This is a genomic window from Pseudoalteromonas sp. SR45-6, from assembly GCF_014163545.1.
GTDB lineage: Bacteria > Pseudomonadota > Gammaproteobacteria > Enterobacterales > Alteromonadaceae > Pseudoalteromonas > Pseudoalteromonas rhizosphaerae.
The window spans coordinates 1-56,955 of sequence record NZ_JACJDM010000017.1 but is presented as its reverse complement, the minus strand read 5'-3'; the positions used below and the strand labels follow the sequence as shown (position 1 = coordinate 56,955).

Below are 56,955 nucleotides of genomic sequence, written 5' to 3'. Positions count from 1 at the left end.
CAATGTCATTTTCGCAATTGATTGGTATTCCTCGCCCTTTGCAGGCGGATATGGATGCACAAGGTGTAGGTGCAGTGAGAACTAGTAAATGGCAAAATGGCGTTGTATTTAAAGAAGTTATAACAGATTGGCAGCCAAATAAACAAATGCTCTACCAGTTTGATATCGACCCTGATTTGATTCCAGACAACGCACTAGATAAACATGTAAAGCTAGGTGGAGAATATTTTTCTCCTCTTTATGGAGGCTATTATTTAGCAGAAACCGCTAATGGACAAACCGTTTTAACGTTAAAAACCACTGTTGAAGATAATACCAACTTTACTATTTACTCTCGATTATGGGGTGAGGTTATTTTTCAAGACTTTCATAATTCACTATTAAAGTTGATGAAAAGCCGAGCTGAAAAAGCCGTTTAAGCTATTTTATGGTTGGCTTGCAAACTTTTTTAGCTTACTCACCGCTGGACCACCATTCACCGCGATTACTTCCTTTGTATTTATTAACAGGCTAAGCTGCAACTTTATACTTTTAGGAACATGCTATGAAATTATTAACTGCGGCAACTTTATTGCTGGCATCTACGGCGGCGTTTGCTCGCCCTGCGCCTTTAGTATCTATCCCAACACATGATGACTTTTTTGATAATATTGCCGCCTATTGTGGTAAAGCTTTTGAGGGTAAAGTAACGGTTGATAATGCCACTGGTCCTAGCTCGTTTGCAGGCAAAAAACTAGTCATGCATGTTCGTAAATGTACTGATAGTGAGTTACAAATTCCGTTTCATGTAGGTGATGATGCATCACGTACGTGGATCATTACCAAAACCGGTAGTGGTTTGAGTTTAAAACATGATCATCGCCATCAAGATGGAACTGATGATGTATCGACTATGTACGGTGGTCATACTGTTGATGCTGGGTTTGCTAACGTGCAGTCGTTCCCTGCGGATCAGTATTCAAAAGAATTGTTTGTTAGCCAAAGTATTCCACAATCTATCGGTAATACATGGCAGATGTATATTTACCCTGAAAAGTTTACTTATCGTTTAATTCGCCAAGGCCGCGAGTTTCGCGTTGATTTTGATTTAACAAAACCAATTACACCACCGCCAGCGCCTTGGGGTTATAAAGACTAAAGATTAGTCTTTGCTGGGCTTTGTCTCACATTGTAGTAATACCGTTAAAGGTGGCTGATAGGCGCGGGGTTTGGTTGGGAAACGATCATACTCTTGTACACCATCAGTCACTTTTAGCATAAACGGATTACCACGGCATAAACGGTCAGCATGGCGCAATAAAAATACACTTTGATTTTTAAAGTGCTGATAGTCGTCAGATTGAATTTCTAGATGATAGTTATTTGCGTCTAATTTTGTTTGGTAATAATGGACTTTTTCATCAAAGTCATAGAGTTTTTCGGTTTCACCTTTTTCTGCTAATACCGCATTACTGCCTATTAATAGTGCCAGTGCACTGATAATTACTAGCCTATTTGCTGTTTTTCCTTTCATAAACCTTTAACTCCATTATTGTATTGAGCGCACTATTTAATTACAGTGATGCAACGAGTTATGCTGTAAGTCTAACACCCAAAAAGGGAAAATGTGATGTTCAAACAAATAAAACAACTATTTTCAGCTTTTGATGAGCAACCAGCTCAGCTGCAAGAGCATGATTTGAAAACGGCTGTAGCGGCATTATTGATTGAAGTCATGCGTGCTGATCGCGAGCAGCAAGACGATGAATTGAAAACGTTATCTCTGACTTTAAAAAAGTATTTTAATTTGAGTGATGAAGACGTTAGTGAGCTAATGCAAAGCGCAGGAAAAAGTTTGGATGACGCGATTGATTACTTTCAGTTTTCTAAACAAATTAATGATCAATGCAGCGCAGAGCAACGCATTGAAATTATAGAGCTGCTATGGCGCTTAGCGTATGCCGATGGTGAGTTAGATCCGCAAGAAGAGTATGTAATTCGCCGTGTTTCTAACTTGTTGTATGTCGCGCATGAGGATTTTATCGCTGCCAAGTTAGCAGCGACAAAGCTTTCTTAAGCGGTTTATTTATTTAATTTGCTGGCAACGCTGACGAGCTGCTGAGCAAGGCCTGCAATTCGTTCTGCTGTCACAGGGTCACTAATGCGGCCATTTTCATCAAGCAAAGTGTGAATTGCAGGTACGGCAAGTTGATCTGCCAATACCAAGCTGCCGATACCCGATAAAATATCGCGAACGTGATTTAGACCACGCAAGCCACCTAAGCCTCCCGGTGATGAGGCGTATAAAGCCGTTACCTTGTTACGAAATGCTGGAACTGCGCCTTGCTCAGTACGTGATGCCCAATCAATGGCATTTTTTAGTACCGCGGTAATTGAACCGTTATATTCAGGGCTCGCAAGTAAGATGCCATCTGCAGCGCGTAGTTTGTCTTTTAATAACTGAGCGCCTACTGGTGTGCCTTGCGCTTCAACGTCTTCGTCAAACATGGGTAAGTTTAGATCTGCCAGTTTAATTACTTCAACTTCTGCACCGCTTTCTAATGCAAAGCGGGCTGCTTCATTGATCAATTTTTGGTTAAAGCTGTCTTTACGTAAGCTGCCTGCTAAGGCAATAATTTTTGGTGCTGTCATGGTGGTCGCCTTCAATAACGTAGTTGGGTTTGCCTGTTAACTACTTTAGCAAATATTTACTTGCAGAAAAGCCAAATAAACGCAAAACTTATGTGCATATACGCACACTTAAGGTTAAGGGCAGGTATGGCGATTCAATTTGATGACTGGCAAGATGTAAAAGTAGCCTATGAAGTTGCGCGGTTAGGAACGTTAACAGCGGCGGCTGAAAAGCTCAACGTCCATCACAGTACGGTACTTAGGCGCATTAATAACCTAGAGCAAAGTTTAAATGCACGTTTATTTCATCGTCATGCCCGGGGTTATAAAGTAACTGAGATTGGCGCTAAACTCTTTACAGCAGCGCAGTCTATTAATAGTGAACTTGAACGCTTACACAATGATATTATTGCCGCAGATAGTACTTTGCGTGGTAGTTTATTGCTTACAACGGTCAGTGGTTTTATTGATGTACTGAGTGATGTGTGTGAACAATTTCAAAGTTTACATCCGCAAGTGCAGCTGGAAGTGATACTTGATCAAAACCGGTTACGTCTTGATCACGGCCAAGCACATATAGCGGTACGCGCAGGTCCTCGTCCTGATGAAGGTGATTATATCGCCCAGCATTTGGCGCATTTGTCGTCAGGATTTTATGCATCAAAGCGTTATATTGATAAGCATGGCGTGCCAAAAAGTATTAAGCAATTGCCGTTGCATAATTTTGTTTCGGGGGTGGCCGGCTATAATGGCAAAGTGCCTTATTTTGTTTGGGTTGATGAAAATATACCAACTTCACAAGTGAAATTACGCGTGTCTGAAACCTCAGAGGCAACCCGTGCAATTGTTAAAGGCTTGGGAATTGGCGGGATGCAGCATGACGTGGCGGCGCAGTATGCTGATTTAGTACCAATACTAGCGGATGAACTGAGTTGGCCAACGGATTTATGGCTAGTAACCCATCACTTAGTGCACCGAACAGCTAAGGTACAGGCGTTCAGTCAGCTTTTAAAAGCGTATTTTAAGGAGCATAAGCTCGCGTAATTTAGCTGCGTTAATCTTTCTATCAGCAAAAACGTGGCTAAACAGTATTTAGCCACGTTTTGTTTAACGACTGAGAAAAATTAATTAACGTCCTTTTAAATTACGCATGTCTGCTTGTACGTTACGATAAAACCGACCTAAGCTTCTATCTTGGCTACGTAATTGCGCAAGGCTCTGAGTATTGCGTTGCTGCTCTTTTAACAGTTTTTGATAATTAGTGATACGCCGCTGCGTTAATAAGCCTTTTTGTAACGCAGCTAGCACCTGACAACCGGGTTCTAGCTGATGACTACAATCGGCAAATCGACACTGCTGCGCCAGTTCACTTATATCGTTAAAAGTAAGCTCTACACCTTGTTGACAGTCACTTAGTTGCAGCTCGCGTATGCCGGGAGTATCGAGTAACAGCGCTCCTACGTTAAGAACATGCAATGCTCGATGAGTCGTGGTGTGGCGACCTTTGCTGTCGTCCTCGCGAATTGCACCAGTGTCACTTAGCTGCTGTTCACATAAGCTATTAACTAAGCTGGATTTACCTACACCCGAAGACCCAACAAAAGCTAATGTTTGACCTTTGCCGCACCATGGCATTAATTGCTCAACACTGCCACGCTCTAATGCATTAACAGACAGCACGGTTAAGTGATTATCAAGCGCTGTTAGTTGTGCTATATGTTGCTCTGGTGCTGCACATTGATCGCGTTTGGTCAGTACAACAACGGGTAAACACTCACTTTGATATGCTAACGCTAAGTAGCGTTCAAAGCGGCTTAGATTGAAATCTTGATTATGCGAGCTGACAATAAACAAAGTATCAATATTAGCGCCAATAAGCTGTTCACTTAATTTACTTCCCGCACTTTTGCGACTGAGCAATGTTAAGCGCTCAAGCAATCGGGTAAACAGCCAGTGTTCGTTGTGTTGCGTAAGTAATATCCAGTCACCCACAGTTAAGGGGGGATGATCTGAATTTACCAATACCTTGTGGCAACCCTGCTCACTCTGTACAACAAAGTGGTCGCGATGGTAGGTAATGATCCGTGCAATCAGTGTGTGCTCTAAATCATTGAGCGTAAGTTGTTGTTGGAAAAATGCGCGCCAACCCAGTTGGCTTAAACTTAAATTAGTATTCATATAACCCCATTACTGCAAAGAGTAAAAATAACAAAGGGGTTTGCTGTTAAATTTTAGCTATCAACAGCGCCCCGGCTAATGGCCGGGCAAAACTTAATATTAAAAAATAAAATTAAGCACTTACTTGCCCAGCAAGGGGGTTTAATACAATCATCAAATATCTCCTGTTTAGATGTTTATTGTGGTTTTACACCAGTTGGCACTATAGCCAAGTTTGGGTGAATAAAATACACATTAAATAGATTTTTTTACTGTAATACCAAGACGTTTGGCTAATCGCACTAAGTTAGCGCGATCAACTTTTAATGTTCGTGCTGCACTGGCCCAGTTGTAATTATGTTGTTCTAGCTGTTGGCTGATTAAATGCTGAGTAAATGTATCCGTTGCTTGTTTGAGCGAGAAATTTTGTTTATTTATGTTATTGTTATCGGCAGTTGTTAATGCGACAGGCGTTGGGTTATTTGTACTTAGGTTAAGTTCACAATGAGCAGGTTCAATAGTAATTATTGCTTGCTGCCACTGGCTTTGTTTGGCTTTTAATGCTGCACGGCTGATCACATGCTCAAGTTCTCGCACATTTCCCGGCCAGTCATATTGAGTGAGTAGTAGTTGCGTTTCGACGCTGAGTTTGAGTTGTTTGATAGCTAGCTTACGGGCTGTTCTTTCAACAAAGTAACCTGCAAGTAAAATTACATCGTTTTCGCGTTGTTTAAGTGGCGCAACGTTGAGCGGGTAAACACTTAACCGATGATATAAATCGGCTCGAAAACGCCCTTGAGCGACTTCGTTTTTTAAATGCCTGTTTGTAGCCGCAATAACCCTTACATCGACGTATTTTACTTCATCTTCGCCAACCGTTTGGATTTCACCACTTTGTAAGACGCGCAATAGTTTACTTTGCATGGCAAGTGGCAGTTCACCAATTTCATCTAAAAATAAGGTGCCACCATCAGCCAGCTGAAACTTGCCTTGACGTGCATTATGGGCGCCAGTAAATGCGCCTTTGGCGTGGCCAAAAAATTCACTTTCGGCGAGATTCTCTGGTAATGATGCACAATTTAAGTGAATTAACGGCATTTCGCTACGCTTTGAATGAAGATGGATATTGCGTGCTACTAGCTCTTTACCTACCCCGGTATCACCTTGGATCAAGACACTAAACTCAGAAGCCGCCACTAGTTTTATATCGCTTCGAAGGGCTTGCATGGCCGTGCTTTGGCCGATGATCTCTGCACCATCGCGGGTAAGCGCTTCGCGGTTTAGCTCTTGCACTAAAGCGCTACTATGTTGCGCGTGGTTTTGATATTGCTGCAGTTTTAATACAGTTTGCAAATGCGCGGTGCAAAGCGTACCTAGTTGAGTAAATAGCTCAAGGTCAAAACTGTCGAATGCATTTGCATCGAGACTGTCGAGGGTGATCACCCCGAGTAAGTTATCGTCGCTATCAAGTAGAGGGATGCCTAAGCAAGCATGAACAGGAATATCGCCAGCTTTGCTCGATAGTAAACCGTCGTACGGATCAGGAATTGGGCAATCATGGGCAAACTGTAATGGTTGCTTAGCGTTGCAAATGGCATGTAAACGTGGATGCTCGTTTATTACAAAGCGTCGTCCTAGGGTGTCAGGCGTCAGTCCATGAATAGCTTGTGGTTTTAACACATCGCCTTGTAAGGTAAGCAGTGCAATAGCGTCACTGGGTATTACTTGTTTGATACACTGAATTAACTGCTGAAAAGGCTGCTTTTGGTCGCTCACTTTAGCAAGCACAAGGGCGACATTAAGTAAGCTTTGTTTATCTACCATGTCAAAATGACTCAAATGTGTTTTTATCTTATTTAAAGGTGAGTCATAAAGACTTTTTTGTCAATAGCAAAATAGTTAATATGTTGAATAATAAGCAGTTTAAATCTTGGCTCGGCTTGTGCAATAGCGTGTTATAAATACCTAGATAGATGAGTCTAATACGCTGATGCGAGCAATCAATTTAACCGAACCAATGCCCAAAAAAATGCGTTTTTATCAAGTCAGTCAATGGCCGTTATGGATGTTAGCATTTCGGCCCTACTTTTTAGGAGCTGGCTTATTGGCCGTTTTGTCGATTAGTTATTGGTTACTCATTTTAACAGGCCATGCCAGATGGCAATTGACTATGCCAGCAACACTTTGGCATGCCCATGAAATGATGTTTGGCTTTGCAGGCGCTGTAGCTGTGGGGTTTTTATTAACCGCAGCACAAACTTGGAGCGGGGTTGCGAGTATTAATGGTCGTAAATTGATGTTGCTAACCCTAGTGTGGCTAGCAGCTCGTGTTGCGTTTTTTATTACCAGTGCAGGTATTGAAAACTTTAGTTTATATGCGGTGTTATTGTTCCAATTGCTTTGGTGGTTAGGTGCAGTTATGGCGCTGGCTAATATGCTCCTTAAAGCTGGCAATAAAAATAACTACCAATTTTTACTGATGCTAAGCGCATTGTGTGTGCTCAATATTATTTATTTATGCTTAGCAATACAACAAAACATGCTACTTGCATTGGCAGTCGCCGATACCGCAGTACTAGTAATGACCTTACTTGTCGGTGTGGTGGCTGGGCGGGTATTACCTTTTTTTACTGCTCGTGGTCTTGGTTTAGCGGAGCAAGTGCGTACTCCTCGTTTAGATAAAGTGCTGCTTTACAGCTCATTGTTTGCTGTCGCGCTTTATTTTATCAGCCAATTATTTATAGCAAGCGTTAATCCTGGTTGGGCATTGGCTGTTGTTGCTGTAGTGCATTTAAGTCGCTCATTGTTGTGGTGGAATAATCAAATACTCAAAGTACCACTGTTATGGTCGTTGCACTTCTCTTATCTAGCTCTTGGGCTTGGTTTAGTATTGCTTGCGCTGAGTTTTTACAGCTCGGTTATTTTGTTTAAAGACGCGCTGCATATGATCACTATAGGTACGATTGGCATGATGATCTTAGCGATGATGACGCGGGTATCTCATGGTCATACTGGCCGCCCTTTAACTATTCCTCACTTTATGGCTGTGGCGTTTGCTTTAGTGTTTATTGCAGCAATTATTCGTTCGTTATTACCTGTTGTTATTGGGCCACACATCGCATGGCAGCTGAGTGCTGTACTGTGGATCGTGGCATTTTTATTGTTCTTATTCCACTGTATTCCTATTTTAACGCGGCGTCGTGTTGATGGGCGTCGTGGTTAAAGGAAGTTGTATGTTATCTGATAAAACCATTGAAATAGTAAAAAGCACAGCGCCTTTATTGGCGCAGGCGGGCACCGTTGTCACGGAGCATTTTTATAACCGGCTGTTTAGTCATAACCCTGAGCTGCAGGATATTTTTAATATGGCCAATCAACGTAGTGGCCGTCAGCAATTTGCATTATTTAATGCCTTGGCTGCGTATGCTCAAAATATTGATAATTTAGCCGTATTAAAAGAGGCGCTGGCACGCATTAATCATAAGCATACCAGCATGCATATTTTACCTGAGCATTATCCAATAGTTGGCGGACACCTGATTGGCACTTTAAAAGAATTGATCCCTGAGCAATTTACAGCTGAAGTTGAATATGCATGGCGTGAGGCTTACGCACTACTTGCTGATATTTGTATTACCGAAGAAGCGGCGCTATACGAGCACAGTAAAAATAACCACGGTGGCTGGTCGGGTACTAGAGCATTTGTTATTGCTAAAAAACAGCCTGAATCAGAGTTAGTAACCAGTTTTACTTTAGTGCCAGTCGATGGTAAAGCGGTAATGACTCATAAACCAGGGCAGTATTTAGGTATCAAAGTAAAACCAGCTTATGCACAGTATAGTGAGATACGCCAATACTCTATTTCTCAGCAAAGTAATGGTGAAAATTACCGTATTAGCGTGAAAAAAGAGTTATTGCCAGCAGCGGGGATTGTATCTAATTATTTGCACTCACTTGATGTGGGCAGCGTTGTGGAGCTTTATCCACCGGCTGGAGACTTCTTTTTACGCGCAAATAAAAAACCTGTGGTATTAATTTCTGCGGGCGTTGGTCAAACACCGATGCTGGCAATGTTACAAACATTATTATGTGATACATCGAATCAAGCGGTCACCTATTTACACGCCTGTGAAAATATCCTGCAGCATTCATTTAGTCAGTTTTTGGCGGAGCAAGCCGCGGCGCATACTCGATTAAATTACTACACTTGGTTTAATCAAGGTGGCGAGGGAGCTGAGTTTACTGGATTGATGAATGTCAGTGCTGTTGCTGAACAGCTTCCGCTTGAAGAAGGTGACTTCTACATCTGTGGCCCTACGGGGTTTATGGCTGCAATTAAACAGCAATTACTCGTATTAGGAGTCGCTGCTGAGCGTATTCACTACGAGGTGTTTGGCCCACATCAAGATATTTAATGACGAAACTAAATGTAGGTTTTAAGTGAAAAGGCGCGAAATGCGCCTTTTTTATGGTTTTGGCTACTTAAAGTACAGCATTGCTATTTTTCGCTGCTAAAGCTTGGTTTTGCCATGCGGTAAATAATTTTTGTTGCTTGTCGGAAATTTTTAAACCATAGGTTTTTTGCATATAAAAATAAGCATCGGCAATGCGTTTTCGTGCATAAAAGGGCGGCTCTACCACACGCTGTTTAAAATCTACCTTTACCTGGCAGCGACCATATTGGCTTGCATTACCTGCAATCATGCCAAAGCTGTAATTAGATCGGTCTGCGTTTATTTCACCAATTGCCGGAGCGAGATTATTTATATCAGCTTCCATTTTCCGAAATTGCGCACTGACTTTAATGCAATTTTTTCGGCCGCCATCTTGCCAGCATTGTAGCTGGTGACCAAATTCCCATGCAGACACAATATGTTCCCACTCAATCCGAGTTGCGCGCGCATTTGGTTTGCCTGAACGAGTAACCGCATTGCGAGGCACATAACCACATGCATTTGGGTCGGGCACCAGTTTTTTACCTTGGCGTTTAATATTACAGCCACAATAGAGGCTGGTGGCGTTATCAGGAAGGGTTTTGATGAGGTGTTTTTTTGCGCTGTAAAAACTGGTGAATTGTTCTGCATAAAGGTTAAAACTCACACAACACAATACCAGCGCAATAATTAAATGCGGCATATCCAATCACTTTAGTGAACTACAGGAAGCGCTAGTTTAGAGCGATTATTCAAAAAGTAAATCGCTTAACTGTGTGATGTAGTGGGAATTTTAACTCATCTCTAAGGTAAGGTTAGCTACTTGGGCGACGGGAAGTACGTTTTCTAAAACGGATATTCTGTAGTAATAAAATAAAGCCAGTTAAACAAAACAATACGCTACTGGCTGCAAAACTTATTAATAATGGGTTATTAAAATCTTCACGTTGCTCATAGTCCATTATGTGTAACATCCAGAAAAAATCGAAAATTCGCCAAATTGTGCTGCGAACAGTAATAACTTGGCCGCTATCAGCGGATAAATATAGTGTGGTGTTAAACGTATCGTCAAAATTTACTTGCCAAATATTTTCTTTAAAGCCAACTTCGCGAGTACCTTTAGTTAGTTTGATCACGTCTGTTACTTGCGCATTAATTAATAGATGAGCTTGGGCATTGGCAATAATTTGCGCTTTACTCGGTGCTACCAAAGGACGGCCAGTAACTCCGTTAAAGCTGTACTCACCGTTACTGTTGCTCACAATAATGGTAGGGATTGTTAAAAAGTGACTATAACTAATTTGTCTTGGTTGAGTAATTTTTGCAACGATATTATCAACTGAGGCTAGATAATCAGCTTGTTTGAATGGGTTATTTAATTGCCGCGCAGCTAAATGTTTACCGTGAACTTTTTCAAGCGGTATAGCACTCATAATTAAACCACCGAGTAACCATGCAAAAATTTGTAGCGCTAATAAGTAACCTAACCATTTGTGAAACTTACGCGCATGTTTAAAAATGCGTTTATCCATAGTGACTACCTGTTTGTTATTAGTGCGGTATTCTATAAATTATATTGAGTTTGCCAATGTGGCAAATTGTCGCATCAACAAAATAAAACTAGCTACTCTAGATTTGGTATATACGCAAAATTAGGTTAAAGTTTGCGTTGTTATTAACGCAGGGTAAAAATGAAACAATGTCGGAAATTCAATTTTTAAATGTAGATCTAGAGCTTGAATCAAAGCAAGATATTAGTTTGTTAGTTGCAGACTTAAAAAAAAGTGCTGTGGTTTTGCATTACGATAAAGATGAGTACCGTCAACTAGCACGTATTGAGTCTAATGAAGACGTTATCTCACCAGATAAAGCGATTAACCACTTATGTGAGTTAATTGAATCTTGCTCACGCAATGCATTAAAGCAGTGGTTATCATGCTCAAAGCGCACCTTTGATATTGGCTTTGAATCAGGCACTTCGCCAAAATGCTTTAATCAAGCGCTCAGTGCCGATACTTTATTGCGTATTTCTGCTATTGGCGCAGGTATTGAAATTACAATTTATCCACTTTCAAGTTAGCCTTTTCGCTCTACAATTGCTGCGGTCATTCTTGATACGCAGCACAGTTCTCCACGACTATTGGTGATTTTTATTTCCCATACGGATGTACGCTTGCCTAAGTGTAGTGGTGCTGCTATCGCGGTTAATATACCATTACGTGATGCTTTTAGATGATTGGCATTGATCTCCTGGCCAACACAATAAAACTTTGTAAAATCAACAGCAAAGTTTGCAGCATAACTCGCCACCGTTTCTGCAAGTACAACATTTGCGCCGCCATGCACCATACCCATAGGGTTATGATGAGCTGGGATCGCGGGCATCGTTGCTACTAAATAATCATCGCCTATTTCACTTATTTCAATGCCCATGGTTTTCATCAATGTGCCTTGACCACTTATGCCGTCATCAAGTTGCTTACATTGTGCTAGGGTGATCGGTTGATACCAAATACTCATCTGTCTACCTCACTAAGTTATTTACTAAATCAGTCTACACTTTTAAACATTTTCCTACAGTTAAGATCATAAAAATAGATAAAATGTACCTATATTATCTAACTGTTAATGGATCTTAAGGATGAAAGTAAAGGTATTTGGATGTGGTGCAATATTATTAATGAGCCTTGTTGCTCAGCCGCAGGCTGTTGCTAGTACCCAACATCAACTCGATATTGGTTTTACCGATTTAGCTGGTTTAGATGAATCTTTTTTAGGCGCACGGTATCGATATTTTGCGCAAGATCTTGAATCGTTGACTGGTCCATACGAGCTAAAAGCGTATTTAAATCAAGTCAATAATTATGCTATTGGTGGGTTTGCTAATGATGATTTTAGCTATTTAAATGCCGATGCTGCCATCTATGGTCCCGCAGGATTAGTTATTAGTGCCAGCGCGCAGCGCCTCTGTGAGGATAATAGCTATTGGCAAAATACTGATTATTTAGTGAGTGCCGCTGTTGGTAAGCAAATGAATGAGCAGTTACAACTAGGGTTCAATATATATTACAGTCGCTTAGAGCGCCATGATATGTGGTTTGGCAAAGATAATGAAAGAGTCGCGGTTGAATGGACTTATGCTCCTTATGTTCGTTGGACAAATATAGTTAGCAATCAAGGTTGGGATTTAGAGCTAAAGCAATTGGCAGGGCGTTATCGTTATGTGCAGGGGCAGGCGGTTTATTATGTAAATCAAGCATGGTCAGTGGGAGTCGTTGCTAATATTCGTAATCAGAAAAATCTAAAAGACAACTATGAACTGCAAACGCAATATTGGTTTAATCAACATGTAGCATTAAAGTTTGGTCTTGGATCTGCGCTTGATTCTGGAAGTGGTTTAAATAGTATGAGCTTGTTATTAACGGCGCGATTTTAAGCCAATTTATATTTGCGATTTTCAGATAACTGTATATACTCACAGTTAAATGTACTGTATGGAAAACCAGTTGTATGCGCCCATTAACGAATCGCCAAGCTCAAATTCTCGAACTTATTAAAGTTTTTATTAAAGATACCGGTATGCCGCCAACCCGTGCTGAGATTGCGCAAACGTTAGGTTTTAAAAGTGCTAATGCAGCGGAAGAACATTTAAAGGCATTAGCGAAAAAGGGCGTTATTAAAATGAAGCCCGGTGCCAGTCGAGGTATTCAGTTAGTTGAAGAGGATGAGCCGGAACAACTTGGTTTACCTCTAATAGGCAGAGTTGCCGCTGGTGAGCCTATTTTGGCAGAGCAGCATGTTGAAAGTCATTGCAAAATAGATCCACTCTTGTTTAAACCGGCTGCTGATTTTTTACTGCGTGTGCAAGGCATGAGTATGAAAGACATTGGTATTATGGATGGCGATTTATTGGCTGTACACAGCACTCAAGTTGCTGAAAATGGCCAGGTGGTGGTTGCCCGTGTTGATGACGATGTAACAGTAAAACGCCTTGAAAAAGCAGGTAAAAAAGTTTTTTTACATGCTGAAAATGATGAATTTTCACCGATTGAAGTGGATCTTGAACATGAATCTTTCAATATTGAAGGGTTGGCTGTTGGGGTGATCCGCAACGCTGATTGGATGTAAATTTTTTGATCTATATTTTGCACCAAATTGGTGAAGTTTGGTGCATTTAATTTTTTACCGCTATAATGGCTAGATTTTATACTTAGCTATAGCGTCCTAAGCCCTATCAAATCTACTTACCAGCTACTTTTAGCCCTCTAATATTATCCCTAATTACAAAATAACGCGCTGATTTTTAGCTGTTATTTATGCACCAAAAAAGAATTTAATTGCTCTTAAAACTTGCTAATTGTTCATTTTTTAACTAATTGGTTAATACACTGTGTTAACAGCTACTTTAAAAGTCTAACAATTTTGCTCAATAGCATAATTTAGGGTTGCGTTAATATTCAGTAACAATAAAAAATAACGAATTGGCGCGAATAAAGCTGTGCCGCCTTTTCGCTTTGCGTTTTGCAATAGCATTTAAAGGAGCCGTCACATGGGTAAATTGAGCTCTACCTTGTGGCTTATATTGTTTGTTCTACCGCAGCAAGTATTGGCTAATAGCCAGTTTAATATGCGTAAGGGCGTAACAGATATAAGTAATGATGTTTATCAGCTGCACATGACAATATTTATTATATGTTGTGTGATTGGGGTCATCGTGTTCGCCGTGATGTTTTGGGCACTGATCCACCACCGTAAATCTAAAGGGGCAAAACCAGCCCAATTTCATGAAAGTACTAAAGTTGAAATCCTTTGGACGGCAATCCCGTTTGTGATTTTAATTGGTATGGCAATTCCTGCGACAAAAACTTTGATTGCAATGGAAGATGCTAGTAAAGCTGATCTCACCATTAAAATTACTGGTTCTCAATGGAAATGGCATTATGAGTACATGGGTGAAGATGTTGAGTTTTATTCAATGCTTGCTACACCTCAAGATGAAATAACTAATCTTGCAAATAAAAACCCTAATTACCTGCTTGAAGTTGATAAACCTTTGGTGTTGCCAATTAATCAAAAAGTACGATTTTTAATGACCTCAGACGACGTTATTCATTCTTGGTGGGTGCCTGATTTTGCAGTGAAAAAAGATGCTAACCCTGGGTTTATCAATGAAACTTGGACCAGAATTAATGAAGAGGGCATTTATCGAGGGCAATGTGCAGAACTATGCGGAAAGGATCATGGCTTTATGCCTGTGGTGGTTGAAGCTAAATCTGAGCAAGCATTTGCAAACTGGCTGAGCGAAGCTAAGCAGGCAAAAGCAAACGCTGCAATTGCTGATGCTGCCTTATTAGATCAAACATTACCAAAAGAAGAATTAATGACACTCGGCGAGCAAGTCTATATGGCCAGTTGCGCTGCGTGTCACCAACCAACAGGTATGGGCTTACCGGGGGTTTTCCCTGCGCTCAAAGGCAGTCCGGTAGTATTAGGAGATATTAAAGATCATATTGATGTCGTGCTTCATGGTCGCCCAGGTACCGCTATGCAAGCATTTGACAAGCAGTTATCAATCAAGCAGCTAGCAGCTGTGATCACCTATAAGCGTAATGCATGGGGCAATGACACTGGGGATGTAATTCAACCGAGTCAGATACAAGCCGCGATTGATGCAACTTCGGAGGCTAAATAATGAGTAGCGTAACAGAGCAACAACATGATCAAGCTGCACACCATGATGGACATCATCATCCTGCGAAAGGTTTTAAACGCTGGCTTTATACTACTAACCATAAAGATATCGGAAGCTTATATTTAATTTTTTCGTTGACGATGTTTTTAATTGGTGGCGCCATGGCGATGGTGATCCGCGCAGAGTTATTTCAACCTGGCTTACAGTTAGTAGAGCCTCACTTTTTTAATCAAATGACCACAGTACATGGCTTGATCATGGTCTTTGGTGCCGTTATGCCGGCCTTTACAGGATTGGCTAACTGGATGGTACCACTCATGATTGGCGCACCAGATATGGCATTACCACGGATGAATAATTGGAGCTTTTGGATTTTACCTTTTGCTTTTATTATTTTACTGGCATCCCTATTTATGCCAGGTGGTGGCCCGGCATTTGGCTGGACTTTTTATGCACCACTGTCAACAACTTACAGTAACGATAATACCGCATTATTTGTTTTTGCTATTCACATCATGGGTATTAGTTCAATTATGGGCGCAATCAATGTGATTGTAACTATCGTTAATTTACGTGCGCCAGGTATGACTTGGATGAAGCTGCCGCTGTTTGTGTGGACATGGCTTATCACCGCTTTTTTATTGATTGCTGTGATGCCGGTATTGGCCGGTGCTGTGACTATGGTATTGACTGATAAGTATTTTGCAACCAGCTTTTTTGATGCTGCTGGGGGCGGTGATCCGGTGATGTTCCAGCACATATTTTGGTTTTTTGGTCACCCTGAAGTGTACATTATGATACTGCCAGCCTTTGGCATTATCTCGACTATAGTGCCGACCTTTTCACGTAAAAAATTATTTGGTTATGCCTCTATGGTATATGCCACATCTTCGATTGCTTTACTGAGCTTTATAGTTTGGGCGCATCATATGTTTACCACAGGTATGCCTGTTGCTGGCGAATTATTTTTTATGTATGCCACTATGCTGATATCGGTGCCAACTGGGGTCAAAGTATTTAACTGGGTAGCCACCATGTGGCGTGGTTCGATTAGTTTTGAAGTGCCTATGTTATTTAGTATTGCGTTTATTGTGTTATTCACTTTAGGTGGTTTCTCTGGGTTGATGCTGGCGATTACTCCTGCTGATTTTCAATACCATGATACTTATTTTGTGGTGGCGCATTTTCATTATGTGTTAGTGACTGGGGCGATATTTTCAATTATGGCCGGGGCGTATTATTGGCTGCCAAAATGGACGGGAAATATGTTCAATATCACCTTGGCTAAATGGCATTTTTGGTTGTCGTTAGTGAGCGTGAATGTATTGTTTTTCCCTATGCACTTTGTTGGTTTGGCCGGTATGCCACGCCGGATTCCTGACTACGCACTGCAATTTGCAGACTTTAACGCGATTATTAGTATTGGTGGCTTTGCTTTTGGTTTATCACAATTGTTATTTGTGGTTGTAGTATTTAAGTGTGCACGAGGCGGCGATAAAGTGCCCGCCAAAGTGTGGGATGGTGCTGAGGGTTTGGAATGGGAGGTGGCATCGCCTGCGCCTTATCATACTTTTGAAACGCCACCGGAGATTAAGTAATGAGTCATGCACCACTGCTTAAGCGCTTAGTTTTAATATGTCTTGGCATGTTCGCTTTTGCGTTTGCTTTGGTGCCGTTGTACGACGTTTTTTGTGATGTAACAGGCCTTAATGGTAAGCCTTCGTTAGAGCAAGCAAAGCAAAGTACGAGTGTTAATGAGGCACGAGAAATCGACGTAAGCTTCACAACTCATGCGCAAAGTGGAGCGCCATTTGAGGTGCAATCACATGAGTATAGTGTGCTAGTAAAGCCCGGAGCTATGCGCGAAGTGCTGTTTAGAGCAAAAAATACCAGTAATGAAGATAAAGTTATGCAAGCGGTACCGTCGGTGTCTCCAGGCAAAGCAGCTAAGTATTTGCATAAAATGGCTTGCTTTTGTTTCGATCAACAACCTTTGAAAGCAGGTGAAGAAGTGGAATTTAAACTGCTTTTTTATGTTGATACGCAATTACCTGAAGATGTTGAAGAGTTAACTTTGTCTTATACCGTGTTTGATATTAGCGGGCAGGTAGTGGCTAGTAATTAGGTTGCCAAGCTAATAGCTAATTAGGAGCAAACAAAATGGATAAAAATTACGAAAAATATTATGTTCCCGCGCAAAGTCCGTGGCCAATAGTTGGCGCATTTGCGATGTTTTTTATTGCTGTTGGTGCAGGTCTTACCGTAATGCAAGCAAGCAGCGGCGGTGGTGCTGGCCATTATGTGCTTTACGCAGGAATTGGTGTGTTGCTGTTTATGCTATTTCGCTGGTTTAAAAATGTCATTGAAGAGTCTGATCAAGGCTTATATTCAGCGCAAATGGATCGCTCGTTTCGTCAAGGTATGAGCTGGTTTATTTTCTCTGAAGTAATGTTTTTTATGGCTTTTTTCGGTGCCCTTTTTTATGCCCGGATGATCTCTGTGCCTTGGCTTGGCGGCGCCGGAAATAATGCCATGACCAATGAGGTACTGTGGCCTACTTTTGAAGCAATCTGGCCATTAGTTACTACACCTGGTGGTAGTACGACACAGGCTATGGGTTGGCAGGGATTGCCGCTGATCAACACATTAATATTACTAACCTCGTCGGTTACCTTACATTTTGCTCATGTAGGCATGGAGAACAATAAGCGTGGGCCATTAAAAGTATTTATGGCACTGACAATCTTATTAGGGGTCTGTTTTTTAGGGCTGCAAGTCGTAGAGTATATGCATGCTTATCAGGATTTAGGACTGACCTTAGATGCTGGCGTATATGGCAATACTTTCTTTTTACTAACCGGCTTTCATGGCATGCATGTGACCTTAGGAACTATTTTATTATTAGTCATGCTGATCCGTATTTTAAAGGGCCACTTTAGCCCAGATAAACATTTTGCGTTTCAAGCCGCAGCTTGGTATTGGCATTTTGTTGATGTGGTGTGGTTGTGTTTATTTGTGTTTGTATATGTGCTGTAACTTTATCAATTGGTGATGAGTTACTGTGGATGAAACCTAGTTTAAGGGCTGCAATAACAATTACTAAGACGATAACAGAAAACAGCACACGACGGCCTAAATAGTGAGACATAGGCCGTCCATCTGTTTTACCCGATACCATAATAAATAAGGCACGGAACAAGTTAAAAAGTATAAATAGTAGCAACAGTACGATAATAATTTTAATAATCACTGGGTCACCTTTATGCAGTTAATTTTATGGCGTAAACAAAAGCTTAGCTCAATTATTACCATTTGCGTGGTAACCATTGTGGTATTGGTATGTTTACGCCTAGGGTATTGGCAATTACAGCGAGCTGAAAGTAAAACTGAGCAATTAACACAAATAGCAGCCCTGCAAAGTCAGGGAGTAATGAGCTGGCAGCAAATGCAGCAACTGCCTAGTGATTGGAATAAAACGGGCTTGCAGATAAGTATCTCTGGAGTGCTAGATACGCAGCAATATTGGTTGTTAGATAATCAAGTTTACCAAGGTCAGGTTGGCTACGATGTACTTACCTTGCTGCGTTTACAGCAAAGTAAGCAAACTCTGTTGGTGAATTTGGGTTGGGTTAAAGCACCACTTACTCGCCAGCAACTCCCTAGTATAAACCTACCATCGACTCCTTTGGCAATGACCGTGCAATTAAAGCAAGGAAAGCTCAGTGGCTTTACTTTGCAAGATGCACAACACAAGACGGATACAGCATGGCCCAAGCGCGTACAAATTATCGATTTAGCATTGTTTTCACAGCAAACAGGTCGCGACATGATTGACTTTATTGGTTATCGGCAAGGTATCGCGGATGAGATTGCTGCGCCGCATTACCAAGCTGTGGTGATGAGCCCCGAAAAACATCAAGCCTACGCAGTGCAATGGTTATTGATTGCGATTGCCTGCCTTGTTATTGCTGTATTTGCTTTTAAAAAGAAGGAATTACAATGAAAAACAATCCGTTATTAATATTTATTGGCTGTTGTTTAGTGCCTTTAATACTGGCGTATTTGGCGTTAAAGCTTGAGTGGATACCTAGTGCATCGAGTAATAAAGGGGAATTTTTAAAACAGGAAATAAAACTACAAGATTGGAAAAAAACGGAGCATAAACAATGGACTATTGCTTTAAATCACCCAGCACAATGCCAACAAGCTTGTGCACAGCAGTTACAAGCACTAGAGAACCTCTACATCGCTCTTGGTAAAAATCAAGGTAAAGTCGATGTAGCCATCCTTGGCCAGACACAGCAAAAAGAGCTGCCATGGCGTCAGTTACCTGAGGTTGATGTACTGCAACCAGCTAGTTTATATCTAATTGATCATATGGGCTTAGTGGTCTTGCAGTATCCTTACCATAGTGAGCCACAGCAAAACCGTTTGACTCAAAAAGGACTGTTAAAAGATTTAAAAAAATTACTTAACTATTCGCGTTCTAGCTAATTTAAGGAGTGCCAATTATGTATAAAAACTATAAACATTTGGTATTAGCCACTTTTATGTTATCGATCTTAGTTGTTGGCTTAGGGGCTTATACGCGCTTGAGTGATGCCGGATTGGGTTGTCCGGATTGGCCCGGTTGCTATGGCTTTTTGACGGTACCCAAGCATGAGGCTGATTTAGCCCATGTAGAGCAAACCTACCCAGATATGATGTTCGAAACCGCTAAAGCGTGGAAAGAAATGATCCATCGCTATTTTGCCGGCACGTTAGGTTTACTTATTTTAGCGTTATTTATATTGGCTTTATTAAAACGTCAATATCCAACCACGCCAATTAAATTACCCTTACTATTACTAATACTGGTGGTGTTTCAAGCGGCTTTAGGGATGTGGACCGTCACCATGAATTTACAGCCGCTGATTGTATTGGGGCACTTATTAGGTGGATTTAGTATTTTATCATTGGTTACATTATTGTATTTACGGCTAACGGCAAAACCAATTTTTGGCGGCGACGCCCCAGCTCGGCGTTACTTTAAACTTAGTCTAGTCGCATTAGTGGTGTTGGTATTGCAAATAGCGCTAGGCGGTTGGCTTGCTGCTAATTATGCGGCGCCGCACTGCAATGGCTTGCCATTGTGTAGTTACGGACAGCCGTTTTCATTGAGTAGTGTATTTCAGTTGCCATTAGAGCAAAGTACTTATGAATATGGTGTACTTTCACAGCAGGCTAGAATGTCGATCCATTTATTACATCGAATGTGGGCGTTAGTTACCTGTGTAGTATTAGCGCTGATCATGTGGCGCATTTATAGCCGTGCTGTGTCGAGAAAAATAAAGCATTGTACAGTCTCCGTATTGGTCGCGTTGCTGTGTCAAATTTGTTTGGGCTTGGCGGTTGTGCACTGGCATTTCCCGCTCGGCGTTGCGCTGGCACATAATTTAATGGCTGCCATACTATTGTTAACAGTCGTTCGTTTATGTTTTTACTTAAAAGCACGTACATAGGGGCAGTTATGACACCATTAATAGCAATAACAAAGTTAGCACCTAGCCAAATTAGCGGCTTAATAAATGATTATTTAGCGATCAGTAAATTTAAAGTAGTCGCGATGTTGGTATTAACAGCATGGGTTGGTTTAGCGCTGGCACCCGATGTTGGTCGTGGTATTGGCGTACAGTTTATTAGTTTACTGGGGATTGGCTTGTTATCCGCAGCAGCTGCGGTGATCAATCATGTGGTTGATAGCGAAATAGATAGCAAAATGGCACGTACACGCCATCGGCCAGTGGCGAAGGGGCGGTTATCTAAACTGCATGCTTTAAGTTTTGCCGCTGTTATTGGGGTGAGTGGTTTCATTATGTTGATGATCTGGGCTAATACTTTAACCGCTGTATTAACCTTATTTGCGTTAGTTGGTTATGCGTTTATTTATACCTCCTTTTTAAAGCGTGCAACGCCACAAAATATTGTTATAGGAGGACTAGCAGGGGCCATGCCGCCGTTGTTAGGGTGGGTATCTGAAACTGGCCATATGGCAGCTGCTCCTTGGTTATTAGTGATGATCATATTTACTTGGACTCCGCCGCACTTTTGGGCGCTGGCAATTGCTCGCAAAAGTGATTACGAACGCGCTAAGATCCCCATGTTGCCAGTCACTCATGGTATTGATTTTTGTAAAACCTGTGTAGTTGCATACTCTATTTTATTGGCTTTGGTATGTGTATTGCCTTATTTAATTGGTATGTCGGGGCTCATTTATTTAATTGCTGCGACATTACTTAATGGGATTTTCATCTATAAAGCGGTAAAACTAAAAATAGCGGGGAATGACGATAAAGCAATGGATTTATTCCGTTTTTCAATTATTCATTTAATGATACTCTTTGTCGCCTTATTTATAGATAAATGGTTCGTTATATGAATAGCTTAGCAGTTAAGCGTGGGGGGAGAGTGTGGTTGGCGTTAAGTTTATTGCTGTTAACAGCTTGTAGTGACAGCGCTATGCCTGACGTTGAAGCTTTGGTATATGAACAAGCCAAACCTTTGAGTGATTTTACTTTACAAGATCAAAATGCTCAGCCAGTAACTAAGCAAACATTGCAAGGTCAATGGAATTTAGTGTTTTTAGGTTATACCAGTTGCCCAGATATTTGCCCTCTGACATTAGCTAAACTCAATGGTGTTTATAAAGCGTTGAAAGATGAATACCCATTACAAATTTGGTTTTTAGCGGTCGATCCAAAACGCGATACAGTCGCTAAACGTAAAGCCTACATTGATTATTTTAATCCTGATTTTTTAGCGGTCTCAGGGGAGCATAAAGATTTATTCCCACTAGTTAGAGAGCTAGGTTTAATTTACGCAATTAGCAATAGTGATGAGCAAGAATATGCCGTTGACCATAGTGCTTCAATTGCGATGGTTGACCCTCAAGGAGCGGTAAGAGCCATATTTAAACCTGAATTTAAACAAGGCAGTGTGCCGTTAATTAATGCTAAATTATTAATAACTGAGTTTAAACAGATTGCGGATCATTATTAATAGCATAAGTATACTTTAATTCTTTTCGAGGAGCGATGAGCTCCTTTTTTGTTTTTCTTTTATCCCCAGCAAATAATTTCACTCTTTTTTCAACGCATTTATGGCATTTTTACTAACTCAGTCTAAGCTTTTGTTATGAATTGGTTAAACATGGAAAGTGCGAACAATATGATGAAGCTTCCCGCTGAACTAGCAATCACCCAAGTTGAAAACTTACACCAAGATTTATTACAAGAATTACACCGCAATGATGATGTTTGTTTAGACATTAGTGAAGTTGTACGCGTAGATACTGCCTCTATTCAACTATTGTGTGCTCTGCAAAAGCACTTGCTGTGCGTCCATCACAAAATTATTTGGGTTGGGCAAAGTGAGCCTTTAAAAAATGCCATTAGTCGCTTAGGCCTAAGTGAATATCTGATACTTGAAAATGTAGATTAAGGGGTTCATATGAAAAGAATTTTAGCCGTGGATGATTCGGCATCAATGCGTCAAATGGTGAGTTTTACACTGAAAAAGGCGGGTTTTGATGTCACTGAGGCAAAAGACGGAAGTGAAGCACTTAGCATCGCAAAACAACAAGGTTTTGATGCTGTTATTTCAGATGTAAACATGCCAGTGATGGATGGTATTACTTTGATCAGGGAGTTACGCACCTTACCAAACTATAAATTTACGCCATTGCTAATGCTAACAACAGAATCAGGTATGGACAAAAAAGTAGAAGGGAAAGCTGCTGGTGCAACAGGCTGGATAGTTAAACCTTTTAATCCTGAACAGTTATTAGCGGTTTTAAAAAAAGTAATTCGCTAATCTAGGGGACGGGGTATGAGTATAGATTTAAGTCAATTTTTTGAAGTCTTCTTTGAGGAAAGTTTTGAAGGCTTAGATGCGATGGAAGCTGAGTTATTAAACTTAGTACCTGGCGAAGAAGATTTAGAAACAATCAATACCATTTTTCGTGCTGCGCATTCTATCAAAGGCGGCAGTGGTACATTTGGTTTTAACTCTGTGTCTGACTTTACTCATGTGCTAGAAACCCTATTAGATCAAATTCGTGAGGGGAAACGAGAGCTTACCGCAGAGCATGTTAACCTATTACTTAAATCTGTTGATTGCTTGCGGGAGTTACTTCGTGGCTTACAAGCAGAGCAAGAACCTAATTTAGAAGAAGCAATTGCACTGAGAATTAAGTTTGAACAGATTTTAGGAGTAAACCAAGCCGAACAAAATAAACTGGAAGTCACTGCTAGCCCCGCTCAACTTGCGCTAAACACCTATCAGATTGATTTTAAACCACATCATCATTTATTTAAAACAGGCAATGAGCCACTTTATATGATCAGTGAGTTGGCTGAATTGGGCGATTTAGAGACTCAAGCTTTCAATAATGAGATCCCTGACATTGCTGATTTAAGTCCCGACGATTGTTTTTTATCTTGGCGATTCTTTTTAAACACAGCAAAAGATGAGAGTGCGATTCGAGAAATATTTGAGTGGGTTGAAGATGATGCTGATATTACCATCGCGTTGTGTGGAGGGTTATTTGCTGATGATGATGCGCAAATTACAACACCTGATGTAATTGAGGAAAACTCTAATTCAACTTCAGCCCCTGCAGTTGTCAATGTTGCTGCGGTTAAACCAATAAAAAAAGGCACTGCGGTCAAAGCAAGCACTCCAGCTGCAGAATCTACTTCAATCAGAGTAGGCATAGATAAAGTTGATTCATTGATCAATATGGTTGGAGAGCTGGTTATCACTCAAGCCATGTTGAGCCAAATTGGTCAACAAGAGATCACCGAAGCGACTATCGCCTCTTTGCAGGAAGGCTTAGCGCAATTGGCCCATAACACTCGTGATTTACAAGAAAATGTAATGCGTATCCGAATGCTGCCAATCAGCTTTGTATTTAGTCGTTTTCCGCGTTTGGTGCGAGATATTTCGCAAAAACTGAATAAGCAAGTTGAGCTAAAACTGTTAGGTGAACAGACCGAGCTTGATAAAACCGTAATGGAAAAAATATCAGATCCTATGGTGCACTTAGTACGAAATTCGCTGGATCATGGGCTAGAAACGGTTGAACAGCGCCTTGCTGCAGGTAAAGACCCAGTCGGTACAGTCACACTTAATGCATTTCACCAAGGTGGCAATATTGTTATAGAGATCATGGATGACGGACAAGGCCTTAATACTGTAAAGATTAAACAAAAAGCGGTTGCTAATGGGCTCGTAAGCGAAGCTGATGAGTTAGATGATGATGAAATTAATGAGCTCATTTTTATGCCCGGTTTTTCAACCGCAGATGAGGTAAGTGACATATCCGGACGTGGTGTTGGTATGGATGTGGTCAGGCGTAATATCCAATCACTTAATGGCTCGGTTGAAGTGTCATCTGCTGCAGGTGTTGGGTCTACCTTTACTATTCGCTTGCCACTTACGCTGGCTATTTTAGATGGTCAGTTAGTGAGGGTTGCAAAGCACACCTATATTATTCCATTAATATCTATTGTTGAATCATTACAAATTGATATCAATAAAGTCAGTCGAGTGGGTAAAGACTTAGACGTACTTAGACTGCGTGATGAATACATTCCTATCTTGCGTTTATACAGTATTTTCAATCATCAAGGTGCGATAGAAACGCTTGATAAAACCTTGTTAGTGGTAGTTGAAAGCGATAATCAAAAAATTGGTTTGTTAGTTGATGATTTATTGTCACAGCAACAAGTAGTGATTAAAAGTTTAGAAGCTAATTACCAAAAAGTAGATGGCGTGTCAGGTGCCACTATATTAGGGGATGGTCGGGTTTCGTTGATTGTCGATATCAGCGGCTTAATTAAATTATCAGGATTAAGAAAACCCGGTAGCCAAGAATTGATTATTGAATCGCAAGCTAACTTGGAGGCTTCATGATCTCTGCGCACAGCGAATTAAATAACAAAATAATGCTTGAACAGGGCCAAGGAGTTAAGCAGTTTTTAACCTTTATTATGGCTGATGAAGAATACGGTGTTGATATTTTAACTGTTCAAGAAATTCGTAGTTGGGAGGAGATCACCGAGATCCCGAATGCCCCAGATTATGTAAAAGGGGTGATTAATCTACGTGGCACCATAGTACCTATTTTAGATCTTAGATTACGGTTTGGCTTAGCGACGATTGACTATGGACCGTTAACAGTGGTGATCGTAGTGAAAGTAATTTTTGAGCAAAATAGCAAGATTATGGGAATGGTAGTCGATGCCGTATCTGATGTTTACAGTATTGTAGAGCAAGATGCGAAGACGGTGCCTAACTTTAGCGGCTCAGAGAATGCTGAATTTATCGCAGGGTTAGTGAATGTCGGTGAGAAGATGGTCGCGTTATTGGACCTGCAAAAAACAATGGATATTTAGCCAAATACTAAATATAGCAAATGGTGATCAACAAGAAGGTGATGGGCATGGGGTGGTTTAGTAATTCTAAAAAATCAAATAATGATTTAATCGTTACGGCATTAAATAAGTCACTTGCGGTGATTGAGTTTGAGCCTAGCGGCATAATTATTACGGCGAATAATAACTTTTTAGATGTAATGGGTTACCCCTTAGAAGAAATTCAGGGCCAGCATCATTCAATATTTGTATCTAAAAAAGAAGCTCAGAGCAGTGAATATAAAAGCTTTTGGCAAAGCTTGAAAGGCGGAGAGTTTATTGCTGATGAGTTTAAGCGGATCAGTAAAAGTGGCAAAGAAGTGTGGATCCAAGCAACTTATAACCCCGTTAAGGATGAGCATGGAAATGTTATAAAAGTTGTGAAATTTGCCAGTGATATTTCGGCGCAAAAGATGGTCGCTGTTGAAGCTGCGGAGCAAATTGCTGCTATTAGTAAATCTCAAGCGGTGATTGAGTTTGATTTAGATGGCAGCGTGTTGACCGCGAATGACAACTTTTTGCAGACATTTGGTTATCAGTTAGAGGAAATAGTCGGACGGCATCATCGTATATTTATTGAGCCTGAGGTTGCTAAAAGTGAGCAATACCAACTGTTTTGGCAAAAATTAGGCCGTGGTGAATTTGACTCCGGTGAGTATTTACGTATTGCTAAAGATGGCAGTGAAGTATGGATCCAAGCATCTTATAATCCAATATTTGATCTCAGTGGCAAACCTTATAAGGTGGTTAAATATGCGACAGACATCACAGCTCAAAAAGAATTAGAAAAAGAATCAAAAAGGGATGCTGATCTATCGAGCGCATTAACGATCTGCCAGGCGAGTGTGATGATGGCAGACAATGATTTACAGATAGTGTTTGCTAATAATCAACTAAAACAAATGCTCCAAGCCAGACAAGGTGAGCTGCAGAGTGTACTAGGTGATTTTTCCGTCAATAGTATAGTGGGCTCAAGTATTACGGCATTTTTTGAAAATACAGCACAGCAGGCTCAGTTGTATACAAACTTGACCGACTCTATTGAATCAAAACTAGAAATTGCATCGTTAATTTTTAATATTATTGCGACCCCTTGGTTTAATAAAGAAGGTAAACGATTAGGAACTATAATTGAGTGGCAAGATTTAACCGAAAGTATTAAAAAAGCGACTGCTGAAAAACGTGCTGCTGAAGAAAATCTTAGGGTGCGTCAAGCCCTGGATCGAGTTGCAACAAATACCATGATTGCAAATACTAAAAACGATATTATTTATATGAATGAAGCAGTGCAAAATATGATGCGCAACGCTGAGCAAGATTTACGTCGCGATTTACCTAATTTTGATAGTAGCCAGTTATTAGGGCAAAACATTGATGTATTTCATAAAAATCCAGCGCATCAACGCAATCTGTTAAGCAAGCTAACCGATACTTACAGTGCAGAGATACTGGTTGGCGGGCGCACTTTTGGTTTAGTTGCTAACCCTATTTTTAACTCAGAAAATGAACGAATCGGCACTGTGGTGGAGTGGGAAGATCGAACAGCCGAAGTCGCAATAGAAAAAGAAATTGCTGACTTAGTCAGCTCTGCACGCAAAGGTAATCTAGACGCTCGTGTTACAGAGCAAGGTAAGGGCGGTTTCTTTTTACGTTTAGCTAAAGGTCTAAATGGTTTAATTGGTATTGTTGATGATGCTGTCACCGGTACTGCTAATATGCTTGATGCGATGGCCAATGGTGATTTATCAAAACGGATAGAGCAAGAGTATCAGGGGTCGTTTGAAAAACTCAAGCGTGATGCCAATACCACGGCTGATAAATTAACGGAAGTCATTAATCGTATTAATACCTCGGCAACCTTAGTGGCAAGTGGGGCAGAGGAAATATCTCAAGGCAACGCTGATCTAAGCCAGCGTACAGAAGAGCAGGCCTCATCGCTTGAAGAAACAGCATCTAGCATGGAGGAAATGACCAGTACAGTACGTCAAAATGCTGATAATGCAAAAGTGGTTAATGAATTAGCAGAAGAAACGCGCGACAAAGCGCAGCAAGGGGGCGAAGTTGTTAATCGCGCGGTGATCAGCATGTCGGCAATTAATGAGTCGAGTAAAAAAATTGCCGATATTATTAGCGTGATTGACGAGATTGCCTTTCAAACTAATTTATTAGCTCTTAATGCCGCTGTTGAAGCTGCTAGAGCTGGTGAACAAGGGCGTGGCTTTGCTGTCGTTGCCGGCGAAGTGCGTAATCTAGCGCAGCGTTCCGCGGGGGCTGCAAAAGAAATTAAAGAGTTGATCAGAGATAGCGTTGGTAAAGTTGAAGATGGCACTTTATTAGTTAATGAATCAGGAGCCACTTTAAAAGAAATTGTTATTGCAGTACAAAAAGTAACTGAAATGATATCTGATATTGCAGCAGCATCCGAAGAGCAAAGTTCAGGTATTGAGCAAGTCAACAAAGCTATTTCGCAAATGGATGAAATGACCCAGCAAAATGCGGCCTTAGTTGAGCAAGCATCCGCGGCCAGCGAGTCAATGTCAGAGCAAGCGAATGATATGACCCGGTTACTGAACTTTTTTACTATAAGTCAGCAAGACGCTGTAATTAATACTGCATCAGTAACTCCTACTACCGCGCCACCACGTAGTAATAATATCCGTAGTAAAGCGCGAGGTAATAACTTTGCTAATTCAGCTGATGAATGGGAGGAATTTTAACGTTTTTTGCAATCGGATTACTAGTTAAGCCTCTGTACTTTGAAAAATCCAGAGTCTTAACTTTTAGCAATTTTGTTAATATTCAATCGCAGCTCAGTCACGCCTATTGCGAGTAATTGTAATGAAAGAGTTTTTACTAACCGACCATGATTTCAAGCAAATAGCTGCAATAGTTTATGACGCGTGTGGCATTGTATTAGGTGATCATAAACGAGAAATGGTCTATTCACGTCTTGCTCGTCGGCTCAGAACATTGCAGCTGACAAATTTTAAACAGTATTTAGCTTATTTAGAGGCACATAAAGAGCAAGAATTTAGTGATTTTATCAATGCAATAACAACTAATCTGACTTCTTTTTTTCGTGAATCACATCATTTTGATTATTTGCAATCCCATGTAATACCAAAGTTATTAGTGACAAATAAAAGTACTCGGCGAGTTCGGATATGGTCTGCAGGTTGTTCAACTGGGGAAGAACCCTATTCTTTAGCTATGACCTTACATGGGTTATTTCCAGCCGATTGGGATGTGAAAATTTTAGCCACTGATTTGGATTCAAACGTATTAGCTAAAGCACAATCAGGTACCTACACTGCGGCTAATGTGAATGGACTTGAACAACATCAATTACAGCGCTGGTTTCTAAAAACTAAAGATGGTGAGTTATTCAAAGTTAAACCTGAATTACAGCAAAAAATTCATTTTAAGCGGTTGAATTTATTACAAGACTGGCCAATGAAAGGGCCTTTTGATGTGATCTTTTGTCGTAATGTGGTGATTTATTTTGATAAAGAAACAAAAGATCAGCTATTCCACCGTTATTGTCATATTTTAGCTGATCATGGATACCTATTATTAGGTCATTCTGAAACCATGGGAAAGGAGCATAGTGAGTTTAAAAACTTAGGTAAAACTATGTATCAGAAGGTGATTTATGGATAGTCATTTTAAGCCAGTATTACATGGCTTTGAGCATATTAAGCGGTTTTGGGACTCAGGTCAGCGGCAAGTTATTGCTAAAGTATTGCCCGGTGAATTTTACGTGTCAAAAAACGATGAGATGATTTCCACTGTGCTAGGTTCATGTATTGCAGCTTGCATTTATGATGACAAGCTTGGTGTGGGTGGCATGAATCACTTTATGTTACCGATTGAAAAAGGCGCAGAGCCAACTAGTGCGCATAACTTAAATTGTCGTTATGGTAACTGGGCGATGGAGTTTTTAATTAATGAAGTACTTAAAAATGGCGCCTCTAGGCAAAATCTAAAAATAAAACTGTTTGGCGGCGGTAAAATTATTCGCTCGATGACAGATATTGGCCTTGGTAATATTCGCTTTGCTTACTCTTATGTGCAAGAAGAAGGGCTAGAATTAGTGTCTCATGATGTGGGGGGGCCTTGGCCGCGTAAGGTCAATTTTAACCCTCAAACAGGCAAAGCACAGGTTAAAAAATTGCGCGACATGCACACTGATGTGATTGAAAAACGCGAAGTCCGTTATTTACACGATATTGAAGAACAAGATTCTAAAACCGATATTGAGTTATTTTAAGGGGTAAAAAATGGTCAAGGTGTTAGTGATTGATGACTCGCCATTGATTCGACGAGTATTGACGGAGGTACTACACCAGGCTGATGATATTCAGGTCGTAGGGTGTGCAGAAGACCCTTATCAAGCACGAGAAATGATTAAACAGCTTAATCCCGATGTGCTGACTTTAGATATTGAAATGCCGAAAATGGATGGTATTAGTTTTTTGAAAAACCTAATGCGTCTACGGCCTATGCCTGTGGTAATGATATCAACGCTCACCCAAAAAGGTTCACCGATGACTTTGGAGGCGCTGGAATTAGGGGCAGTTGATTTTATAGCTAAGCCGACAGTCAATGTATCTGAGCAATTAAGCCAGTATGCTAAATTAGTGCAACAAAAGGTCCGTACGGCAGCGGCTGCACGAGTACGGCCTTTTAAATTAAGCCAAGTACAACCTATCGAAACGTTAAGTAATGCACAGTTTAGTATCAATAAGGTTTTGGCGATTGGAGCTTCAACAGGAGGAACAGAGGCGATTAAAGAGGTGCTAATAAGAATGCCAGAAAACTGCCCTCCGATCGTTATCACGCAGCATATTCCACCTGTGTTTAGTAGTTCATTTGCTTTGCGCATGGATAGGACATGTACTATCAATGTCAAAGAGGCGCAGCAAGGCGATAAGTTAAAAGCTGGCTGGGCGTTTATCGCCCCGGGTGGTCAACACTTAAGCGTTATACAGCAAGGAGGCAGCTTATATTGTCAGCTTGATGAGAGCGAGCCGGTTAACCGTCATCGTCCTGCGGTTGATGTATTGTTTAACTCGCTGGTTAAAGTGTGCCCTAAAAATACCATCGCAGCTTTATTAACGGGTATGGGGAGCGATGGTGCGCAAGGTTTACTGGCGCTAAAACAGCATGGTGCTTATACCGTAGCGCAAGATGAACTATCGTCAGTGGTATGGGGCATGCCTAAAGCCGCTGTAGAGATCGGAGCAGCTTTAGCGGTGGTCTCGCTTGATAAAGTGACGCAGCATCTACTAAACCAAGCAATGAAAAAGTAGTCACCTTATAAACTTGAGCTGATTATCCCGGGCTCAGGTTGATAATTATCAAGGGATTATATTTTTACTGCACAATTACCCACGGTTGTGAAAACCAATAATAGCTATTCTTATGAGCAATTGATGGCGCTGTGCAGTTAAATCGTGATCGCCCTTGAGCTAAATTTTTCGGTGAATTTATGGTCACAGTATCAGCTGCTGACCAGTCTAGTTTTGCCTGACCGATGCCCGATACATAACAAGCTAGCTGACTTTTATGAAAGTCTCCCATATTAAATTTAATGCTGATCTGAGGTGGATTTTGGCTGGTCACGCTATCAATATAAGTAAGCTCTTGGATTGAAAATGCGCGAGAGTTTAGTTTGGTCACTAGCGTATCAAGCTTGCTATAAAACCCAGAAGCCGGAAAGCGTGGTAAACGGCTAAAATCAGAATCTTTGTTGATGGCACCAGAGTGTTGGCCAATACCAATAAAGCCCAACTCTTTCACTAAACTTTGTAATTGGTTATTAAACTCGCCATATGGATATGCTAAGTATTTATAGTCATGGCCAATTTCTTCTTTGATCCGTTGTTGTGATGACAAAATATCTTGCTTAATACGCGCCTGCCATTGTTGGGGTGTTTCATCGGCTAATTTACGATGTAGGTAATCATGTTGTGCGCTGTGATTGCTGATCAGAGCACCTTTTTTGGCAAGTTCTCTGAGTTTATTCCAGCCCATTACATAGCCTTTACCTTCATCAATCAATTTTGGATTAACGAAAATCGTATAGGGGTAAGCAAACTTTTCTAATATCGGCGCTGCTTGTTCATAATTATTGTTGTAACCATCATCAAAGGTAATAGCGACGGTTTTATCTGGTAAACTTTGGCCTTGTTGTAAAGCAGATAGTAATTCATTCAGTGGCACTACGTTAAAGTCATGCTGTTTTAGATAGTTTAAATGCTCAGTGAAGGTTTCTGCACTGACACTGGTGACTGCTGGCAGGGTCTCACTGACATGGTGATACTGTAAAATAACTGCGCTGTGAGCAGGTAAAGATAGACAAAAGAGGATCGATAGCAGACTGTGAAAAAATTTCTTAATCGTCATAAAGCACACCATAAAAGCTTGCTGTTGTTAGCTGGTCCAATGATATTATCAAATATAACCGTGCCACTGTTAGGAATAGTTGATACTGCAGTAATAGGGCATCTTGGTAGTGCTCATTTTCTTGCCGGAATTGCCTTGGGCGCCACGGTAATTTCATTGCTATTTTGGTTGGCGGGCTTTTTACGCATGAGTACCACAGGGCTGGTTGCGCAAGCTTATGGCAAGAAAGATTATCCTCAATTAGCCGGATTATTAAAGCGCAGTTTAGTATTAGCGCTTATCGTGGCATTTTCTTTAATTGCTTTATCGCCACTTATTAAAAATGCCATAGCTTACCTTTCTGGTTCCAGTGCGCAGGTGCTCGCACAAGCTTATAGTTATTTTGAAATTCGTATTTTTAGTGCACCTGCGGCATTATGTAACTTGGTATTATTAGCTTGGATGTTAGGGATTCATTACGGTAAAGGGCCTTTTTATTTATTACTAGTTACTAATATCACCAACATTGTTTTAGATATTTATTTTGTTGTGTACTTAGATTGGCAAGTCGCCGGAGCTGCTTGGGCATCGTTGATTGCCGATTATACCGCGCTATTATTTGCATTATTCTTGGTTTTTAGGTTAGCGAAAAAAATGACTGTGCCGCTATTTTTAGGTGGGTGGTTTAGCCGAGATAAAATGTGGGCGTTATTAAGTATTAACCGTGATATTTTTATTCGCTCCTTAATTTTACAACTGTGTTTTAGCTTTATGACCTTCTATGGTGCACGCATTGGCGAGGTAACGCTTGCGGTAAATGCTGTATTACTGAACTTTTTAATGCTAGTGAGCTTTGCTCTTGATGGTATTGCCTATGCAAGTGAAGCAAAAGTTGGCCAAGCAAAAGGTCAACATAGCGTACGACGTATAAACTTATGGGTAAAAATAAGCGTATTTTGGGGAATGCTATTTGCTTTTTGTTATAGCGTGTTTTTTGCATTGTTTGGTTCGCAAATTATTACCTTATTAACAGATATTCCTGAAGTGATCAAAGCCGCCTATGAATACTTACCATGGTTGATTTTTATGCCATTAGCGGCAATGAGTTGCTTTTTGTTTGATGGTATTTTTGTTGGCCTAACCAGAGCTCAAGATATGCGAAATACTATGCTAATTTCAGCATTAGTTGGATTCTTTGGCGTGTTTTGGGTGTTTAATGCTTGGCAAAATCATGCGCTTTGGTTAGCAATGACCTGCTTTATGCTACTGCGTGGCGTTACATTGGTCGTACGTTATAAGCAGTTGCAAACAGCGCAGCAGTTACTGAATTAATAGAAATAGCAATAAATCTAAAGTTCACTTATAACTTTGGATTTATTGTGCTAAAACGGCGTCGTTAAGCACTGTTTATTTTAACTTCGATTCGCATCTTGGGATGGCTTAGATATATGACTGAACTTTATCATTGGTTTGATTTAATTGGCATCGCCGTATTTGCCATGTCAGGCACTTTAATTGCCTATGATAAAAAAATGGATGGCTTTGGAGTCGTGGTACTGGCGACGGTCACCGCGATAGGTGGTGGCACAATTCGAGATTTGATTTTAGATGTTCCGGTATTTTGGTTACACGACCAAAGTTATTTTATCGCGATATTTGCGTCTGTCTTTGTTACCACGCGATTGATCAATAAGCAAAAATCAATTCCTTTATATCATTTACAAGTTGCAGATGCGTTTGGTTTAGCGTTCTTTGCTGTAATGGGGGCGCAAAAAGCATTGCTCGCGGGGATGCCAGCTACAACCGCAATTATTATGGGAGTGATCACCGGTTGCTTTGGCGGAGTAACGCGAGATGTGTTGGCAGGCAATATTCCTATGCTATTAAAAGGTGAGCTATATGCAATTACTTGTATTGCTGGTGGTATTGTTTATACCCAAGCAATTGTATTGAACATTGAGACAGAGATAGCGATGGTGTTAGCGATGTTAACCACCTTGCTGTTACGCCTTGCAGCAATGAAATGGCAACTAACACTACATATTTTTAAATATCCTGACTAGACTGTAAAGAACAGAACGTTACAGGGACAAAGGATGTCATTAGCTCGAATTTATTCTCGTGCCCAAGTGGGTATTCAAGCACCTGAAGTGATCGTTGAGGTGCATCTAGGTAATGGTTTACCAGCATTTCATATTGTAGGTTTGCCCGAAGCCTCAGTAAAAGAAGCCAAAGATCGTGTACGCAGCGCATTAGAAAACTCTAAATTTGGTTTTCCAGACCAACGCATTACAGTCAATTTAGCACCTGCTGATTTACCCAAAGAGGGGGGGCGTTTTGATTTAGCGATTGCGGTTGGTATTCTCATCGCTTCAGAGCAAATTGTTTGCACTGATATTGAACGCTATGAATTTTATGGTGAGCTGGCACTGAATGGCGAAGTGCGTGGCGTGAATGCAATACTCCCATCAGTTTTAGCAGCTAAAGCACAAGGGCGTTGTTGTTTTTTACCTTTAGTAAATGACAGTTTAGCGAGTTTAGTAAATGGCGTTGAGCGCAAAGCGGTCTCTTCTATCCAAGAAGTATGGAGTGATTTACTCAATCAGCAGCCTTTACCTCTTAATATTAGCTACCCAGAACAGCAACATAGCGGTGTTGAATTCTTAATTGATTTAAGTGATGTAAAAGGCCAGCCGGGCGCGAAAAGGGTGTTAGAAATCGCTGCGGCGGGTGGCCATAATTTACTTTTTTTGGGGCCACCTGGTACGGGGAAGTCAATGCTCGCGCAACGTATGCCGACTATTATGCCGGGCATGTCTGATGATGAGGCACTTTCCACCGCAGCGTTGTATTCAATTATTGGCCAAAGTGTCGATCTAACTAACTGGCGCAAGCGACCATTTCGTAATCCTCATCACACATGCTCCGCTGTGGCGCTAGTCGGAGGCTCTTCAAACCCAAAACCAGGGGAGATTTCACTGGCACATAATGGCGTATTATTTCTTGACGAACTACCTGAGTTTGAACGTAAGGTGCTTGACTCATTACGCGAGCCAATGGAGACAGGCACTGTAACGATTTCAAGAGCGGCAAGGCAAATGGAGTTTCCTGCACAGTTTCAATTAATTGCGGCTCTTAATCCAAGTCCTACGGGTTGTCATAATGATAAGCGCGCAACTCCGGATCAAGTTATGCGTTATTTATCGCGAGTGTCAGGACCATTTATTGACCGTATTGATTTACAAATAGAGCTACCACGTTTAAATAGCGCGCAATTGCAAAGCACTCAAGAAGAACAAAGTAGTGCGACTGTGCGCACGCGGGTCGAGTCGGCATATAATCTGCAATTGCGTCGCCAAGGTAAAGTCAATGCGCGACTTAATAATAAAGAAATGAGTGTGCATTGCGCGCTTGCAGCGCCGGAGTTACAGTTTTTAGCTAAAGCCAGTGAAAAGCTATCATTATCGCCACGCTCTTATCATCGAGTGATCAAAGTAGCGCGAACAATTAGTGATCTAAAAGGGCAAGATAATATTAGTTTAGATGAACTAAAAGAGGCACTCAATTATCGTGCATTTGAACGTTTGTTATCACAATTAACCCAGTATTAGTGGTTAGATTGCATTAAATTGACAGCATGTAGCCTTTACCGCGTACCGTAACGATGCGTTTTTGGTCTTTTTCATCGCTCAGTTTTTTACGTAAGCGACCAATTAAAACATCAACAGTTCTGTCATTTGGACTCCAATCTGGCTGGCCAATTTCTTCTGATATTTTTTCACGAGACGTGGCTTTTCCTGCGTTTGAGATCAAACAAATTAACACTTTATGTTCCGCTTCAGTGAGCCTAGATTCAATGCCATTAGCAGTGATTAAAGTGCGGTTGTCTGGATGCAGTTTGAAGTCAGCATATTCAATAAATTCTTCGCTTTCATCGCTACTGTTATTATTGCTTTTTAAGCGCTTATAAAGTGCTCTTATACGCAGTTCAAGCTCTAATAAATCAACAGGTTTACAAATATAGTCATCAGCGCCTTGAGCAAGTCCGGCAATACGATCGGCTTGAGAATCTCGGCTTGAAAGCATGATCACACCAATGTCTGTGAGGGTGTTGAGTTCTTTTGCTAAATGTAAGCCATCACGTTTAGGTAATACTATGTCAATAATTGCTAATGATATGGCATCATAATTATTAGCGCGAGATTGCACTATAGCTAAGGCATCAGCGCCAGTTGCATCATTCTCAATGCAAAATTCAGTCTCTGCAAAATGATTGATTATGCGTTTAACTAATAGTTCGTCATCTTCAACCAATAAAACATGAATAGTCATAGTATCTTAATTACCTTTAATGATGCCTCTATGTTATCACTCATTCGTAAAAGGTGAGAAGGGCGATTTTTAGTATTTATGCACTATTTAGGTGATTATTTAATTATTATCAACAGGTAAACATACTAGGTTTACCTGTTGAACAGAATAAAAGCTACTTTTCAGGGTATAAGTACTGCCACCACTGTGGTTGCTCTTTTAAATGCTTATCGAAGTAGGCAAGCATAGTATTCCACCAATCAAAGCGTTGATCGCGAGCAAAAATTTGATGGTCCGCCCCTTTATATTCAATAAGATCAACATCTTTGCCAAGTAGTTTCAGCGCAGTGTACATAGTGTGACTTTCGCCTACTGGTACATTGGTATCAGCATCACCATGTAATAGCAGTAGCGGTGTAGTTACTTTGTCTGCGTGGAAAACCGGACTGTGTTGGCTGTATAGTTCACTATTATTCCAAGGGTAGCTGTTTTTAGAAGCTTCGCCAGAATATAAATAGCCCCACCAACCATGACCCCAATACGAGGTAATATTAGAAATACCTGCGTGCGCGATTGAGGCACTAAACATATTTGTTTTAGTGGTTAGTAACATAGTCATAAAGCCACCGTATGATGCGCCTAAATTACCTAAACGATTTTTATCAATAAATGGATACTGTTTTAATAGCGCTTGGGTACCTTGCATAATATCGTCAGCAGTATATTGACCCCACGCATTCACATGCTTAGCGGAGAACTGTTGGCCAAACCCAGTTGCGCCTGTCGGTTGCACTACATAGACTACATAGCCATGCTCGGCCCATAAATTGAAAGGATAACGGCCAGTAAACCCGCGAGTAACCGGAGATGTACCGCCGTAGTAATATACTAATGCAGGGTAGTGTTTGTTCTTATCAAGATTGCTTGGAAAGTAAACACGACCTTTAATTTCAACACCTGCGGTATTGGTAAAGTTAAATTCATCTAAGCTGGCTATATCGGTATTCGCATACGCTTGTGGTTTAGAATCCCACAATGTGGTTGCGGTGTTTTTATTAATACTTAACTGTTTTAATTGCTGTGGAGATGATGCATTAGAGCCGCTAACTAAAATAGCTGGGCTGCGGTTGTTTGAAAAACTGAATTGTTCAACTACATCAAAACCTGTTTTGAGTTTGCTAAAGCGTTGTTTGCTTTTATCGTACAGGTACAAAGCAATCGTATCTTGCTCAGTGACTTTAACGAGGGCATCGCCATTAGCGAGCACTTCAAGTTGACCAATGGCAGGATCAAATTCACGACTTAATGGTGCTGCATTTTTACCATGATCAGTTAATAGGTAAAGCTGTCCATCATAGTTGTTGGCAAGCATATTCTCAGGTAGGTTTCTGCCTAAACCATCTTTAAAATCAGGACCCGCAGTGACATAAATGTCATCACCTGTGTATTTAGCTTGATTAAACGTAGTAAACTGACCAATAACTGTGTTGCTCGCATTGGCAATATTCAGTTCCACTAACTCTGTGGTGGGGTGAGTCGACGCTTGCATTACTTGCACACCACGACTCAGTAATACCGTACCACGTTTGCTATTAAAATCTTCAATACTGTGACTAAGTGGTCCTTGGCTCAATGCTTTACTCAGGCCTGTACTTATATCTAATAAGTAAGCTTGTGAGGTTGTGCGGGCATATGACCAGCGATCTTGTAAACCTTGGTAGTGTTTAGTTAGGCTGTTATCAGCTGCTGGTGATTTGGACCAGCTGAAGATTAAGCTGTTGTTATCGTAATAAGCAAAGTCACCCGCGCCCTCTAGGTTGTTGGCAATCACTTTAAGATTAAGGGTTTTGCGGTTTAATTGCTTTAATTTTCCATCTAATAGATAGACTAAATAATTGTTATCAGGGCTCCAAATAATGTTACTCGGTTGACCCGACTCAAAACGGTAAACTATTTGATTATCATCATTTTTTAGCTCAGTGATCACATTTGCTTGATTACCCGTGCTATCTTGATAATGGCGTTTTGCCACTAAATAGTGTTTGGCATCAGGTGCTAAAGATAGTGAACTGACCGTTGTGGCATCAAACAGTTGCTTGGCAGATAAACCATGTTGCTCTTTATTGCTAAAAGTTAATCGATCAATTGCTGCTTTAGGCTCGAAATCAACGTCAACATCGTGCCAATTAGCAACTTGTTCAGCAATAATCACTATTTGGTGATCGCCTTGCGGTAATGCCAGTTCATAGCTTTCTTTTGTGGCTGTTTGTTTTTCACCATTGATAAACAACTGCGCTTTTTCGATACCTTTAAGTGTCAATGTGCCTTGGCTAAAGCGCTCAGCATGAGTGGTAAACTTTAATGCTTGTAGACCGCCGAGGGTTAATGCATTTACTTTATCTAAGGTTTGCCATTTTAATTTTTCGCCAAATACCGTAATGCTTGTTGTTGGTTGTTGAATGCTAGGTAATAGGGCGTTAATAATCGCATCTTGATGCTCAGTTTGGTATGGCTTTAGCTGCATGTCGGCTGCAATTGGGCCAATAAACTTAATATCTGCTTTATCTAATGGTGCAGCCACTAGAGCGCTACTTAACGTGCTTAAAGTTAACACCGCGAGTGTGGTTGTTAGGCGAGGTGTTTTTCCGCGCCATAGTGAACTAAAATTCATTATTGAGCCTGATGTAGGGAATTTAATTTAATATAGCATGTGGTTGTGATGTCAAAAAGTGCTCTGCGATGGATTCCATTGCTCAGCAGTATAAGGTTTGAGGTTAGGGCTGACACTTGGTAAGGTGTTGAGCAATTGAGTAGCGTAGAGGTAACAGTGACATTATTAATCGTTTACATGGTAGCGGCGATTACGATTTCTTTTTTATGTTCGATTATGGAAGCCGTATTATTGAGTATAACGCCTAGCTATGTTGCAGTATTACGTAAAAAAAAGCCTAAACTAGCCAAGCGTTTCGAGCACTTGAAAACCAATGTTGATCAGCCTTTAGCTGCTATTTTAACCTTAAATACGGTTGCCCATACTGCTGGAGCTGCCGGTGTAGGGGCACAAGCTGCCGTAGTTTTTTCTGATGCGGCGGTGGGAATTGCTTCGGCGATAATGACTTTGTTAGTATTAGTGTTGTCGGAAATCATTCCAAAAACTCTGGGCGCAAAGCATTGGCGAACGCTTGCTCCTATGGTGACCAAAGCATTACAGTATTTAGTTATCGCACTCAAACCTTTTGTGTGGCTTGCTGAAAAACTCACCGGTATGTTGGGTCGTAATTACAACGAAGAGTACTATATTCGCCAAGAAATTGAAGCCATGGCTGATATGGGATCGCAATCAGGTGCCTTACATCAGGAAGAGTCTGAAATCATCCGTAGTTTATTGCATTTTCGTCACGCCAAATTAGATGCGTTAATTACCCCGCGTACCGTTTTGTTTAAAGTACATAAAGATTTAACCGTAAATCAATATTTGGCTGAGCATGGTTCAGCGTCGTTTTCTCGGGTGTTGGTATATGATAAAAATGGTGATGATATTATCGGTTTTGTACATAAAAACGATATTATGCTGGCGTATCATAGGTTGGGTGAAAACTATAAAATCAGTAAGTTGATAAAACCTATTTATACTGTGCCAGAGACTTTATACGTACCTACTTTATTGCATACTTTGCTAGCTGAGCGTACTCATATTTGTTTAGTGATAGATGAATATGGTGATGTGCAGGGGATTGTGACACTCGAAGATATGATCGAAGCGTTAATGGGCTTTGAAATAGTCGATGAGCATGATCAATCAGCTAATATGCAGGCAGTTGCTAAGCAACGCTGGCGTCAGCGCTTGGAAAGTAGCAATAAATTGTTAAGTGCTGAGAATACCATGGCGAAACGAAAAAATTAACGTCGGCTATGACTATTTAATGAAACCATATGTAGCCATGATTGCGCCCAACGAATAAATTCAATTTTGCCTTTTGGGCGACTGATCAAAAAGCCCTGCATTAAGATGTGCTCTTTAAAACGATCTAAGTATTCAAGCTCTTCAACGCGCTCAATGCCTTCAGCGACAATTGTTAAGTCATCTTGAATGGCTATATTTACTAAGCTACTAACAATGACTTGAGAAAATAAATCACTTTCAATATTACTGATCAAGGTACGATCTATTTTCACCTCAGTAAAAGGCAATGTTTTTAATTGCTGTACATTGGTAAAGCCGGTGCCAAAATCATCAAGAGAAATGCCAAAACCGCGCATTCGTAAACGGTTTAGAGTTTCTAGCTGTGCAGAACTGGATAAAGCATGCTGTTCTGTGATCTCTAAAATAATCTCACTTGGGGTCAGTTGATTAAGATGTAAAATTAAAGCCAGCTTATCCGGGCAGCTTAAATCTTCTAGCTGGCAGGGGGACAAATTAAAAGCCAGTTTAAGTTTGTAGCCTAAACGAGTTTTTATTTCTGAGAAATCGCCTGTTGCCTTTTCAAACAACTGAAACGTGATCAGATTAATTAAATCTAAATCTTCAGCAACACAAATAAACCGTTCAGGTAAAAATATAGCACCTTGTGCTGCGGTCACAATTCTGGCTAATACTTCTACGCTTTCAACTTTATTATTAGTACGGTTTATTTTTGGTTGATAAAACGGCGTTATCTCATTATGGCTTATCGCATGCAGTAATTGCGTTTCAGAAATTGGTTCTGTGGGCTTTTCAGTATGACAAGCTAAATACTCTAGTTTTTGTAGCAGTGTATAAACTTGGTTGAGTTGTACTGGTTTGGCGATATTACCAATTAAATGTACGTTGTTTTTACGCGCTAAATCAGCCGCTAAATCAATGATTTTTGAATTCATTTCAGAAATAATGACAATTGCCCCAGGGTAATGTAACTCGCCAAGGTGACGAATAAGCTCCATGCCATCCATGTTCGGCATATTCAGATCAGTAAATACGGCATCAAAAGCATATGGATGCGCTTTTACTTTATTGAGGGCATCTTGCGCATCTAAACAGGTTGTTACATTGGGCACATCAAGCTCATTTAAGATAGCCTGCATCACTACTAAAATAGCTTTTGAATCATCAACGACCAAAATGCTGCGTGCTAGCTTTGTCATTTTCTTCCCTGAAATAAAATTTACTCGTTAACTAAAAGTAGTCGAGAATAGCGAAGGTGTCAGCTTTATAGTTGCAAATATATTCCATAATCTAGCTAAAAAAATGGGTATACTAACGATATAATTTTTAAGATTTGAAGTGACATCATGCAAATACAGCTGACCCTTGCTGATCAACAATTTAGTTTAGTGCTCGCGGGGCAACAAATTGTAAAAATTTTTCAGCAACAACAGGCAATCGGATTTGATAATCCACGTGTTAACTATTTTGAATTTAAGCTAAATAATCAAGTGATTGGTTTAGACACCAGTACGGTCATTGAGCATAGTATAGCGCTACATATTGATAATGAATTTGTAAAACAACTGACATTACCGCCTATTGAAAAAACTAAACCTAAGCAGGGGCTGCTTGGATTATTTGCGCTCGGTTTTAAGATTTTTAAAAGTGCGAAAGTCGTCAAGGTAGTATTAGCGGGCGCCTCAGTGGCTGGTTATGCTTGGTTATTTACGTTTGAGTTTGCGCTTATGCTAATTGCTTGTTTGGTGATCCACGAGTACGGCCATGTCAGAGCAATGCAATATTTTGGTATTAAAACCAAGGGTATCTATTTAATCCCATTTGTTGGCGGGCTTGCCGTAAGCGACGATAAAATTACCACCCGCTGGCAAGATGTGGTGATTTCTTTAATGGGGCCTGCATTTGGTTTGATCACCTCCGTACTTGGTGTGGTGCTTTATTATGCCACCGAGATGGAAATATTTGCCGGGGTCGCAGTACTCAGCGCATTATTGAATTTATTTAACTTGCTGCCTATTTTACCGCTTGATGGCGGGCATGTATTAAAAAGTATTAGCTTCTCAATGCGTTCATGGGTTGGTTTAAGTATTTGTATTTTAGGCGTGTTATTTGGCTTATGGCTAAGCTACACCTTTGGTTTAATGCTATTAGTGTTTTTCTTATTTATCGGTGCACTGGAAATCGCCTTTGAATGGCGCGGCCGCCACTATTCGCATTTACTGCCACTAGATAAATACGGGCAAGGTTTTTCGGCTGTGATGTACGCTTTGGTAGTTGCAGGCCATGTGGCTGTGATGATGCATTTTGCTGATTCTGAAAACGCAATTTTAAGCCTGCCAATGAAAATTCTATCGAGTTAACAAATTTAAATAGCGTGAGGTGTTACTCACGCTGTATTTTTGCAGCAAGCGTTACGGATAAAAACTCAACATCAATGATATAAACACGCCGGTTATAATTAGCTGCACTAAACAAAAGCCCATAATGTCTTTGGCTTTTAGGCCGGCAATTGCCAATACCGGTAAAGCCCAGAATGGCTGAATAAGATTAGTCCACGCATCCCCCCACGCTACTGCCATCGCGACGCGCGGCATATCTGCACCCAGAGCTTGTGCTGCGGGTATCACTATAGGCGCTTGTACAGCCCATTGGCCGCCACCTGAGGGCACAAATATATTTACTAAGCCAGCACTTAAAAAGCTCCAAAATGGCAATGATTGTGCACTGGCGATGGCGATAAATCCTTGTGATATCTGCTGCGCCAAACCCGTTTGTACCATGATTGCCATGATCCCTGCATAAAATGGAAACTGGATAATAATCCCTGCGCCGCTGGGGACTGCTTGCTGCAGGCTATTAAGTAAATTATACGGCGTTTGATGCAGTAAAATCGCAGAAAATAAAAACAGTGCAATCACACTGTTTAAATTAAGTGAGCCGCCACTAAACACAAAATAATTAGCTAAATAAACTAGCCCAAGTACTCCAATGCCTAGTCCTAATAACTTACTGTGTTCAATTTTATCGGCAGGGCGACTAACATTGTAGGGCTTAGGTATCGGTTCTGCTAATAGCGTTTTATCAACATAAATGCTGTCTTTTGCGCTGGGTAACATATAACGATTAACCAGTGGCATAATGATAAATAAGCCAATAACTATAGCTATATTAAATCCTGAAAACAGTGTTTCGCTGGTGTTTATCACACCAATGCTTTGCTGTGCAAAATGCCCTGACGTTGCGATAGTTAAAGGAATTGAGCCTGCCAAGCCACCATGCCAAACAATAAAGCCAGAATACGCACTGGCAACCAGTAAGCGATAATCAACGAGTGTGTGGCGGGCAATTGCTTTGGCAAATAAAGCGCCAATAACTAAGCCAAATCCCCAGTTAATCCAACTGGCGAGTAATGATACGAAAGTCACTAATAAAATAGCTTTTGGCGCAGTATTGGCAAGTTTTGCTAATTGCGTGAGCAGTCGGCTCATCATCGGTGTACTTGCCAGCATATATCCGGTGAGTAATACCAACAGCATCTGCATGGCAAAACTTAGTAAGTTCCAAAAACCACTGCCCCACGCGCTCAGCACTTGTTGTGGGTTTGAAGGTGTCACTACACACGCAATTATAAAGGTAAGTAGTGTGAGTAAAATAACAAAAATAAATGGATCGGGTAGGTAACGTTCCACTAATTTAGTGAACGGTTTGGCAACATGATTTAGCATAATGATTGTGTGTTTTGATTATTGCTACATATTGCCAATTAATCACGAAAGCGTTTAATTGGCAAATAGAGTTGTAGTCGTGGTATTAAATCGCGTATTTGTTCGTCATTATAACAAACGTTAATTCAAGCACTAGCGTGGCATAAGCCACGCTTAGATACAGTGCTATTTCTGTGGTGCGAGGACCGCTTTTAAACGTGTTTGTACTTCTTCTACGAGTAAGTCTGGTTGAAATTTAGATAAAAACGCATTGCAACCCACTTTCTCGACCATGGCTTGGTTAAAGCTGCCACTGAGGGATGTGTTAAGTACCACATGCAGATTTTTTAAGCGGTTATCGTTACGGATCTCGTGCGTTAAGCGATAACCATCCATTGCTGGCATTTCTGCATCGGTGATCACCATCAGTAATTCTTTTTCTACGTCCATGCCTTTATCAGCCCAGGCTTTAAGCATATTGAGTGCTTCAAGACCATTACTGGCTGGGATAATCTCAATACCCAACTGCGTTAATGTATCGCTCACTTGTTTTCGTGCTGTAGGTGAGTCGTCAGCATGGAGTATTTTTCGGCCAACAAATTCGTTTACGATACTTTGGTCAAGTACCTCATCAGAGATTTGCACTTCGTACTCAATAATCTCTGCTAGTACTTTTTCTACATCAATGATCTCTACTAACTGCTCTTGGCCATCACGTTGAATTTTAGTGAGCGCAGTTAGATAATGATTTTTACCGATAGAGGAAGGCGGTGGCATTATATCTGACCATGTCATATTAACGATTTGATCAACCTTACCAATTAAAAACCCTTGTACTGTACGATTGTATTCAGTGATCACTAAGTTACTATCTTCAGTATTCTTAGCCGCAGACATGCAAATCGCTTGGCGTAAATCAATAACAGGGATTGATTCACCACGAATATTGGCCACGCCTGATATTTTAGGATGGGCATGTGGAATGATACTAAGATGCGGCAGTTTCACTACTTCTTTAACTTTAAAGACATTAAGAGCAAACAAGTGACGACTGTGCAAATAAAACAATAATAACTCTAAGCGATTTTCACCAACGAGTTGAGTTCGTTGATCAACAGAAGCTAATACACCTGACATAACACGCTCGACTTTATAATTAATAATTCAAGTATAGCTTACACTGTTCTACTTTAAAAAAGCAGTCTAGATAATAATCTTGATCCTCAAAGGTATTTCAAGCATTGCCTTCATTTCAGCATTACAGTAACTTATCGGATAATTGATAGCTGAATAACCAAGTGTGGGCATGCCTTTTATATTTAAACGATTATTTTTACTAGTCAGAAATCATATTGATCAGGTTAGTTGGCAAGCTGTCGCTATTGCTACATTATTACATATGGTCTTGATCTGGTTGTTGTTAATCTTCGCAGGAGAAGCCGCACTAAGGCCCGTTAGCACCTTTGTTTATTACTATATCGTTACTACCTCAACGGTAGGATATGGTGATTTTAGTGCAACTACAGATCTGGGTAGATGGATTGTGGCGATACTGCAAATTCCATTTGGTTTAGCTTTATTTGGTGTCCTGTTAGGTAAAACAGGGCAAACAGTTACTTATTTAATTAGGCGCGCTATGACGGGTGATAAAAGTTTTGCACATTTTCACAATCACATTATTATTTTTGGCTGGCATCAAATTCGTACTAAAAAAATGATTGATTATATTCTCGCTGACCAAAAGCGTTTGGATCGACGAATTTTGCTTGCGGTCACAGAGTCAATGGAGCATCCGTTTTTAGCTAATGCCCATGTTGATTTTGTGCGCTTAACTAGTTTTACAGATTTAAGCGAGCTGGAAAGGGTCGCAATTAAACTGGCAGATAAAATTATTATTGACGGGCAAGACGACGACGAAACTTTTACCACCGCCCTGCGCATTAGTAAATTAGTGAAAGATGACTGCCATATTAGTGCGCACTTTAACGATGAGAGTAAAGTCGAAATGCTACTAGAACATTGTTACAACGTGGAATGTTCAACGGCTAAGTCAGCCGAAATTCTAGTACGTTCAATGCAAGACCCCGGCTCAAGTCGTGTACAAGAGGAATTATTATCTACTTTGCATGGTGATACCCAGTTTAGTTTAGCTATTCCTGCTGATTTAGCGGTAATGGAATTTGGTAAATTATTTCATCATTTTAAACACGACCATGATGCTATTTTACTTGGTGTTGCTCACAACCTGAGTGCGCAAAATATGGATTTAAATCCACCACTGGATTATCCGGTTAACAGTGGTGATATTTTACATTACATTGCGGTTGATCGTGTTTTAAGCAGCGAAGTCGATTGGCAGGGGCTTGCTAAGTAATGAATGAAGTGGCGTTTTTAATTCTACTTTTGAGTGCTTATATTTTACCAGTGGTAATTGTGCTTAACAGTAAGCGCACGCAAGGTCATGAAAAAAATGGCTGGTTAATAGGCATTATCCTTTTCTCCTGGCTCGCACTGATAATGTACTTTGCGATAGTGCCCAAGCACGGGCATAAAAAGAAAACTACCAAGAAAAAGAAAGGTTAAAATTGAGTTGTCAGTTTACATATAAATTTGCCAACCGTGCTTGATTAAACAAGCACGGTTTTTTATTTTAACTGTTTTAGTTTGTGCTCCACTAAAAGATCATCAGGGGCAAGTTGCTGAGCAACTTCCAGCAGCTGAATGGCATCCTTAGGGTGTTCATCTTGGTGCTTTAGCGCGACATCAATCAATGGTTGAATATCAATTTTTGCTTGATGCTCTTGCACATGCGCTGCTTTTTCATCAATTAGTATGTTGTGCGCTTTGCTTAATAATACTTGGCGGTGTGCCGATTTAGCATTCGCCTTGTTGAGCCTTCTATAATAGTCTTCTTTAAAGCGCAGGGTTTTGGTTTGTAGGCGAAATTGCGCAATATCGACTTGTTGATGGCTAATAAAGTCGACGGCCACTTGTTTATAGAAGCCAAATTTATTTAGGTAGGTGGCATGGGTACTGTGACCCATACCAAACACGCGTAAGTGGGTTAGTTGCGAATAGCGCTTAGCATGGCCACGGTCAATACGATTGGTCGGGTCGTAAATTATATAGCCTTTAGCATTGCCTAAATCGAGATCGTGGTAATCTTGCTCCCAATCGAATTGTTGTGCTATATCGGTACTTGAGCGGTCATCCCAAGGAGCAAGTGCTTTATTTTTGGTGCTAACAGGGTGAAATAACAGTACCTTATCTAGCTTTAGTAAATTAGCAAATGCACCCACAGCAAAGCCACCTCGGCTTAAGCCGTAGCCTAATCTCTGGGTAAAGGGTGTTAGCAAGGGAGCGAGTTGCTCGAGGAAAAACAGTAAATTACGGTGTCTAAACCAATTACTTATTCCTAAGTGCTGAAAAGAAATAACATTCACATGTTGTTTTTGCGCTAGTTGAAATCCCCAAGGGCTAAAATCATCATTGAGATCATGCTCTTGGTAATTAGTACCTGCAGGAGAAAAGGTGAACAATAAAGGCTTATTTATATCAATAAAGTGATACTTAACAAAAACATCGCCAAGTAAATCGCCTCCAGAGATAGGTAATCTGGTTTGCTGTTCATCTTGAGGTAGAGTTAACCACTCATCTAACCAATACAGTAATTTCATCTAACCCCCTAACTAAAACAAGCCAACTATTTTAGCAAATTTGGAAAAAGAAGGAAAACGTGATGTATTAGCAGCAAATTATTGTTGTTACTCTGCCATTTTTATAATTGCTTGCCAATCCGCTTTAGTCACTGGCATTACCGATAATCGACCACCTTTTTTTAGAGCTATTTCGGTGATGGCGTCGTTTTCTTTAATCGCTTTTAAGCTGACTAATTTATTTAAATGCTGCTGATAGGTTACATCAACCACAACCCATCTCGGTTTATCACAGGTTGATTTAGGATCGTAATAATCACTGCTTAAATCAAACTGGCAAGGATCTGGGTAGGCTTCAGCAGTCACTATTGCGATACCTGCAACGCCGACGTGTTTACAGCTAGAATGGTAAATCATTACTAAATCGCCGAGCTTTACGCCCTCGCGCATAAAATTACGGGCTTGGTAGTTGCGCACACCTTCCCATGCAGTGGTTTGTGCAGGGGCGCTTTTTAAATCGTCGATTGAAAATGCATCGGGTTCAGTTTTAAATAACCAATACGCCATAACTAGGATCCTTGAAATATTTACATCATACTTGTCTATAGTATCATTAAAATCTAAATGGGATTGAGGAGCAACTATGAGCCAAGTTTTAGATGATTTATTGTCGTTATTAACGTTAGAAGAAATAGAGCAGGGCTTGTATCGAGGGCAAAGCCAAGATTTGGGTTTTCGTGCGGTATTTGGTGGTCAAGTCATGGGCCAAGCACTGTCTGCAGCTAAAGAAACCTTACCGGAAGGCCGTATTGTTCATTCACTGCATTCTTATTTTTTACGCCCTGGTGATGCTGCAAAGCCAATTGTGTACGATGTTGAAACGATCCGTGATGGTAAGAGCTTTAGTACTCGCCGAGTTAGTGCTATTCAATATGGAAAACCTATTTTTTATATGACGGCATCATTTCAAGGTGCTGAAGATGGCTTGTCGCATCAAGCTACTATGCCGGATGTACCTGCTCCTGAGGAGCTGCGCTCATCACTGGAGTTTTATCAAGAGCACGCATCTCATATACCTGAGGTGATCCGCAATAAGTTTATTCGCGAAATGCCGATTGAAATGCGTCCGGTCACCTTTCATAACCCATTTAAGCCAGAGGTAATGGAGCCGGTTAAACATATTTGGTTCAAAGCCAATGGCGAGATGCCAGATGATCAACGTATTCATAACTATTTATTGGCGTATGCGTCTGACTTTGAGTTTTTACCAACGGCTCTACAGCCCCATGGTGTCTCGTTTATGCAGCCAAACATGCAAGTAGCAACAATTGACCATGCGATGTGGTTTCATCGTCCGTTTCGAATGGATGATTGGATCTTATATACCATTGATAGCCCAAGTGCGAGCTCAGGGCGGGGGTTGGTGCGTGGTCAGTTCTTTGACCGTCAAGGCAATTTAGTTGCCTCAACGATCCAAGAAGGTGTAATGCGTCAGCGTTAATATGCCGCTTGCAGTTATTTTTGCTTACATTGTCCTTGCACAATATCACTAATTGACTGCCAGACTCGCGCTGGCAGCAAGGCTTTAAGATGAATATACACTTCACAAAGTTCAGTACTGCCCTGTAAGCCATTCTCGGTTTCGCTAATTAAATTTTGTTCGCGCAAGTTGCTAATAAAGCCTACCAATACTTTTTTGTCAAAAAACTCAGGAGTCTTAATACCATGCAAGGTACCTAAGCGCTGCGCTAATACTTGGCTTTCGCGTTCAAGTTCTGCGCGTTCAATTTCTTTACTGGTTTGAATAAAGCCAATCACAATGGCGTAGCGTTGCAGGGTTAAGCTAAGCGCACGACCTAGAATTTCCAGCTTGGCTAAGCAATCATTACTGTTGGTGATTTTTATGTTATCACCATCAATTTCTATTAAATCTTGATCTACAAAGCTGGCCAGTATGCGGGTGATATAATTTTCATCAAGTTCGTGTAAAAACCATTCTTTAGCAAACATCGGGTAAAAACAGTTAACCAATTTTTGGCACTGCGATACTGTCGTTTTATGGCTTTTAAATATATGCAGTGCCAGTAAGCTTGGTACGGCAAACACATGAAGAATATTATTACGGTAGTAGTTAAAGAGGATTTTCTCTTTATCGTTAATCGCGATAATCTCGCCAAACTCATCGCTTATAACGTCAAATTTATTCAACTTTAAAGCATGTTCGAGTAACTGTGATGAAGTTTCATCTGGGGTGGTGATTTTTTCACTGTAACTAGCGCTACGTTGTAAATGTAAGTAAAAGTCTAGTTGTGCTAACAATTTAGGTTTGCTCAATGCTTGCTTATCATTTACCAGTAAGATCATTGCCAGTAAATTAACTGCGTTAAGCGCGGCGGCACTATTAATATTAACCATCACTTTATCCGCTAAAGTCGCCACTTGCGGACCAAGCCATTGTGGTTTTTGTACATCAGTTGGGTGAATAGATTCACGCCAATCAGGTTGATGCTCATTTAAATATTGATTAACCGAAATCGGATCGCCAAAATTCAAATAGCCGCGGCCATAGTTTTTGAGATTTTTAATGGCTTTGAAAATACCGAAAATCGACTCGCCTTTTTTATCATCACCTGCGAGTTCTTTCAGATAAGTATTTATTTCCATGACGTGTTCATAACCAATGTACACCGGCACAATCGAAATAGGGCGATCAATACCACGTAACATAGCTTGTAGTGTCATCGCCAACATACCTGTTTTTGGTGGTAGTAAACGCCCAGTACGGCTACGTCCGCCCTCAGTATAAAACTTAACTGAGTAACCTTTGATAAACAACTGACTTAAATACTCTTTAAATACAGCAGAGTAAAGCTTGTTGCCAGCAAATGAGCGGCGGATAAAAAATGCGCCACTGCGGCGGAATATGCCGCCTGCTGGGAAGAAGTTTAAGTTAATACCAGCAGCAATATGTGGCGGTACTAAACCAAGATGATAAATCGAGTAGGTAAGTAATAAGTAATCCATGTGGCTGCGATGACACGGCATATAAATAATTTCATGACCTTTATTGGTTAGATCATGGATTTGTTCGGTGTATTTTATATCAATGCCGTTATAGAGCTTGTTCCATAGCCAGGTTAATACACGATCTGCAACACGTATGGTGGCATCACTGTAGTTAGCAGCAATCTCATCTAATAGCTTTAACGCATTTTGCCGTGCTTGCTCATGGCTGATTTTTTTGCTTTTTGCTTCATCGTTAATTGCTTTTTTTATAGTCGGTGATGCTAACAATGAATTAAATAGTTGCTCGCGTGAGGGCATTTTAGGGCCCGTTGCTGCCAATTTTTGACGACGAAAATGCACCCTAGCGACGCGAAGTAATTTATGAGGTAACTCATCAACATCGGCTTTTTCATTTACTAATAACGATAAATCCAACGGTTGACTAAAGCGTATAAAGTTATCACGCCCTGAAAACAGTAATACAAAAAACTTACGAAACCAGCTAGGTGTAAGTGAGTGCGAAACCAGCGTACCTAAACCTGGTTTTTCTTTACCTGGATTACGACCCCATAAAATAGTGACCGGAATGACTTGCACGTTTTTTTCGCCACTGGTAAATAGTTGAGCAATTATTTGTTTACCCTGGTTTAGCGCGTCAGTTGGCTTCGCTTGGCTGCCAAACAGTGGTGGTGGATTTTGTAGGCCAATAAAGCGGTCTAACTCTGCATTACCCAACAGCTGTTGTTCAGTTGGTCTGGGCAGGTTGTACTTCTTACAAACTCGGTCAAGAGCTGCTAAATCTGAGCGAGCATTAAGTTTAACTATATAAAAAGTAGGGTAGGCGGGATTAAGACCGTATTGTTCAATTGGGTTCTCGGGCAGTACTTTGCTTTTCACAAATAGGCGATTCATCACCATAGACACAAAATTCAAGCAATAATTAAAAATACGCATCAACTCACCAAGGTTAAGGATTAAGAGATAAAAGCAAAATAAGGATGAATAATAACAATTAAAAACTGGACTGACCATTATCATTAGTGCCAAGTACGATTGCATGGCTTCCTAACTATAGTAAATTCCCAGTAATGACGACATAGTGACAACCCTTTTTTACAGTATAAATAATCCTCATTCTGGTAGTTTGAAATAGTTGTTGCATTTATCACCAATATCACTATAATACGCAGGCTTTCAAAATTCCCCCGGGAACTTGGAAGGAACATTAAGCTTGGATTTCAAGCTAATAAAACAGGAGTTCCGATTTGGAACTCAACGTAGATATAAATCAACAACCGGCATCTTATGTTTTTAAGATTGTTTCGGTCGTTTTTTTATGCTCTTTTAAATGCTCTTTATATTGAGGTTTAAGAATGTCAAATCAACGCATTCGTATTCGCCTAAAAGCTTTTGACCACCGTTTGATTGACCAATCAACGGCGGAAATCGTGGAAACTGCGAAACGCACTGGCGCACAAGTACGTGGTCCAATTCCACTACCTACACGCTTTGAACGTTTTACTGTACTTACATCACCGCACGTTAATAAAGATGCGCGTGATCAGTACGAGATCCGCACCCATAAACGTCTGATCGACATCGTAGAACCAACTGACAAGACTGTTGACGCACTTATGCGTTTAGATCTTGCTGCTGGTGTTGATGTTCAAATCAGCCTGGGTTAATCGAAAGATTAGAGAGGTTTTAGGAAAATGGCATTAGGTCTAGTCGGTCGTAAAGTGGGTATGACACGTATCTTCACTGAAGATGGTGTATCTATCCCTGTGACAGTTATTGAAGCGACACCTAACCGCATTGCTCAGATCAAATCTGACGCAACAGACGGTTATAACGCGCTTCAAGTAACCGCAGGCACTAAAAAAGCAAGCCGTGTAAACAAAGCAACAGCGGGTCACTTCGCTAAAGCTGGTGTTGAAGCGGGTCGCGGTCTGTGGGAATTCCGCCTAAATGGTGGTGAAGGCGATTTTGAAGTAGGCGCTGAGCTTACTGTTGAATTATTCAACGAAATCAACAAAGTTGACGTAACCGGTACTTCTAAAGGTAAAGGTTTCCAAGGTGGTGTTAAGCGCTGGAATTTCAGCATGCAAGACGCTACACATGGTAACTCTCTATCTCACCGTGCTCCTGGTTCAATCGGTCAAAACCAATCACCTGGTAAGGTGTTTAAAGGTAAGAAAATGGCCGGTCATATGGGTGCTGAGCGTGTAACGACTCAAAACTTAGAACTAGTACGCGTTGACGCTGAGCGTAACTTGCTTTTAGTTAAAGGTGCAGTACCTGGCGCTATCGGCGGTGACGTTATCGTTAAACCTGCTGTTAAAGCATAAGTCCTGGAGATTTAGTGATGGAATTAGCAATTAAAGACGCTTCTGGCGGTCTTGAAGTTTCTGAAGCTACTTTTGGACGTGAGTTTAACGAAGCATTAGTACATCAAGTAGTTGTTGCATACGCAGCAGGTGCTCGTCAAGGTACTCGTGCTCAGAAGACACGTTCTGAAGTAAGCGGTGGTGGTAAAAAACCATGGGCTCAAAAAGGTACTGGCCGTGCACGTGCTGGTACAATCCGTAGTCCAATTTGGCGTTCAGGTGGCGTTAGCTTCGCAGCTAAACCACAAGACCACAGCCAAAAAGTAAACCGTAAAATGTACCGCGGTGCGATCAAAAGCATTTTATCTGAATTAGTTCGTCAAGAGCGTTTAATCGTTGTTGAAAGTTTTGCTCTAGCAGCACCAAAAACTAAAGAACTAGTTGCTAAGCTTAAAGAACTTGAGCTTAAAGATGTTCTAATCGTAACTGAAGAAGTAGATGAGAATCTATTTTTATCGGCACGTAACCTGTACAAGGTTGACACGCGTGATGTAGCTGGTATCGACCCTGTAAGCTTAATCGCTTTCGATAAGGTACTTATTACAGCAGCTGCTGTTAAGCAACTTGAGGAGACGCTAGCATGATTCGTGAAGAACGTCTTTTAAAAGTGATCCTTGCTCCACATATCTCTGAAAAAAGCACTATTGCTGCTGAAGAAAACAACACTATCGTTTTCAAAGTAGTAAATGACGCAACTAAAGCTGAAGTTAAAGCAGCTGTAGAGAAGCTTTTTGAAGTGGAAGTAACTGGTGTTCGCACACTTAATGTTAAGGGTAAAACAAAACGTACTGGCGCACGTTTCGGTCGTCGTAGCGACTGGAAAAAAGCTTACGTTACTCTTAAAGAAGGCAGCGAACTAGACTTTGTCGGCGGCGCCGAGTAATAAGGGGAGTTAGAATTATGGCACTTCAAAAGTGTAAGCCAACTTCTGCGGGTCGTCGTCACCTAGTTAAAGTGGTAAACCCAGATCTACATAAGGGCAAGCCATACGCACCACTATTAGAGAAAAACTCTAAATCAGGTGGTCGTAATAACAATGGTCGTATTACGGTTCGTCATATCGGTGGTGGTCATAAGCAGCATTACCGTTTAATCGATTTTAAACGTACTAAAGATGGCATTCCAGCCACTGTTGAGCGTTTAGAATATGATCCAAATCGTAGCGCAAACATCGCACTTGTATTATATGCAGACGGTGAGCGTCGTTACATTATCGCACCAAAAGGCTTAAAAGCTGGTGATGCAATCCAGTCTGGTGTTGATGCACCAATCAAGCCTGGTAATGCATTACCTATGCGCAATATGCCTGTAGGTTCGACTGTTCACAACGTAGAATTAAAACCAGGTAAAGGTGCTCAAATCGCACGTTCTGCTGGTGCATACGTTCAAATCCTTGCTCGTGATGGTCAGTATGTAACATTACGTCTTCGTTCAGGCGAAGTTCGTAAAGTTGAATCAGATTGTCGTGCGACGCTAGGTGAAGTAGGCAATGCTGAGCATATGCTTCGTTCACTTGGTAAAGCAGGTGCAAATCGCTGGCGTGGTATTCGTCCGACAGTTCGTGGTGTTGCCATGAACCCGGTTGATCACCCACACGGTGGTGGTGAAGGTCGTACATCTGGTGGTCGTCATCCTGTGTCTCCATGGGGTAAGCCGACTAAAGGTGCTAAGACGCGTAAGAACAAGCGTACGGATAAATTTATAGTACGTCGTCGTACTAAGTAATATTGAGGAATAGCCATGCCACGCTCTCTCAAGAAGGGTCCTTTTATAGACCTACACTTGCTGAAGAAGGTAGAGAAAGCTTTGGAAAGCGGTGACAAGAAGCCAATTAAAACTTGGAGCCGTCGTTCAATGATCATACCTAACATGATCGGATTGACCATTGCTGTCCATAATGGTCGCCAGCATGTACCAGTTTTCGTTTCTGACGAAATGATCGGTCACAAACTAGGTGAATTTGCACCAACTCGCACTTACCGTGGCCACGCTGCGGATAAGAAAGCGAAGAAACGTTAAGAGGGGAATGATAAATGCAAGCATTAGCTAAACATAAATTCGCCTCTGGTTCGGCGCAAAAAGCACGTCTAGTTGCAGATCAGATCCGCGGGTTACCTGTCGATCGCGCACTAGAAATCCTGGCGTACAGCCCTAAGAAAGCGGCTGTATTAGTTAAGAAAGTACTTGAGTCTGCTATTGCTAACGCAGAGCATAACGAAGGTGCTGACATTGATGAGCTACGTGTAACAACGATCTTTGTGGACGATGGTCCAACAATGAAACGTATTATGCCACGTGCTAAAGGACGCGCAGACCGCATCCTTAAGCGTACAAGCCACATCACTGTTGTGGTTTCAGATAGCTAGGAGTATAAGTAATGGGACAAAAAGTTCATCCTACTGGTATTCGCCTAGGTATATCTAAACCTTGGGTTTCTACCTGGTACGCGAGTTCAAAAGATTTCTCTGCACAGCTTTTTGGCGATCACAAAGTACGTACATTCCTTACTAAGGAATTGAAAGCGGCTTCTGTGTCTAAAATCGTTATTGAGCGTCCAGCAAAATCAATCCGCGTAACAATTCACACGGCTCGTCCGGGTGTTGTTATCGGTAAAAAAGGCGAAGACGTAGAAAAATTACGTCAAGCGGTAACTAAGATTGCTGGTGTACCTGCTCAGATCAATATTTCTGAAGTACGTAAACCAGAACTAGATGCACAACTAGTAGCAGACGGCATTGCCTCTCAACTAGAGCGTCGTGTTATGTTCCGTCGCGCTATGAAGCGTTCGGTACAAAATGCAATGCGCATCGGTTCTAAAGGGATCAAAGTTGAAGTTAGCGGTCGTCTTGGCGGCGCAGAAATCGCACGTTCAGAATGGTATCGTGAAGGTCGTGTACCTCTACATACTCTTCGTGCTGATATCGACTACGCAACTTCTGAAGCCTTAACCACTTATGGTATCATTGGTGTTAAAGTTTGGATCTTCAAAGGCGAAGTTATTGGTGGTTTACCACTAGTACAAGAGCAAGAGAAGCCAGCTAAACGCGCACCAAAGAAAGCCAAAAAAAGTGCTAAGTAGAGGTAGCGAGTAATGTTACAGCCAAAACGTACAAAATTCCGTAAAATGCACAAAGGCCGCAACCGTGGTTTAGCGCAAAACGGTAACAAAGTAAGCTTCGGTACTTTCGGTTTGAAAGCTACTGGCCGTGGCCGCATGACTGCTCGTCAAATCGAAGCAGCTCGTCGTGCCATGACACGTCACGTGAAACGTCAAGGTAAAATCTGGATCCGTGTCTTCCCTGACAAACCGATCACAGAAAAGCCTCTTGAAGTTCGTATGGGTAAAGGTAAAGGTTCTGTTGAATATTGGGTTGCTGAAATTCAGCCTGGTAAAGTACTTTACGAAATGGAAGGTGTTTCTGAAGAGCTTGCTCGTGAAGCATTCGACCTTGCTGCTCGTAAACTGCCATTCAAAACAACTTTCGTAACTCGGACGGTAATGTGATGAAAGCAAGCGAACTAAAAGATAAAAGCGTAGAAGAGCTTAATGCTGAACTTCTAGGTCTTCTTCGTGAGCAGTTTAACCTGCGCATGCAAGCAAGCACTGGTCAGTTAGCTCAAACTCACACGCTAAGAACAGTACGTCGCGATATCGCGCGTGTAAAAACAGTTATTAACCAGAAGGCAGGTCAATAATGAGTGATAAAATTCGTACTCTTCAAGGCACTGTAATCAGCGACAAGATGGAAAAATCTTTCACTATCGCTATCGCACGTTACGTGAAGCACCCAATCTATGGGAAATTCATCAAACGTACGACTAAATTACACGTACATGACGAAAATAACACAGCAAAAGCGGGTGACGTTGTTACTATCCGTGAATGCGCTCCAATCTCTAAGACTAAGTCTTGGACATTAGTAGACGTTATTTCTAGTCCAAAACAAGCTTAATTTTTAATTAAGTCTGTTTTATAAAAAGCCCCGGCATTAGCTGGGGCTTTTTGCGTTTGGAGCAGCTTTTAGCGGTAAGCTTTCAGCCGTCAGCGCGGAGTAAATTTTCCTACCATAGCTTGGGTTGAGTCTATTGAGGGCCGGGAAGAAGAGAACAGTAATACCAATCGACTTAAATATTTAACCATTCTAGCGAGCTAAATAAAGCGCTAACTGCGTTATAATTTTTTCAAGTAGAACAACTACATGTCAAAATTTACGCCTTGTTATCACTGTATTTATC

The 56,955-nt window shown here is 41.0% G+C and carries 62 protein-coding genes (1 of these 62 only partly in view); 45 read left to right on the top strand and 17 right to left on the bottom strand.

What is annotated here, in order from left to right:
- Both H5158_RS09810 and H5158_RS09805 read left to right on the top strand, forming a co-directional pair.
- Positions 1-419 carry the 3' end of a hypothetical protein gene (locus H5158_RS09810; RefSeq protein ID WP_145242433.1) on the top strand. Its footprint begins 547 nt before the window's first position, so 419 of the gene's 966 nt are visible here — the last part of the coding sequence; the start codon falls outside the window, past its left edge; the stop codon is at positions 417-419.
- A 125-nt stretch (positions 420-544) separates the two neighbouring features.
- Positions 545-1,138 (top strand): hypothetical protein, encoded by a 594-nt coding sequence (locus H5158_RS09805; protein ID WP_182739931.1) that lies wholly within the window; start codon positions 545-547, stop codon positions 1,136-1,138.
- A gap of 3 nt (positions 1,139-1,141) precedes the next feature.
- On the opposite strand, the gene H5158_RS09800 is transcribed toward H5158_RS09805, so the two are convergent.
- Entirely contained in the window at positions 1,142-1,513 is a 372-nt protein-coding gene (locus H5158_RS09800; protein WP_145242437.1) for a hypothetical protein, read from the bottom strand.
- Between the two features lie 96 nt (positions 1,514-1,609).
- Here H5158_RS09800 and H5158_RS09795 point away from each other — a divergent pair, with 96 nt between their 5' ends.
- Positions 1,610-2,056 carry a TerB family tellurite resistance protein gene (locus H5158_RS09795; RefSeq protein WP_145242439.1) on the top strand — a complete coding sequence of 149 codons (447 nt, stop codon included), beginning with the start codon at positions 1,610-1,612 and terminating at the stop codon, positions 2,054-2,056.
- A gap of 5 nt (positions 2,057-2,061) precedes the next feature.
- Here the strand turns inward: H5158_RS09795 and H5158_RS09790 are convergent, their stop codons facing one another.
- Positions 2,062-2,631 carry an NADPH-dependent FMN reductase gene (locus H5158_RS09790; protein WP_145242441.1) on the bottom strand — a complete coding sequence of 190 codons (570 nt, stop codon included), beginning with the start codon at positions 2,629-2,631 and terminating at the stop codon, positions 2,062-2,064.
- 126 nt (positions 2,632-2,757) lie between these two features.
- On the opposite strand from H5158_RS09790, the gene H5158_RS09785 reads away from it, so the two are divergent.
- Positions 2,758-3,654 carry a LysR family transcriptional regulator gene (locus tag H5158_RS09785; RefSeq protein ID WP_145242443.1) on the top strand — a complete coding sequence of 299 codons (897 nt, stop codon included), beginning with the start codon at positions 2,758-2,760 and terminating at the stop codon, positions 3,652-3,654.
- Between the two features lie 84 nt (positions 3,655-3,738).
- Here H5158_RS09785 and rsgA read toward each other — a convergent pair whose 3' ends face one another.
- Together rsgA and norR are read right to left on the bottom strand one after the other, a co-directional pair.
- A complete protein-coding gene (gene rsgA, locus H5158_RS09780; RefSeq protein WP_145242444.1) occupies positions 3,739-4,788 on the bottom strand; it encodes a ribosome small subunit-dependent GTPase A in 1,050 nt (349 codons plus the stop codon).
- 234 nt (positions 4,789-5,022) lie between these two features.
- Positions 5,023-6,591, bottom strand: a complete 1,569-nt coding sequence (gene norR / locus H5158_RS09775; RefSeq protein ID WP_182739930.1) for a nitric oxide reductase transcriptional regulator NorR — start codon at positions 6,589-6,591, stop codon at positions 5,023-5,025.
- Positions 6,592-6,757: 166 nt separating this feature from the next.
- Between norR and H5158_RS09770 the strand changes: the two genes are divergently transcribed.
- Positions 6,758-7,990, top strand: a complete 1,233-nt coding sequence (locus H5158_RS09770) for an NnrS family protein (RefSeq protein WP_182739929.1) — start codon at positions 6,758-6,760, stop codon at positions 7,988-7,990.
- Between the two features lie 10 nt (positions 7,991-8,000).
- Positions 8,001-9,182 (top strand): NO-inducible flavohemoprotein, encoded by a 1,182-nt coding sequence (gene hmpA / locus H5158_RS09765; RefSeq protein ID WP_182739928.1) that lies wholly within the window; start codon positions 8,001-8,003, stop codon positions 9,180-9,182.
- 67 nt (positions 9,183-9,249) lie between these two features.
- On the opposite strand, the gene H5158_RS09760 is transcribed toward hmpA, so the two are convergent.
- Both H5158_RS09760 and H5158_RS09755 read right to left on the bottom strand, forming a co-directional pair.
- Positions 9,250-9,903 (bottom strand): endonuclease, encoded by a 654-nt coding sequence (locus tag H5158_RS09760; protein ID WP_145242452.1) that lies wholly within the window; start codon positions 9,901-9,903, stop codon positions 9,250-9,252.
- A gap of 112 nt (positions 9,904-10,015) precedes the next feature.
- A complete protein-coding gene (locus H5158_RS09755; RefSeq protein WP_182739927.1) occupies positions 10,016-10,732 on the bottom strand; it encodes a hypothetical protein in 717 nt (238 codons plus the stop codon).
- Positions 10,733-10,899: 167 nt separating this feature from the next.
- Here H5158_RS09755 and H5158_RS09750 point away from each other — a divergent pair, with 167 nt between their 5' ends.
- Positions 10,900-11,280, top strand: coding sequence for a hypothetical protein (locus tag H5158_RS09750; RefSeq protein WP_145242456.1), 381 nt, complete (start codon positions 10,900-10,902; stop codon positions 11,278-11,280).
- Here the strand turns inward: H5158_RS09750 and H5158_RS09745 are convergent.
- A complete protein-coding gene (locus tag H5158_RS09745; protein WP_182718541.1) occupies positions 11,277-11,720 on the bottom strand; it encodes a PaaI family thioesterase in 444 nt (147 codons plus the stop codon). The two genes, H5158_RS09750 and H5158_RS09745, sit on opposite strands and share 4 nt — an antisense overlap.
- Before the next feature lie 121 nt (positions 11,721-11,841).
- Here H5158_RS09745 and H5158_RS09740 point away from each other — a divergent pair, with 121 nt between their 5' ends.
- From H5158_RS09740 to H5158_RS09715, 6 genes are all read left to right on the top strand, one after another.
- Complete coding sequence (locus tag H5158_RS09740; protein WP_182739926.1) at positions 11,842-12,636, top strand: hypothetical protein; 795 nt, start codon at positions 11,842-11,844, stop codon at positions 12,634-12,636.
- Between the two features lie 74 nt (positions 12,637-12,710).
- Positions 12,711-13,328 (top strand): transcriptional repressor LexA, encoded by a 618-nt coding sequence (gene lexA, locus H5158_RS09735; protein WP_145237778.1) that lies wholly within the window; start codon positions 12,711-12,713, stop codon positions 13,326-13,328.
- 421 nt (positions 13,329-13,749) lie between these two features.
- Entirely contained in the window at positions 13,750-14,892 is a 1,143-nt protein-coding gene (coxB, locus tag H5158_RS09730; RefSeq protein ID WP_145237781.1) for a cytochrome c oxidase subunit II, read from the top strand.
- Positions 14,892-16,490 carry a cytochrome c oxidase subunit I gene (gene ctaD / locus H5158_RS09725; RefSeq protein ID WP_145237784.1) on the top strand — a complete coding sequence of 533 codons (1,599 nt, stop codon included), beginning with the start codon at positions 14,892-14,894 and terminating at the stop codon, positions 16,488-16,490. Before coxB ends, ctaD begins: the two co-directional genes overlap by 1 nt.
- Positions 16,490-17,017: a cytochrome c oxidase assembly protein gene (locus H5158_RS09720; protein ID WP_182739925.1), complete on the top strand. Its 528-nt coding sequence runs from the start codon at positions 16,490-16,492 to the stop codon at positions 17,015-17,017. Before ctaD ends, H5158_RS09720 begins: the two co-directional genes overlap by 1 nt.
- A 35-nt stretch (positions 17,018-17,052) precedes the next feature.
- Positions 17,053-17,928, top strand: a complete 876-nt coding sequence (locus H5158_RS09715) for a cytochrome c oxidase subunit 3 (RefSeq protein ID WP_182739924.1) — start codon at positions 17,053-17,055, stop codon at positions 17,926-17,928.
- On the opposite strand, the gene H5158_RS23675 is transcribed toward H5158_RS09715, so the two are convergent.
- A complete protein-coding gene (locus H5158_RS23675; protein ID WP_149980424.1) occupies positions 17,828-18,142 on the bottom strand; it encodes a DUF2909 domain-containing protein in 315 nt (104 codons plus the stop codon). The two genes, H5158_RS09715 and H5158_RS23675, sit on opposite strands and share 101 nt — an antisense overlap.
- A 12-nt stretch (positions 18,143-18,154) precedes the next feature.
- On the opposite strand from H5158_RS23675, the gene H5158_RS09705 reads away from it, so the two are divergent.
- From H5158_RS09705 to H5158_RS09645, 13 genes are all read left to right on the top strand, one after another.
- Positions 18,155-18,895, top strand: coding sequence for an SURF1 family protein (locus H5158_RS09705; RefSeq protein WP_145237798.1), 741 nt, complete (start codon positions 18,155-18,157; stop codon positions 18,893-18,895).
- A complete protein-coding gene (locus tag H5158_RS09700) occupies positions 18,892-19,386 on the top strand; it encodes a transmembrane cytochrome oxidase associated protein (RefSeq protein WP_182718545.1) in 495 nt (164 codons plus the stop codon). Before H5158_RS09705 ends, H5158_RS09700 begins: the two co-directional genes overlap by 4 nt.
- 17 nt (positions 19,387-19,403) lie before the next feature.
- Positions 19,404-20,393 carry a heme A synthase gene (locus H5158_RS09695; protein ID WP_145237805.1) on the top strand — a complete coding sequence of 330 codons (990 nt, stop codon included), beginning with the start codon at positions 19,404-19,406 and terminating at the stop codon, positions 20,391-20,393.
- Positions 20,394-20,401: 8 nt separating this feature from the next.
- Positions 20,402-21,310: a heme o synthase gene (gene cyoE, locus H5158_RS09690; RefSeq protein ID WP_182718547.1), complete on the top strand. Its 909-nt coding sequence runs from the start codon at positions 20,402-20,404 to the stop codon at positions 21,308-21,310.
- Positions 21,307-21,930, top strand: a complete 624-nt coding sequence (locus H5158_RS09685) for an SCO family protein (protein WP_182718548.1) — start codon at positions 21,307-21,309, stop codon at positions 21,928-21,930. Before cyoE ends, H5158_RS09685 begins: the two co-directional genes overlap by 4 nt.
- Before the next feature lie 168 nt (positions 21,931-22,098).
- Complete coding sequence (locus H5158_RS09680; protein WP_149980677.1) at positions 22,099-22,371, top strand: lipid asymmetry maintenance protein MlaB; 273 nt, start codon at positions 22,099-22,101, stop codon at positions 22,369-22,371.
- Between the two features lie 9 nt (positions 22,372-22,380).
- A complete protein-coding gene (locus H5158_RS09675; protein WP_145237813.1) occupies positions 22,381-22,743 on the top strand; it encodes a response regulator in 363 nt (120 codons plus the stop codon).
- A 15-nt stretch (positions 22,744-22,758) separates the two neighbouring features.
- On the top strand, positions 22,759-24,846 hold the full coding sequence (locus H5158_RS09670; protein ID WP_182739923.1) for a chemotaxis protein CheA: 2,088 nt from the start codon (positions 22,759-22,761) through the stop codon (positions 24,844-24,846).
- Positions 24,843-25,328 carry a chemotaxis protein CheW gene (locus tag H5158_RS09665; protein WP_149980428.1) on the top strand — a complete coding sequence of 162 codons (486 nt, stop codon included), beginning with the start codon at positions 24,843-24,845 and terminating at the stop codon, positions 25,326-25,328. The genes H5158_RS09670 and H5158_RS09665 overlap by 4 nt, the downstream gene beginning before the upstream one ends.
- Positions 25,329-25,375: 47 nt before the next feature.
- Positions 25,376-28,063, top strand: coding sequence for a methyl-accepting chemotaxis protein (locus H5158_RS09660; RefSeq protein WP_182718550.1), 2,688 nt, complete (start codon positions 25,376-25,378; stop codon positions 28,061-28,063).
- 121 nt (positions 28,064-28,184) lie between these two features.
- The gene (locus H5158_RS09655; RefSeq protein ID WP_182718551.1) at positions 28,185-29,006 is read left to right on the top strand and encodes a protein-glutamate O-methyltransferase CheR; all 822 of its coding nucleotides are present in this window, start codon (positions 28,185-28,187) and stop codon (positions 29,004-29,006) included.
- A complete protein-coding gene (gene cheD, locus H5158_RS09650) occupies positions 28,999-29,616 on the top strand; it encodes a chemoreceptor glutamine deamidase CheD (RefSeq protein WP_182718552.1) in 618 nt (205 codons plus the stop codon). The genes H5158_RS09655 and cheD overlap by 8 nt, the downstream gene beginning before the upstream one ends.
- A 10-nt stretch (positions 29,617-29,626) precedes the next feature.
- Positions 29,627-30,658: a chemotaxis response regulator protein-glutamate methylesterase gene (locus H5158_RS09645; RefSeq protein WP_182739922.1), complete on the top strand. Its 1,032-nt coding sequence runs from the start codon at positions 29,627-29,629 to the stop codon at positions 30,656-30,658.
- Positions 30,659-30,722: 64 nt separating this feature from the next.
- On the opposite strand, the gene H5158_RS09640 is transcribed toward H5158_RS09645, so the two are convergent.
- Positions 30,723-31,754 carry a polysaccharide deacetylase family protein gene (locus H5158_RS09640; RefSeq protein ID WP_182739921.1) on the bottom strand — a complete coding sequence of 344 codons (1,032 nt, stop codon included), beginning with the start codon at positions 31,752-31,754 and terminating at the stop codon, positions 30,723-30,725.
- Between H5158_RS09640 and dinF the strand changes: the two genes are divergently transcribed.
- The 3 genes from dinF (at position 31,731) to H5158_RS09625 (ending at position 35,344) form a co-directional block, all read left to right on the top strand.
- Complete coding sequence (dinF, locus tag H5158_RS09635) at positions 31,731-33,065, top strand: MATE family efflux transporter DinF (RefSeq protein ID WP_182739920.1); 1,335 nt, start codon at positions 31,731-31,733, stop codon at positions 33,063-33,065. The two genes, H5158_RS09640 and dinF, sit on opposite strands and share 24 nt — an antisense overlap.
- Before the next feature lie 116 nt (positions 33,066-33,181).
- Entirely contained in the window at positions 33,182-33,796 is a 615-nt protein-coding gene (locus H5158_RS09630; protein ID WP_145237840.1) for a trimeric intracellular cation channel family protein, read from the top strand.
- A gap of 33 nt (positions 33,797-33,829) precedes the next feature.
- Entirely contained in the window at positions 33,830-35,344 is a 1,515-nt protein-coding gene (locus H5158_RS09625) for a YifB family Mg chelatase-like AAA ATPase (RefSeq protein WP_145237843.1), read from the top strand.
- Between the two features lie 13 nt (positions 35,345-35,357).
- Here the strand turns inward: H5158_RS09625 and H5158_RS09620 are convergent, their stop codons facing one another.
- Both H5158_RS09620 and H5158_RS09615 read right to left on the bottom strand, forming a co-directional pair.
- The gene (locus H5158_RS09620; RefSeq protein WP_149980436.1) at positions 35,358-36,065 is read right to left on the bottom strand and encodes a response regulator transcription factor; all 708 of its coding nucleotides are present in this window, start codon (positions 36,063-36,065) and stop codon (positions 35,358-35,360) included.
- Between the two features lie 154 nt (positions 36,066-36,219).
- Positions 36,220-38,715 (bottom strand): S9 family peptidase, encoded by a 2,496-nt coding sequence (locus tag H5158_RS09615; protein WP_182739919.1) that lies wholly within the window; start codon positions 38,713-38,715, stop codon positions 36,220-36,222.
- A gap of 156 nt (positions 38,716-38,871) precedes the next feature.
- On the opposite strand from H5158_RS09615, the gene H5158_RS09610 reads away from it, so the two are divergent.
- A complete protein-coding gene (locus H5158_RS09610) occupies positions 38,872-39,948 on the top strand; it encodes a CNNM domain-containing protein (RefSeq protein WP_182718562.1) in 1,077 nt (358 codons plus the stop codon).
- Here H5158_RS09610 and H5158_RS09605 read toward each other — a convergent pair.
- The gene (locus H5158_RS09605) at positions 39,945-41,165 is read right to left on the bottom strand and encodes an EAL domain-containing protein (RefSeq protein WP_182739918.1); all 1,221 of its coding nucleotides are present in this window, start codon (positions 41,163-41,165) and stop codon (positions 39,945-39,947) included. The genes H5158_RS09610 and H5158_RS09605 overlap by 4 nt on opposite strands.
- 144 nt (positions 41,166-41,309) lie before the next feature.
- Here H5158_RS09605 and H5158_RS09600 point away from each other — a divergent pair, with 144 nt between their 5' ends.
- Entirely contained in the window at positions 41,310-42,326 is a 1,017-nt protein-coding gene (locus H5158_RS09600; protein WP_182718563.1) for a metalloprotease, read from the top strand.
- A 51-nt stretch (positions 42,327-42,377) separates the two neighbouring features.
- Here the strand turns inward: H5158_RS09600 and H5158_RS09595 are convergent, their stop codons facing one another.
- Together H5158_RS09595 and H5158_RS09590 are read right to left on the bottom strand one after the other, a co-directional pair.
- A complete protein-coding gene (locus tag H5158_RS09595) occupies positions 42,378-43,691 on the bottom strand; it encodes a short-chain fatty acid transporter (protein WP_182718558.1) in 1,314 nt (437 codons plus the stop codon).
- Positions 43,692-43,856: 165 nt separating this feature from the next.
- Entirely contained in the window at positions 43,857-44,807 is a 951-nt protein-coding gene (locus H5158_RS09590) for a chemotaxis protein CheV (RefSeq protein WP_149980441.1), read from the bottom strand.
- A gap of 169 nt (positions 44,808-44,976) precedes the next feature.
- Between H5158_RS09590 and H5158_RS09585 the strand changes: the two genes are divergently transcribed.
- Both H5158_RS09585 and H5158_RS23330 read left to right on the top strand, forming a co-directional pair.
- On the top strand, positions 44,977-46,044 hold the full coding sequence (locus H5158_RS09585) for a potassium channel family protein (RefSeq protein ID WP_182718559.1): 1,068 nt from the start codon (positions 44,977-44,979) through the stop codon (positions 46,042-46,044).
- Entirely contained in the window at positions 46,044-46,253 is a 210-nt protein-coding gene (locus H5158_RS23330; RefSeq protein ID WP_149980443.1) for a hypothetical protein, read from the top strand. The genes H5158_RS09585 and H5158_RS23330 overlap by 1 nt, the downstream gene beginning before the upstream one ends.
- A 62-nt stretch (positions 46,254-46,315) precedes the next feature.
- Here H5158_RS23330 and H5158_RS09580 read toward each other — a convergent pair whose 3' ends face one another.
- On the bottom strand, positions 46,316-47,347 hold the full coding sequence (locus tag H5158_RS09580; protein ID WP_182739917.1) for a cytosolic protein: 1,032 nt from the start codon (positions 47,345-47,347) through the stop codon (positions 46,316-46,318).
- An 87-nt stretch (positions 47,348-47,434) separates the two neighbouring features.
- Positions 47,435-47,893 carry an EVE domain-containing protein gene (locus H5158_RS09575; RefSeq protein WP_182718560.1) on the bottom strand — a complete coding sequence of 153 codons (459 nt, stop codon included), beginning with the start codon at positions 47,891-47,893 and terminating at the stop codon, positions 47,435-47,437.
- Between the two features lie 76 nt (positions 47,894-47,969).
- Between H5158_RS09575 and tesB the strand changes: the two genes are divergently transcribed.
- A complete protein-coding gene (gene tesB / locus H5158_RS09570) occupies positions 47,970-48,827 on the top strand; it encodes an acyl-CoA thioesterase II (RefSeq protein ID WP_145237887.1) in 858 nt (285 codons plus the stop codon).
- 14 nt (positions 48,828-48,841) lie between these two features.
- On the opposite strand, the gene plsB is transcribed toward tesB, so the two are convergent.
- On the bottom strand, positions 48,842-51,286 hold the full coding sequence (plsB, locus tag H5158_RS09565; RefSeq protein WP_149980446.1) for a glycerol-3-phosphate 1-O-acyltransferase PlsB: 2,445 nt from the start codon (positions 51,284-51,286) through the stop codon (positions 48,842-48,844).
- Between the two features lie 419 nt (positions 51,287-51,705).
- Between plsB and rpsJ the strand changes: the two genes are divergently transcribed.
- The 11 genes from rpsJ to rpsQ are packed head-to-tail and all read left to right on the top strand — an operon-like array spanning position 51,706 to position 56,672.
- Positions 51,706-52,017, top strand: coding sequence for a 30S ribosomal protein S10 (gene rpsJ, locus H5158_RS09560; protein ID WP_002957900.1), 312 nt, complete (start codon positions 51,706-51,708; stop codon positions 52,015-52,017).
- A gap of 27 nt (positions 52,018-52,044) precedes the next feature.
- On the top strand, positions 52,045-52,680 hold the full coding sequence (gene rplC / locus H5158_RS09555) for a 50S ribosomal protein L3 (RefSeq protein WP_054206125.1): 636 nt from the start codon (positions 52,045-52,047) through the stop codon (positions 52,678-52,680).
- 17 nt (positions 52,681-52,697) lie between these two features.
- Entirely contained in the window at positions 52,698-53,303 is a 606-nt protein-coding gene (gene rplD, locus H5158_RS09550; protein WP_054206126.1) for a 50S ribosomal protein L4, read from the top strand.
- Positions 53,300-53,602, top strand: coding sequence for a 50S ribosomal protein L23 (gene rplW, locus H5158_RS09545; RefSeq protein ID WP_054206127.1), 303 nt, complete (start codon positions 53,300-53,302; stop codon positions 53,600-53,602). Before rplD ends, rplW begins: the two co-directional genes overlap by 4 nt.
- 17 nt (positions 53,603-53,619) lie before the next feature.
- Entirely contained in the window at positions 53,620-54,444 is an 825-nt protein-coding gene (gene rplB / locus H5158_RS09540; RefSeq protein WP_007376192.1) for a 50S ribosomal protein L2, read from the top strand.
- A 15-nt stretch (positions 54,445-54,459) separates the two neighbouring features.
- A complete protein-coding gene (gene rpsS / locus H5158_RS09535; RefSeq protein WP_010561269.1) occupies positions 54,460-54,738 on the top strand; it encodes a 30S ribosomal protein S19 in 279 nt (92 codons plus the stop codon).
- Positions 54,739-54,752: 14 nt separating this feature from the next.
- The gene (gene rplV, locus H5158_RS09530; RefSeq protein WP_004588690.1) at positions 54,753-55,085 is read left to right on the top strand and encodes a 50S ribosomal protein L22; all 333 of its coding nucleotides are present in this window, start codon (positions 54,753-54,755) and stop codon (positions 55,083-55,085) included.
- A gap of 11 nt (positions 55,086-55,096) precedes the next feature.
- On the top strand, positions 55,097-55,798 hold the full coding sequence (rpsC, locus tag H5158_RS09525) for a 30S ribosomal protein S3 (protein WP_054206128.1): 702 nt from the start codon (positions 55,097-55,099) through the stop codon (positions 55,796-55,798).
- A gap of 12 nt (positions 55,799-55,810) precedes the next feature.
- Positions 55,811-56,224: a 50S ribosomal protein L16 gene (gene rplP / locus H5158_RS09520; protein ID WP_002957890.1), complete on the top strand. Its 414-nt coding sequence runs from the start codon at positions 55,811-55,813 to the stop codon at positions 56,222-56,224.
- Positions 56,224-56,415, top strand: a complete 192-nt coding sequence (rpmC, locus tag H5158_RS09515; protein WP_054552371.1) for a 50S ribosomal protein L29 — start codon at positions 56,224-56,226, stop codon at positions 56,413-56,415. Before rplP ends, rpmC begins: the two co-directional genes overlap by 1 nt.
- Positions 56,415-56,672 carry a 30S ribosomal protein S17 gene (rpsQ, locus tag H5158_RS09510; protein ID WP_016709053.1) on the top strand — a complete coding sequence of 86 codons (258 nt, stop codon included), beginning with the start codon at positions 56,415-56,417 and terminating at the stop codon, positions 56,670-56,672. The genes rpmC and rpsQ overlap by 1 nt, the downstream gene beginning before the upstream one ends.
- Positions 56,673-56,955: the final 283 nt, after the last annotated feature.

Coding starts and splice junctions, on each gene's coding strand:
- H5158_RS09805 (WP_182739931.1), top strand. CDS start 545: ATGAAATTATTAACTGCGGCAACTTTATTGCTGGCATCTACGGCGGCG.
- H5158_RS09800 (WP_145242437.1), bottom strand. CDS start 1,513: ATGAAAGGAAAAACAGCAAATAGGCTAGTAATTATCAGTGCACTGGCA.
- H5158_RS09795 (WP_145242439.1), top strand. CDS start 1,610: ATGTTCAAACAAATAAAACAACTATTTTCAGCTTTTGATGAGCAACCA.
- H5158_RS09790 (WP_145242441.1), bottom strand. CDS start 2,631: ATGACAGCACCAAAAATTATTGCCTTAGCAGGCAGCTTACGTAAAGAC.
- H5158_RS09785 (WP_145242443.1), top strand. CDS start 2,758: ATGGCGATTCAATTTGATGACTGGCAAGATGTAAAAGTAGCCTATGAA.
- rsgA (WP_145242444.1), bottom strand. CDS start 4,788: ATGAATACTAATTTAAGTTTAAGCCAACTGGGTTGGCGCGCATTTTTC.
- norR (WP_182739930.1), bottom strand. CDS start 6,591: ATGGTAGATAAACAAAGCTTACTTAATGTCGCCCTTGTGCTTGCTAAA.
- H5158_RS09770 (WP_182739929.1), top strand. CDS start 6,758: ATGCGAGCAATCAATTTAACCGAACCAATGCCCAAAAAAATGCGTTTT.
- hmpA (WP_182739928.1), top strand. CDS start 8,001: ATGTTATCTGATAAAACCATTGAAATAGTAAAAAGCACAGCGCCTTTA.
- H5158_RS09760 (WP_145242452.1), bottom strand. CDS start 9,903: ATGCCGCATTTAATTATTGCGCTGGTATTGTGTTGTGTGAGTTTTAAC.
- H5158_RS09755 (WP_182739927.1), bottom strand. CDS start 10,732: ATGGATAAACGCATTTTTAAACATGCGCGTAAGTTTCACAAATGGTTA.
- H5158_RS09750 (WP_145242456.1), top strand. CDS start 10,900: ATGTCGGAAATTCAATTTTTAAATGTAGATCTAGAGCTTGAATCAAAG.
- H5158_RS09745 (WP_182718541.1), bottom strand. CDS start 11,720: ATGAGTATTTGGTATCAACCGATCACCCTAGCACAATGTAAGCAACTT.
- H5158_RS09740 (WP_182739926.1), top strand. CDS start 11,842: ATGAAAGTAAAGGTATTTGGATGTGGTGCAATATTATTAATGAGCCTT.
- lexA (WP_145237778.1), top strand. CDS start 12,711: ATGCGCCCATTAACGAATCGCCAAGCTCAAATTCTCGAACTTATTAAA.
- coxB (WP_145237781.1), top strand. CDS start 13,750: ATGGGTAAATTGAGCTCTACCTTGTGGCTTATATTGTTTGTTCTACCG.
- ctaD (WP_145237784.1), top strand. CDS start 14,892: ATGAGTAGCGTAACAGAGCAACAACATGATCAAGCTGCACACCATGAT.
- H5158_RS09720 (WP_182739925.1), top strand. CDS start 16,490: ATGAGTCATGCACCACTGCTTAAGCGCTTAGTTTTAATATGTCTTGGC.
- H5158_RS09715 (WP_182739924.1), top strand. CDS start 17,053: ATGGATAAAAATTACGAAAAATATTATGTTCCCGCGCAAAGTCCGTGG.
- H5158_RS09705 (WP_145237798.1), top strand. CDS start 18,155: ATGCAGTTAATTTTATGGCGTAAACAAAAGCTTAGCTCAATTATTACC.
- H5158_RS09700 (WP_182718545.1), top strand. CDS start 18,892: ATGAAAAACAATCCGTTATTAATATTTATTGGCTGTTGTTTAGTGCCT.
- H5158_RS09695 (WP_145237805.1), top strand. CDS start 19,404: ATGTATAAAAACTATAAACATTTGGTATTAGCCACTTTTATGTTATCG.
- cyoE (WP_182718547.1), top strand. CDS start 20,402: ATGACACCATTAATAGCAATAACAAAGTTAGCACCTAGCCAAATTAGC.
- H5158_RS09685 (WP_182718548.1), top strand. CDS start 21,307: ATGAATAGCTTAGCAGTTAAGCGTGGGGGGAGAGTGTGGTTGGCGTTA.
- H5158_RS09680 (WP_149980677.1), top strand. CDS start 22,099: ATGATGAAGCTTCCCGCTGAACTAGCAATCACCCAAGTTGAAAACTTA.
- H5158_RS09675 (WP_145237813.1), top strand. CDS start 22,381: ATGAAAAGAATTTTAGCCGTGGATGATTCGGCATCAATGCGTCAAATG.
- H5158_RS09670 (WP_182739923.1), top strand. CDS start 22,759: ATGAGTATAGATTTAAGTCAATTTTTTGAAGTCTTCTTTGAGGAAAGT.
- H5158_RS09665 (WP_149980428.1), top strand. CDS start 24,843: ATGATCTCTGCGCACAGCGAATTAAATAACAAAATAATGCTTGAACAG.
- H5158_RS09660 (WP_182718550.1), top strand. CDS start 25,376: ATGGGGTGGTTTAGTAATTCTAAAAAATCAAATAATGATTTAATCGTT.
- H5158_RS09655 (WP_182718551.1), top strand. CDS start 28,185: ATGAAAGAGTTTTTACTAACCGACCATGATTTCAAGCAAATAGCTGCA.
- cheD (WP_182718552.1), top strand. CDS start 28,999: ATGGATAGTCATTTTAAGCCAGTATTACATGGCTTTGAGCATATTAAG.
- H5158_RS09645 (WP_182739922.1), top strand. CDS start 29,627: ATGGTCAAGGTGTTAGTGATTGATGACTCGCCATTGATTCGACGAGTA.
- H5158_RS09640 (WP_182739921.1), bottom strand. CDS start 31,754: ATGACGATTAAGAAATTTTTTCACAGTCTGCTATCGATCCTCTTTTGT.
- H5158_RS09630 (WP_145237840.1), top strand. CDS start 33,182: ATGACTGAACTTTATCATTGGTTTGATTTAATTGGCATCGCCGTATTT.
- H5158_RS09625 (WP_145237843.1), top strand. CDS start 33,830: ATGTCATTAGCTCGAATTTATTCTCGTGCCCAAGTGGGTATTCAAGCA.
- H5158_RS09620 (WP_149980436.1), bottom strand. CDS start 36,065: ATGACTATTCATGTTTTATTGGTTGAAGATGACGAACTATTAGTTAAA.
- H5158_RS09615 (WP_182739919.1), bottom strand. CDS start 38,715: ATGAATTTTAGTTCACTATGGCGCGGAAAAACACCTCGCCTAACAACC.
- H5158_RS09605 (WP_182739918.1), bottom strand. CDS start 41,165: ATGACAAAGCTAGCACGCAGCATTTTGGTCGTTGATGATTCAAAAGCT.
- H5158_RS09595 (WP_182718558.1), bottom strand. CDS start 43,691: ATGCTAAATCATGTTGCCAAACCGTTCACTAAATTAGTGGAACGTTAC.
- H5158_RS09590 (WP_149980441.1), bottom strand. CDS start 44,807: ATGTCAGGTGTATTAGCTTCTGTTGATCAACGAACTCAACTCGTTGGT.
- H5158_RS09585 (WP_182718559.1), top strand. CDS start 44,977: ATGCCTTTTATATTTAAACGATTATTTTTACTAGTCAGAAATCATATT.
- H5158_RS23330 (WP_149980443.1), top strand. CDS start 46,044: ATGAATGAAGTGGCGTTTTTAATTCTACTTTTGAGTGCTTATATTTTA.
- H5158_RS09580 (WP_182739917.1), bottom strand. CDS start 47,347: ATGAAATTACTGTATTGGTTAGATGAGTGGTTAACTCTACCTCAAGAT.
- H5158_RS09575 (WP_182718560.1), bottom strand. CDS start 47,893: ATGGCGTATTGGTTATTTAAAACTGAACCCGATGCATTTTCAATCGAC.
- tesB (WP_145237887.1), top strand. CDS start 47,970: ATGAGCCAAGTTTTAGATGATTTATTGTCGTTATTAACGTTAGAAGAA.
- plsB (WP_149980446.1), bottom strand. CDS start 51,286: ATGCGTATTTTTAATTATTGCTTGAATTTTGTGTCTATGGTGATGAAT.
- rpsJ (WP_002957900.1), top strand. CDS start 51,706: ATGTCAAATCAACGCATTCGTATTCGCCTAAAAGCTTTTGACCACCGT.
- rplC (WP_054206125.1), top strand. CDS start 52,045: ATGGCATTAGGTCTAGTCGGTCGTAAAGTGGGTATGACACGTATCTTC.
- rplD (WP_054206126.1), top strand. CDS start 52,698: ATGGAATTAGCAATTAAAGACGCTTCTGGCGGTCTTGAAGTTTCTGAA.
- rplW (WP_054206127.1), top strand. CDS start 53,300: ATGATTCGTGAAGAACGTCTTTTAAAAGTGATCCTTGCTCCACATATC.
- rplB (WP_007376192.1), top strand. CDS start 53,620: ATGGCACTTCAAAAGTGTAAGCCAACTTCTGCGGGTCGTCGTCACCTA.
- rpsS (WP_010561269.1), top strand. CDS start 54,460: ATGCCACGCTCTCTCAAGAAGGGTCCTTTTATAGACCTACACTTGCTG.
- rplV (WP_004588690.1), top strand. CDS start 54,753: ATGCAAGCATTAGCTAAACATAAATTCGCCTCTGGTTCGGCGCAAAAA.
- rpsC (WP_054206128.1), top strand. CDS start 55,097: ATGGGACAAAAAGTTCATCCTACTGGTATTCGCCTAGGTATATCTAAA.
- rplP (WP_002957890.1), top strand. CDS start 55,811: ATGTTACAGCCAAAACGTACAAAATTCCGTAAAATGCACAAAGGCCGC.
- rpmC (WP_054552371.1), top strand. CDS start 56,224: ATGAAAGCAAGCGAACTAAAAGATAAAAGCGTAGAAGAGCTTAATGCT.
- rpsQ (WP_016709053.1), top strand. CDS start 56,415: ATGAGTGATAAAATTCGTACTCTTCAAGGCACTGTAATCAGCGACAAG.